Source organism: Gammaproteobacteria bacterium, assembly GCA_021648145.1.
Lineage (GTDB): Bacteria > Pseudomonadota > Gammaproteobacteria > JAADGQ01 > JAADGQ01 > S141-38.
On sequence record JAKITI010000018.1, the window covers coordinates 1 to 53871 of the forward strand.

Annotated in this window: 51 protein-coding genes and 2 pseudogenes; 22 read left to right on the forward strand and 31 right to left on the reverse strand. The window is 42.9% G+C overall.

Features of this window, described 5'->3' with window-relative positions; translation table 11 throughout:
• The first annotated feature begins 269 nt into the window (after positions 1–269).
• The 6 genes from L3J70_10815 to L3J70_10840 are packed head-to-tail and all read left to right on the forward strand — an operon-like array spanning position 270 to position 7317.
• On the forward strand, positions 270–1502 hold the full coding sequence (locus tag L3J70_10815; GenBank protein MCF6236842.1) for a cystathionine gamma-synthase family protein: 1233 nt from the start codon (positions 270–272) through the stop codon (positions 1500–1502).
• 13 nt (positions 1503–1515) lie between these two features.
• Positions 1516–2250, forward strand: a complete 735-nt coding sequence (gene cysZ / locus L3J70_10820; GenBank protein ID MCF6236843.1) for a sulfate transporter CysZ — start codon at positions 1516–1518, stop codon at positions 2248–2250.
• A gap of 9 nt (positions 2251–2259) precedes the next feature.
• The gene (locus L3J70_10825; GenBank protein ID MCF6236844.1) at positions 2260–2721 is read left to right on the forward strand and encodes a DUF4381 domain-containing protein; all 462 of its coding nucleotides are present in this window, start codon (positions 2260–2262) and stop codon (positions 2719–2721) included.
• Complete coding sequence (locus L3J70_10830) at positions 2718–3725, forward strand: VWA domain-containing protein (protein ID MCF6236845.1); 1008 nt, start codon at positions 2718–2720, stop codon at positions 3723–3725. Before L3J70_10825 ends, L3J70_10830 begins: the two co-directional genes overlap by 4 nt.
• On the forward strand, positions 3722–5593 hold the full coding sequence (locus tag L3J70_10835; protein ID MCF6236846.1) for a VWA domain-containing protein: 1872 nt from the start codon (positions 3722–3724) through the stop codon (positions 5591–5593). Before L3J70_10830 ends, L3J70_10835 begins: the two co-directional genes overlap by 4 nt.
• A complete protein-coding gene (locus tag L3J70_10840; protein ID MCF6236847.1) occupies positions 5587–7317 on the forward strand; it encodes a BatD family protein in 1731 nt (576 codons plus the stop codon). The genes L3J70_10835 and L3J70_10840 overlap by 7 nt, the downstream gene beginning before the upstream one ends.
• A gap of 189 nt (positions 7318–7506) precedes the next feature.
• Here L3J70_10840 and L3J70_10845 read toward each other — a convergent pair whose 3' ends face one another.
• The 3 genes from L3J70_10845 to L3J70_10855 all read right to left on the reverse strand — a co-directional run bounded on the left by L3J70_10845 (position 7507) and on the right by L3J70_10855 (position 13058).
• A complete protein-coding gene (locus L3J70_10845; protein ID MCF6236848.1) occupies positions 7507–8493 on the reverse strand; it encodes a universal stress protein in 987 nt (328 codons plus the stop codon).
• Positions 8494–8498: 5 nt separating this feature from the next.
• Positions 8499–11318, reverse strand: a complete 2820-nt coding sequence (locus L3J70_10850) for a cation-transporting P-type ATPase (GenBank protein ID MCF6236849.1) — start codon at positions 11316–11318, stop codon at positions 8499–8501.
• A 78-nt stretch (positions 11319–11396) separates the two neighbouring features.
• The gene (locus tag L3J70_10855) at positions 11397–13058 is read right to left on the reverse strand and encodes a cation:proton antiporter (protein ID MCF6236850.1); all 1662 of its coding nucleotides are present in this window, start codon (positions 13056–13058) and stop codon (positions 11397–11399) included.
• Positions 13059–13308: 250 nt separating this feature from the next.
• On the opposite strand from L3J70_10855, the gene L3J70_10860 reads away from it, so the two are divergent.
• Complete coding sequence (locus L3J70_10860) at positions 13309–13662, forward strand: YajD family HNH nuclease (GenBank protein ID MCF6236851.1); 354 nt, start codon at positions 13309–13311, stop codon at positions 13660–13662.
• Positions 13663–13965: 303 nt separating this feature from the next.
• On the forward strand, positions 13966–14256 hold the full coding sequence (locus L3J70_10865) for a hypothetical protein (GenBank protein MCF6236852.1): 291 nt from the start codon (positions 13966–13968) through the stop codon (positions 14254–14256).
• A 186-nt stretch (positions 14257–14442) separates the two neighbouring features.
• On the opposite strand, the pseudogene L3J70_10870 reads toward L3J70_10865, so the two are convergent.
• A pseudogene (locus tag L3J70_10870) lies at positions 14443–14899 on the reverse strand (IS1 family transposase).
• A gap of 103 nt (positions 14900–15002) precedes the next feature.
• Between L3J70_10870 and L3J70_10875 the strand changes: the two are divergent.
• Positions 15003–15713 carry an EAL domain-containing protein gene (locus L3J70_10875; protein ID MCF6236853.1) on the forward strand — a complete coding sequence of 237 codons (711 nt, stop codon included), beginning with the start codon at positions 15003–15005 and terminating at the stop codon, positions 15711–15713.
• A 90-nt stretch (positions 15714–15803) separates the two neighbouring features.
• On the opposite strand, the gene L3J70_10880 is transcribed toward L3J70_10875, so the two are convergent.
• On the reverse strand, positions 15804–16787 hold the full coding sequence (locus L3J70_10880; GenBank protein MCF6236854.1) for a hypothetical protein: 984 nt from the start codon (positions 16785–16787) through the stop codon (positions 15804–15806).
• Between the two features lie 518 nt (positions 16788–17305).
• On the opposite strand from L3J70_10880, the gene L3J70_10885 reads away from it, so the two are divergent.
• The 4 genes from L3J70_10885 to L3J70_10900 are packed head-to-tail and all read left to right on the forward strand — an operon-like array spanning position 17306 to position 20130.
• Positions 17306–17512: a hypothetical protein gene (locus tag L3J70_10885; protein ID MCF6236855.1), complete on the forward strand. Its 207-nt coding sequence runs from the start codon at positions 17306–17308 to the stop codon at positions 17510–17512.
• A gap of 42 nt (positions 17513–17554) precedes the next feature.
• On the forward strand, positions 17555–18322 hold the full coding sequence (locus tag L3J70_10890) for a methyltransferase (GenBank protein MCF6236856.1): 768 nt from the start codon (positions 17555–17557) through the stop codon (positions 18320–18322).
• Positions 18323–18379: 57 nt separating this feature from the next.
• Positions 18380–19309: a tRNA-dihydrouridine synthase gene (locus L3J70_10895; GenBank protein ID MCF6236857.1), complete on the forward strand. Its 930-nt coding sequence runs from the start codon at positions 18380–18382 to the stop codon at positions 19307–19309.
• A gap of 38 nt (positions 19310–19347) precedes the next feature.
• Entirely contained in the window at positions 19348–20130 is a 783-nt protein-coding gene (locus L3J70_10900) for a TatD family hydrolase (GenBank protein ID MCF6236858.1), read from the forward strand.
• Positions 20131–20170: 40 nt separating this feature from the next.
• Here L3J70_10900 and L3J70_10905 read toward each other — a convergent pair whose 3' ends face one another.
• On the reverse strand, positions 20171–21919 hold the full coding sequence (locus L3J70_10905) for a DEAD/DEAH box helicase (protein MCF6236859.1): 1749 nt from the start codon (positions 21917–21919) through the stop codon (positions 20171–20173).
• A 184-nt stretch (positions 21920–22103) separates the two neighbouring features.
• Between L3J70_10905 and tcdA the strand changes: the two genes are divergently transcribed.
• Positions 22104–22904: a tRNA cyclic N6-threonylcarbamoyladenosine(37) synthase TcdA gene (gene tcdA, locus L3J70_10910; GenBank protein MCF6236860.1), complete on the forward strand. Its 801-nt coding sequence runs from the start codon at positions 22104–22106 to the stop codon at positions 22902–22904.
• A gap of 2 nt (positions 22905–22906) precedes the next feature.
• Here tcdA and lpxB read toward each other — a convergent pair whose 3' ends face one another.
• From lpxB to rpsF, 21 genes are all read right to left on the reverse strand, one after another.
• On the reverse strand, positions 22907–24046 hold the full coding sequence (lpxB, locus tag L3J70_10915) for a lipid-A-disaccharide synthase (GenBank protein ID MCF6236861.1): 1140 nt from the start codon (positions 24044–24046) through the stop codon (positions 22907–22909).
• Between the two features lies 1 nt (position 24047).
• A complete protein-coding gene (gene lpxA, locus L3J70_10920; GenBank protein ID MCF6236862.1) occupies positions 24048–24818 on the reverse strand; it encodes an acyl-ACP--UDP-N-acetylglucosamine O-acyltransferase in 771 nt (256 codons plus the stop codon).
• Positions 24819–24820: 2 nt separating this feature from the next.
• Positions 24821–25204 (reverse strand): 3-hydroxyacyl-ACP dehydratase FabZ, encoded by a 384-nt coding sequence (fabZ, locus tag L3J70_10925; protein ID MCF6236863.1) that lies wholly within the window; start codon positions 25202–25204, stop codon positions 24821–24823.
• Between the two features lie 120 nt (positions 25205–25324).
• Positions 25325–26365, reverse strand: a complete 1041-nt coding sequence (gene lpxD / locus L3J70_10930) for a UDP-3-O-(3-hydroxymyristoyl)glucosamine N-acyltransferase (GenBank protein ID MCF6236864.1) — start codon at positions 26363–26365, stop codon at positions 25325–25327.
• 25 nt (positions 26366–26390) lie between these two features.
• Positions 26391–26897: an OmpH family outer membrane protein gene (locus L3J70_10935; protein ID MCF6236865.1), complete on the reverse strand. Its 507-nt coding sequence runs from the start codon at positions 26895–26897 to the stop codon at positions 26391–26393.
• A 30-nt stretch (positions 26898–26927) separates the two neighbouring features.
• Positions 26928–29213, reverse strand: a complete 2286-nt coding sequence (gene bamA / locus L3J70_10940) for an outer membrane protein assembly factor BamA (protein ID MCF6236866.1) — start codon at positions 29211–29213, stop codon at positions 26928–26930.
• Between the two features lie 9 nt (positions 29214–29222).
• Positions 29223–30575, reverse strand: coding sequence for an RIP metalloprotease RseP (rseP, locus tag L3J70_10945; GenBank protein MCF6236867.1), 1353 nt, complete (start codon positions 30573–30575; stop codon positions 29223–29225).
• A 7-nt stretch (positions 30576–30582) separates the two neighbouring features.
• Positions 30583–31764, reverse strand: a complete 1182-nt coding sequence (ispC, locus tag L3J70_10950) for a 1-deoxy-D-xylulose-5-phosphate reductoisomerase (GenBank protein MCF6236868.1) — start codon at positions 31762–31764, stop codon at positions 30583–30585.
• Positions 31761–32585, reverse strand: coding sequence for a phosphatidate cytidylyltransferase (locus L3J70_10955; GenBank protein MCF6236869.1), 825 nt, complete (start codon positions 32583–32585; stop codon positions 31761–31763). The genes ispC and L3J70_10955 overlap by 4 nt, the downstream gene beginning before the upstream one ends.
• Positions 32579–33319 (reverse strand): isoprenyl transferase, encoded by a 741-nt coding sequence (locus tag L3J70_10960; GenBank protein ID MCF6236870.1) that lies wholly within the window; start codon positions 33317–33319, stop codon positions 32579–32581. Before L3J70_10960 ends, L3J70_10955 begins: the two co-directional genes overlap by 7 nt.
• Before the next feature lie 38 nt (positions 33320–33357).
• Positions 33358–33915, reverse strand: a complete 558-nt coding sequence (frr, locus tag L3J70_10965) for a ribosome recycling factor (protein ID MCF6236871.1) — start codon at positions 33913–33915, stop codon at positions 33358–33360.
• A gap of 15 nt (positions 33916–33930) precedes the next feature.
• Positions 33931–34644: a UMP kinase gene (pyrH, locus tag L3J70_10970; GenBank protein MCF6236872.1), complete on the reverse strand. Its 714-nt coding sequence runs from the start codon at positions 34642–34644 to the stop codon at positions 33931–33933.
• A gap of 4 nt (positions 34645–34648) precedes the next feature.
• Entirely contained in the window at positions 34649–35530 is an 882-nt protein-coding gene (tsf, locus tag L3J70_10975; protein MCF6236873.1) for a translation elongation factor Ts, read from the reverse strand.
• Positions 35531–35653: 123 nt separating this feature from the next.
• A complete protein-coding gene (rpsB, locus tag L3J70_10980; protein MCF6236874.1) occupies positions 35654–36403 on the reverse strand; it encodes a 30S ribosomal protein S2 in 750 nt (249 codons plus the stop codon).
• Positions 36404–36656: 253 nt separating this feature from the next.
• Positions 36657–37028 carry an HPF/RaiA family ribosome-associated protein gene (locus tag L3J70_10985; protein ID MCF6236875.1) on the reverse strand — a complete coding sequence of 124 codons (372 nt, stop codon included), beginning with the start codon at positions 37026–37028 and terminating at the stop codon, positions 36657–36659.
• 327 nt (positions 37029–37355) lie between these two features.
• Entirely contained in the window at positions 37356–38447 is a 1092-nt protein-coding gene (gene alr / locus L3J70_10990; protein ID MCF6236876.1) for an alanine racemase, read from the reverse strand.
• Positions 38444–39826 carry a replicative DNA helicase gene (gene dnaB, locus L3J70_10995; GenBank protein ID MCF6236877.1) on the reverse strand — a complete coding sequence of 461 codons (1383 nt, stop codon included), beginning with the start codon at positions 39824–39826 and terminating at the stop codon, positions 38444–38446. The genes alr and dnaB overlap by 4 nt, the downstream gene beginning before the upstream one ends.
• A gap of 134 nt (positions 39827–39960) precedes the next feature.
• Positions 39961–40416, reverse strand: a complete 456-nt coding sequence (gene rplI / locus L3J70_11000) for a 50S ribosomal protein L9 (GenBank protein ID MCF6236878.1) — start codon at positions 40414–40416, stop codon at positions 39961–39963.
• An 83-nt stretch (positions 40417–40499) separates the two neighbouring features.
• Positions 40500–41414 (reverse strand): DUF2232 domain-containing protein, encoded by a 915-nt coding sequence (locus L3J70_11005; GenBank protein MCF6236879.1) that lies wholly within the window; start codon positions 41412–41414, stop codon positions 40500–40502.
• 64 nt (positions 41415–41478) lie between these two features.
• Positions 41479–41709, reverse strand: coding sequence for a 30S ribosomal protein S18 (gene rpsR, locus L3J70_11010; protein MCF6236880.1), 231 nt, complete (start codon positions 41707–41709; stop codon positions 41479–41481).
• Between the two features lie 39 nt (positions 41710–41748).
• A complete protein-coding gene (gene rpsF, locus L3J70_11015; protein ID MCF6236881.1) occupies positions 41749–42195 on the reverse strand; it encodes a 30S ribosomal protein S6 in 447 nt (148 codons plus the stop codon).
• A 231-nt stretch (positions 42196–42426) separates the two neighbouring features.
• Between rpsF and L3J70_11020 the strand changes: the two genes are divergently transcribed.
• From L3J70_11020 to L3J70_11050, 7 genes are all read left to right on the forward strand, one after another.
• Positions 42427–43866 carry an FMN-binding glutamate synthase family protein gene (locus L3J70_11020; protein ID MCF6236882.1) on the forward strand — a complete coding sequence of 480 codons (1440 nt, stop codon included), beginning with the start codon at positions 42427–42429 and terminating at the stop codon, positions 43864–43866.
• Between the two features lie 68 nt (positions 43867–43934).
• A complete protein-coding gene (gene clpB, locus L3J70_11025; GenBank protein MCF6236883.1) occupies positions 43935–46505 on the forward strand; it encodes an ATP-dependent chaperone ClpB in 2571 nt (856 codons plus the stop codon).
• Positions 46506–46859: 354 nt separating this feature from the next.
• Positions 46860–47318 (forward strand): hypothetical protein, encoded by a 459-nt coding sequence (locus L3J70_11030; protein MCF6236884.1) that lies wholly within the window; start codon positions 46860–46862, stop codon positions 47316–47318.
• 466 nt (positions 47319–47784) lie between these two features.
• The gene (locus tag L3J70_11035) at positions 47785–48174 is read left to right on the forward strand and encodes a hypothetical protein (protein ID MCF6236885.1); all 390 of its coding nucleotides are present in this window, start codon (positions 47785–47787) and stop codon (positions 48172–48174) included.
• Between the two features lie 372 nt (positions 48175–48546).
• On the forward strand, positions 48547–49560 hold the full coding sequence (locus L3J70_11040) for a hypothetical protein (GenBank protein MCF6236886.1): 1014 nt from the start codon (positions 48547–48549) through the stop codon (positions 49558–49560).
• Positions 49561–49678: 118 nt separating this feature from the next.
• The gene (locus tag L3J70_11045) at positions 49679–49930 is read left to right on the forward strand and encodes a ribbon-helix-helix domain-containing protein (GenBank protein MCF6236887.1); all 252 of its coding nucleotides are present in this window, start codon (positions 49679–49681) and stop codon (positions 49928–49930) included.
• Positions 49927–50361 (forward strand): type II toxin-antitoxin system VapC family toxin, encoded by a 435-nt coding sequence (locus tag L3J70_11050; protein ID MCF6236888.1) that lies wholly within the window; start codon positions 49927–49929, stop codon positions 50359–50361. Before L3J70_11045 ends, L3J70_11050 begins: the two co-directional genes overlap by 4 nt.
• 44 nt (positions 50362–50405) lie before the next feature.
• On the opposite strand, the gene L3J70_11055 is transcribed toward L3J70_11050, so the two are convergent.
• The gene (locus L3J70_11055) at positions 50406–51056 is read right to left on the reverse strand and encodes a Crp/Fnr family transcriptional regulator (protein ID MCF6236889.1); all 651 of its coding nucleotides are present in this window, start codon (positions 51054–51056) and stop codon (positions 50406–50408) included.
• A 129-nt stretch (positions 51057–51185) separates the two neighbouring features.
• Between L3J70_11055 and L3J70_11060 the strand changes: the two genes are divergently transcribed.
• The gene (locus L3J70_11060) at positions 51186–52886 is read left to right on the forward strand and encodes a ShlB/FhaC/HecB family hemolysin secretion/activation protein (GenBank protein MCF6236890.1); all 1701 of its coding nucleotides are present in this window, start codon (positions 51186–51188) and stop codon (positions 52884–52886) included.
• A 54-nt stretch (positions 52887–52940) separates the two neighbouring features.
• Here L3J70_11060 and L3J70_11065 read toward each other — a convergent pair.
• The 3 genes and pseudogenes from L3J70_11065 to L3J70_11075 form a co-directional block, all read right to left on the reverse strand.
• Positions 52941–53179, reverse strand: a pseudogene (locus L3J70_11065) (ribbon-helix-helix protein, CopG family).
• Positions 53180–53429: 250 nt separating this feature from the next.
• Positions 53430–53681, reverse strand: coding sequence for a BrnA antitoxin family protein (locus L3J70_11070; GenBank protein ID MCF6236891.1), 252 nt, complete (start codon positions 53679–53681; stop codon positions 53430–53432).
• Between the two features lie 84 nt (positions 53682–53765).
• Positions 53766–53871: IS1 family transposase (locus L3J70_11075; protein ID MCF6236892.1), on the reverse strand; the 106-nt coding region annotated here is incomplete at its 5' end.

Consider the following 53871-nt stretch of genomic DNA (forward strand, 5'->3'; position numbering starts at 1 on the left):
GGACGATGTTGTACGGAGCCGTAACGTACGCAGGACGGTCGGGGCAAAAGGAATTAGCTGTCGCGTTAGTGAGTGAATTTTTGGCAGGGATGCCAAATAATTTCGTCACGAAGTAGCGACACATTCGGAATACTAATTCAAGCGGATGAGCGTGTATGCAGTATTTTTTCTACCATTACGCTATTATCTCAACTGATATCAAAAAACCCTGTTAATGACTCTTTCGTACAAAGGTCTCCTCTTACTTTAAAAAGTACTTTTAAGCTCCCATGAAATCTGAAGGTTTTACTACAAAAATTTTACACAATGATCGGCAAAGCAAGATTGAGCACGGTTCATTACATAAACCGATTCATACCTCTGTCGCATTTGAATATGATGATGTGCATGCGCTGGCAGATGTTTTTCAGGGAAAGGCTTGCGGCTATTCATACGGCCGCCAAAATAACCCAACAACATCTGCACTGGAAGATAAAGTGACTCTGATGGAAGGGGGAGTCGACTCTGTTTGCTTTGCAACAGGAATGTCGGCCATTATTTCGACTATGATCTCTTTGCTGCGTGCGGGTGATCATCTGATCTCAAGTGCTTTTTTATTTGGTAATACGAATAGTCTGTTTAATACCTTAAAAACGCTGGGGATTGAAGTCACTTTTGTTGATGCGACTGATGTAAATAATGTCGTGGCGGCGGTTCAAGCCAATACCAAGGCAGTATTTGTTGAAACCATTGCCAACCCTTGCACTCAAGTGAGTGATCTTGAAGGAATTGGTGAGTTCTGTGAAAGTAATAATCTGCTTTATATCGTAGATAACACCATCACATCACCTTATCTTTTTTTGCCTAAATCAGTGAAAGCAGGTTTGATCATTAATTCGTTAACCAAATACATTGGCGGACATGGTAATGCGTTGGGTGGAGCTGTCACCGAAACAGGCTGTTACGATTGGTCCCAATTTAAAAATATTTATGATAACTACAAAAAAGGACCCATTTCTAACTGGGGGCTTTTGCAAATAAAGAAAAAAGGGCTTAGAGATATGGGAGGAACGATATCACCTGAATCGGCTCATCACTTGGCGATTGGTGCGGAAACATTGGCACTCAGAATGGAGCGCTCTTGTGAAAATGCTGCGACATTGGCCCGATTTTTTGAATCACACCAAACAGTTAAAAAAGTATTTCACCCGAGCATTAAAAGTCACCCTGAACATGAACGTGCTCAGAAATTATTCAAACATTCTGGCTCATTAATGAGTATCGAACTGACGAATCAAGTGGACTGTTTTGACTTTCTAAACTCTTTGGAAGCCGTGGTTGCTTCGAGTAATTTAGGCGACAACCGAACTTTAGGTATTCCAGTCGCTCATACTATTTTTTATGAAATGGGGGCAGAGCGCCGTGCTTCAATGGGAATTTCTGACAGCATGATTCGGTTGTCGATTGGGATTGAAGACCAAAATGATTTATTGAACGATTTTGATCGTGCATTAACCAAATGACATATTACTCGTTATGATCACTAATCCATTCACAGGCGCTCACTATCTTTTAAAAGGGTTTCGCCTGATTACAAAACCATCCATTCGTAAATATGTGATGATTCCATTAAGTATCAATGTCCTGTTTTTTACAGCGCTTATCTGGTGGGGAATGTCATCACTGTTTCTGTTTTTTGACCAACAAATATTAGCGCTTCCCACTTGGCTTTCCTGGCTTGAGTGGTTACTTTGGCCCGTTTTGACGCTGGCGACATTGCTTCTGGTATTTTACAGTTTCAGCGTGATTGGGAATATTATCGCATCCCCATTTAACAGCCTGCTGGCAGAAGCCGTTGAACACCATTTAACAGGAGAAAAACTGCCCGAGATGAGCTGGCAAGAAATAGTAAAAACTATTTTACCTTCCGTCATTAATGAGTTTAGAAAACTATTTTATTTTATCTGTTGGGCGATTCCATTTTTATTGCTATTTTTTATTCCAGTAGTAAACATCGTTGCTCCTTTTTTGTGGCTGGCATTTGGGGCCTGGATGTTGATGTTGCAGTACGGTGATTACCCGATGGCCAATCATAATATCTCTGTGCCAGAACAACGCAAAAAACTAGCAGACAATCGCATGACTTCATTAAGTTTTGGTGGTGCCACAATGCTGATGACTTTGATTCCACTCTTAAATTTTTTAGTCATACCCAGTGCGGTTGCAGGTGCGACAGTGCTGTGGGTTGAACGACTAAAAAACAAACAGTAGCAATAAGTTATGAATGAATTAGAGAATTTACGTGACATTCATAGCCCACCCCCTGTCTCTTTTTGGCCGCCAGCGCCTGGCTGGTGGATATTGGCACTGCTGATTATTCTGGGCATCGTCGGCGGATGGCTTTTTTATCTATGGCAAAAAAAACGTGCTTTACAAAAAACAGCGCTTATTGAGTTGAATCAATTACAGCAATCTTTGTCGGATGGCCAAGATCTTTCCATTTTTTCGGCACAAATTTCCACACTGTTGCGTCGCATTGCACTGGCTCAATTTAATCGAGATGAAGTGGCTGGACTAACGGGAAATGCATGGCTCACGTTTCTTGATCGTACAGGTAAAACCGATAACTTTACTCAAGGAGTTGGAAAAATAATTATCACCGCACCTTATCAGGTTACGACCGATATTGATGGTCAAGAATTAATTACTATTGTAAAAAACTGGATTCATCTTAATACATGATCACATTTGCCTGGGCAGAGCTATTGTGGCTATTGCCCCTGCCCTTTTTACTGCGCTACATCCTGCCCACAGCGTCCCGCTCGGAAGAGGTCACCATCAGAGTGCCTTTTTTTCAAGATATTGCGGCATTAAATACCAAAGGCCAGCAAGCGCCATCAACAAAAACCTCTTGGTTTAAACGCTTATTAGCATACATGGTGTGGGTCTTATTGGTGATTGCTGTCGCTCGACCAGAGTGGTTAGGTGAACCCGTAACTTTGCCCGCCAGTGGTCGAGACCTGATGATTGCTGTCGATATTTCCGGCAGTATGGAAATACCGGATATGGAGCTGGGTGGGCAACAAGTGGATCGTTTAACAATGGTAAAGGCCGTTGCAGGTGACTTTATTGAACGCCGCACAGGTGATCGTATCGGCTTAATTCTCTTTGGCCGACAAGCCTATTTACAAACACCGCTCACATTTGACCGAAAAACAGTACGCACCATGCTGGAAGAAGCAGAGATTGGACTCGCGGGTCAAGAGACTGCGATTGGTGATGGAATTGGTCTGGCGGCAAAACGCCTGCGTGATCGCACCCAAGAGACGCATGTCCTTATCTTATTGACTGATGGTGCCAATACAGCCGGTGAGGTTGATCCATTGAAAGCGGCGTGGCTCGCCTCACAAATCAACGTTCGAATTTATACGATTGGTATTGGTGCGGATGAAATGCAGGTACGTACCTTGTTTGGCTCACAAACGGTCAACCCTTCCCGCGACCTTGATGAAGATACGCTGAAAAGTATTGCAAAAAGAACTGGTGGCACCTATTTTCGAGCGAAAGATACTGAATCTCTGGAAGAAGTTTATCGTCAACTGGATGCACTGGAGCCTTCCTCGGTCGAGACTCAAACATTTCGACCGACAAAATCACTATTCCACTGGCCTCTAGGAGGCGCACTACTGTTATCACTGCTGATTGCACTGACATACTGCCGCTTTAAAAGGAATTTGCAGTCATGATAATTCCTGAAAACTTTCATTTCCTTCGACCAGAGTGGTTTTATGCGCTACTTCCATTGGCACTGATTTTTTGGAGGTTGCGCCACCGGCATGCTCAAAAAGGCAGCTGGAGTCAAGTATGTGACGCACACCTACTCCCCCACTTGCTTGTACAACCTGAAACCAATAAACGTCGCCAATGGATTCCTCTTTTACTGCTTGCATTCGGTTGGCTCATTGCTGTCGTAGCACTTGCTGGCCCTGCGTGGGACAAACAACCGCAACCTGTTTTTCAAACCAGTGACGCATCCATTATTGTGCTTGACCTTTCACGCTCAATGGATGCGGAAGATATTCAACCTTCACGTTTAACTCGAGCCAAGCACAAAGTGCTTGATCTCTTAAAACAGAGTAAAGAAGGAAGAACCGGCTTGATTGTTTTTTCCAACCGAGCCTATGTGGTTTCACCACTGACACAAGATGCCGCAACAATCGCGGCGATGATCCCTGCGCTGGATAGTGAAATCATGCCTCGTCAAGGCAGTCGTCCAGAGCTTGCGCTTGAAAAAGCTGATCAATTATTGACTCAGGGCGGCGCGGTTGATGGCAATATTATTTTGATTACAGATGGCATCAATGAGGCGGCCATTAGTACTGCCGAATCCCTGCAAAGCAAAGGGCGACGTATTTCAGTATTGGCCGTAGGCACACCACAAGGCTCACCCATTCCGGTGACACAAGGCGGTGGATTTCTCAAAGACCGTCAAGGCGCAATTGTGGTTCCACGTCTGGATCGAAGTGCATTGCAAAACCTGGCCAATCAAGGGGGGGGGATTTACACTGAGCTGCGTGCAGATGATCGTGATATCAAAGCGCTGCTCGCAGGCAGCCAACAAAAGCATCTTAATGAAAGTGAAGATATGCAACAAACAACGGATACCTGGCGAGAAGAAGGCCCGTGGCTTCTATTATTTCTTCTGCCTTTGGCAGCACTTGCTTTTCGTCGTGGTTGGTTGGGGTGTGTGGTCCTGGTTGTCGCGGCCAATAGCCTGCCTCAGCCAGTTATGGCTATGGAGTGGAGTGACTTATGGAGCCGTGCTGACCAGCAAGGCGCAAGGTTGCTTGAACAAGGTCAAGCACTCGATGCGGCTCAAAAATTTAAAGACCCCGCATGGCAAGGGCAAGCTTATTATCAAGCGGGCGAATATGAAAAATCTGCTGAATTATTTTCCCAAGGAAAAAGTGCCGACGAGCATTACAATCATGGCAATGCGCTTACAAAACTGTACCGCTACCCAGAAGCGATTGCGGCTTATGAACAAGCATTAACGATCAACAAACACCATTCTGATGCTGCATTCAACCTTGACCTTGTTAAAAAATTACTTGAACAACAAGAAGATAGCCCTGACAATTCTTCACAAAGCGAAGAAGATAAAGAAGAGGGACAAGACGGCAAGCAATCAGGCCAAGGCAGCGATACGCCTCAGCCCTCCCCTTCCGATGAAACGGGGCAAGAGGGTCAATCCGGTGAAAACTCAGATTCAGGCGACGAACAATCAGAAGAGAGTCAAGGGTCACAGGCGGGTGATCAAGAGTCTCAGGATGATCACAACAGTAGCGAACAACAAAATAGCGAAGAAAAACTCAGTGACCAGTCAGACCAACTCACTGAAGGCACACCGATAGAACCTCAAAAAGAGGGTGAAACACAGCAGCAATCAATGCCTGAGCTTTCAGAAGAGGATCAACAATCCATTGAAGCAGAGCGTGCATTGGAACATTGGCTACGACAGGTTCCCGATGATCCGAGTGGCTTATTAAGACGAAAATTCAGCCGCGAATACCAACGTCAACAAAACCAAGAAGAAATAGAGCAAGCATGGTAATACAATACTTTTCAAAATTTATTTTATTGATGCTTCTGGCTTTACTATTAAGCAATATAGCCAGTGCCCAAAACGTCACTGCCCGTATTGATCGCACACAAATTCAGGAGTATGAATCTGTGTGGTTGATCATTCGTAGCAGTAGCAGCTCATCTCAAAGCCCTGACCTTGCACCACTAGAAAAGGATTTTGACGTATTAGGACAGTCCAAAAGCAGCTCAGTCAATATCGTTAATGGCAAGATGGAGTCCAATAGCGAATGGTCTATTAATCTGATGCCTAAACGCACGGGCGAGCTACAGATTCCTCCTATTGCTATTGGAGATGATTTTACAAGCCCGATCACTCTTAAAGTGAAACCGGCCAGCAATCTCTCTGACAGCAATGAAAACCGTAATATTTTCATTGAAACAGAAGTCGAAGAGCGACAAGTTTATGTGCAAAGCCAAATTGCCTATACCGTGAAACTTCTATATTCAGTCGGACTTGATGGCGGTAGCCTTACAGAGCCTGAGCTTAAAAATGCGGTCATTGAGCGCTTGGGTGAAGATATCTCTTATGATACGGAGCGAAACGGACAGCATTACAAAGTCATTGAACGACGTTATGCGATTTTTCCACAAAACAGTGGTGAACTCATTATTCCAGCGATTGAATTCAATGGTCAGATTATTGATGGTAGTCGCCAACCACAGCGCCGTAATATTTTTGATCCATTTGGACGACAGCAGACACGCCCAGTACGCCTTAAATCAGAAGCAGTGCGTATGACAGTGTTACCTCAACCTGACCAGAGTACGGCCTGGATTCCTGCACGTAAATTAACATTATTAGAGCAGTGGTCTCCCAAAACACCTGAATTTCGAGTCGGCGAACCCGTCACCCGAACAATTCAAATACAAGCGGAAGGATTAAGCGCTTCACTACTTCCTGAAATCACGTTGCCAGCAGTTGATGGCATCAAAATCTACCCTGATCAGCCAGTGACTGAAAACAAAACAGATGGCAGCTGGATGACAGGAACACGCCAGGAAAAAATTGCGATGATTCCAACGACTGCGGGTTCGCTGACACTGCCTGAAATCAATATCACATGGTGGAACACCCAAACTAAAAAAGCTCAGGTCGCCACACTTCCCGCTCGTAACATTGAAGTATTACCCGCTCTAACCAATGGACAAACAGAACAACCTGTCACACTCACACCGCCCTCTTCACTTCTCGACCCCACTGCAAACACGAATTTTTCATCTCAACCACCAAAAATAGATCAGTTTCCGTGGTATTGGCTCACTCTGTTTTTTGGTATCGCATGGCTGGTTACATTAGTTGCCTGGTGGAAGGCCAAACATTCGACACAGATATCAACCCCTGCTCAGGTCGTAAATGGTATAAATAACTCTTCATTAAGAAGCGTGAAAAAAGCATTGAAAACAGCTTGTAATAATAATGATAGCCGACAAGCACGTACCGCCCTGTTGAACTGGGCAAATATCGTATGGCCTACAACTCAATGGACAGGGCTCAACAGCATTGCCCAGCAATTTAATAATCCATCCCTACAAAGTGCTATTACAGAACTTGATCAAAATCTTTATTCGAATGATGCTGACACATGGAATGGAAAAATCTTATGGGATCTGATTTCAAAGCAAGAGTGGCCCAAGAAAAATTCTGCATCCTCTCATACAGTACTTTCCCCTCTTTACCCAATGGGAAAGTAAAAATCTGCCTTATTTTTCCACACAATAATTTTTGGCTTCATAAAGTACTTGATCAGAGCTGTGTTGGCAGATGGCGCTTCCATTTACCGACTTGATCAATCAAAACTTAAACATTCCACTTCAGCAGCGCAATATAATACAAATCGTCACTATATTTTACAGGTCAGTTTTCAGAGTAACAACCTCCCGTTAGTCCTCCAGCTCCAGAGCAACTGGAGTCTCGAATCCCGGTGGTTTAATCGCAAGTACCGAGCAATCGAGCCGGTTGAGAATAGTTTCTGCCGTATTACCCATAAAAAATCCGGAGATACCCGTGCGAGCGACGGTTCCCATGACAATGAGATCCGCTTTAATTTCTCGGGCAAGCTCTGGAATATTTTTGCGTGGATAGCCTTTAAGTAGATGTACTTGAGGTTTGATATATTCCAAAGCGTTCTGACCTAATTTATTAACCGTCTCATTCATCAGCGCATTCAAATTACGCCTGTGTTGTTGTCTTTCCTCTTCGATATGGGCTGCGATTTTTTCTTCCGGCAAGTCTACAAATGCATGTCGCATAACCCCCTCTTCAACCGCCTCCCACGTATGAACAATATGCAGTTCGGTCGATTCAGCCAGCGCCAATGAACTCGCCATTTCAAGAATTTGAAGATTAAGCAAATGTCTTGTATTTAACTCTTTTGACGGAAAATAGTCATCGACATCCACTGCGGCCAGGATGCGGCGATATACTTTGGGTGACTCCGGTTTGACTAACCATACCGGACACGGGCATTTGCGTAACAAGTGCATGTCATTACTACCAAATACCCGATCCAGCAGTCCACCACTTTCAGCCTCTTTGATCACCAAGTCATGCCCATTGCGAAGAATATCGTGGATGATTTCCAGAAACGATATACCCACAAGCACCTTGGTTTGAATTTTGATATTTTTGCTCCTGGAAACAATCCGCTCTTCCAGTGCCTGTTGATGCTTCGTAACTCTCTTTGCCTGGAACTCTTCTGGAGACGGAACACCATCGGGCAGCTTTATGTTAGACGGCATTTTATCAATGACATCGACAACCGTAAGACGAGCCTGATTCATGTTTGCCAAGCTTATAGCACGTTCCAACGCAGCTTCACTGACCGAGCCAGGCACAGCAACATAAAGAATATTTTTGAATCTTTGCATATTAGTTATCCTCCACTATCTATTCTATTTCTTTCCATACGCCGTACAAAATATTTTTCCAACTCAACTAAAAACAGTACCGAGGAGGAGACGAACAGAATTTTTAACCACATACTCAAGTCGATTGCCGTCGTTCCAAATAAAGCCTGCATTGGCGGTAGGTAAGTAAAGCCAAGCTGGAAAATGATGAGTATAACAATGGTCATAAGCACATAGCGATTGCCTGTGAACCCTGCCCAATTAAATACCGATGCGGAGATATAACGAGAATTGAACAAATAGAAGATTTCGAACATGACCAATGTATTCACAGCCACTGTACGTGCATATTCGATGCTGGCACCTTGTTTAATTTCCCACAGAAACATCGCCATTGTTCCCCCCATCAAAATGAAGGATACAAAGATGATCCGCCAAATAAGGTGACGAGTAAGTATGGGTTCATGGGCATCACGGGGCGGGCGCTGCATGACACTTTGTTCGGGCGGCTCAAATGCCAGTGACAGCGCTAACGTCACTGCCGTCACCATATTCACCCATAGAATCTGTACTGGCGTTAACGGTAGCTGGTGAAAACCAAACAAAATCGCGGCAAGAATAATCAGTGCTTGTCCCCCATTCGTCGGAAGAATGAACAAGATGGCCTTTTTGAGATTATCGTAAACCGTGCGTCCCTCTTCTACGGCATGGGTGATTGAAGCGAAATTATCATCGGCAAGTACCATTTCAGCAGCTTCCTTGGCCGCTTCTGTGCCGTTGTGACCCATGGCAGTACCCACATCAGCACGTTTCAAAGCGGGCGCATCATTTACGCCATCCCCCGTCATCGCTACAATCAAACCCTGCTCCTGCATCAGCCTGACGAGAAGCAGCTTATGCTCAGGATTAACGCGTGCATACACATCAACATCCTGCACACGCTGCCGCAATTCACCCTCACTCATTAATTCGAGTTCCTGTCCGGTAATGACTTCATCGGCATTGATGAGGTTGAGTTGCTGGGCGATAGCACGAGCAGTAGCGCCGTGATCACCTGTAATCATCTTCACCCGGATACCCGCCTGACTGCATTGACGCACAGCATCAATTGCTTCCTCACGAGGCGGGTCAATCATGCCAAACAGACCCAGCATAATCAGGCCGTTTTCTACATCACTGAATGTGAGCTCCACCTGCTCATGACTCACTGGCTTGATGGCAATAGCTAATACACGTTGACCTTGCCGAGCCATCTCTTCAATACGCGCCAGCCAGTAGCTGCTATCCAGAGGCTGCTCACCAGCATCCGTTCTCTGGTGAGCACACATCTCCAGCAAACGTTCAGGCGCACCCTTGAGAAAAATAAAAGCATCACCGGTATGGCTGTGATGCAGCGTTGCCATAAAACGATGCTCAGACTCAAATGGAATAAGATCCGTGCGTGGATATTGTTTGACCTCAGTTTCAATATCCAGCCCTGCCTTTAAGCTTGATACCAGCAATGCCCCTTCCATGGGGTCACCATGGACAAGCCATTCATCATTACTTTGTTCCAGCGATGCGTCATTACAAAGCATCGCGGCTCGAGCCATCTCCAGCAATAGCGGTTTTTCTTCCGCCAGCACATCGCTGCCAGCCAGTGATATTGCCCCGTGAGGATCGTAACCCGTACCGCCCAGCTCAAACAGACTCTCGGCGGTGACAATGGTGCGCACAGTCATTTCGTTGCGGGTCAAAGTGCCTGTTTTATCCGAGCAAATCACGGTGACCGCGCCCAGCGTCTCTACAGCCGGTAACTTGCGAATAATGGCATTACGTTTGGCCATACGTTGCACACCGATCGCCAGTGTGATGGTCATGATGGCAGGCAATCCTTCGGGGATCGCGGCCACCGCCAGACTGACTGCGGCAAGAAACATTTCAGCAGCCAAATAGTCGCGCAGCAGTATGCCGAATGCGAAGGTAATCATGGCAAGCACCAAAATAACGACGGTCAACCAGCGGCCAAACTGAGCCATTTGACGTAACAGCGGAGTGGTTACGGAAGTTACTTCTGATACCAGTTTGCTGATACGACCAATCTCGGTTTGTATCCCAGTCGCTACCACCACACCACGACCCTGACCGTGAGTTACCAACGTGCCCGAATAAGCGATGCAACGACGATCACCGATCATGGCTTCCTGGGCGACAGGCTCTGTGATTTTTTCCACCGCCATCGACTCACCAGTCAATACTGACTCCTGAGTTTGAAGGCTTTTGAGATGAAACAAGCGCAAATCTGCTGGCACTTTGTCGCCTGATTGCAATAACACGATATCACCAGGCACCAAATCTTCGGCACGAATGGTTGTTTGTCGGCCATCACGCAGCACCATGGCATTAAGAGAGAGCATCTGCCGTATCGCTTTCAATGCACTCTCGGCCTTACCCTCTTGCACAAACCCGATCACTGCATTAAGAACAACCACAGCAGAAATGACACTAGCATCCACCCAATGCCCCAGCATGGCTGTAACAGCGCCTGCGGCCATCAATACATAGATCAATATATTATGGAACTGGTAGAAAAACCGCACCAGTGGCCCACGAGATTTTGATTCAGGAAGGCGATTTTTCCCATGCCTGACAAGCCTGCTACTGACCTCTTTTTTGGATAGGCCATCGGGTGTTGTCTCGAGTGACTCAAAAACTATTTTTTCGCTATCAGCATGCCAATTATTAGATACCGAAAGCGACTCATCTGACGGGTTATTTGGGTTTTTAAATGCTCTATGTAATTGATGTGCAACCACAGCAGCCAAAATGAGCAACACAGAAAAAATAATCAGCCATTCGATAGTCATAGCACCAATTCTCCGTGTTAAATAATTACAAAATTAACGATGAATCACTTCACACCTTTAACGTTATTACTTCTACCATCAGGGCTGACGCTGCTTGTCGCTCGTACCAAACAGGTTATCAGCAACTTCAGCCGCCGCATCAGCATAAGGGATCAGCACCTGGTCGGCTCCTGAACCTTTCAACAGATCAGCATCATGAGAGGTATGTGCAGTCACAGCGATACATCCACTGAAACCTTGCTCACGCAGACCATGCAATAATGAGAGGTTAACGGGCATTTCACGTAAACTGCTCAATACCCAACGCACTTGCCCCAGCGGCAGAGTGGCTAGAAACTCAGGGTCTTCGGCATCGCCGTAGCGCACTGCATAACCACCCTCTTCCTGCCTGCGTACCAGATCAGGATCGAAATCTACACTAAGCACTTTGTGTCCTCTTTGCCGCAGTTCCCGTGCAATTGCGGATCCGAATCGCCCCAGCCCGAACAAAATGACATCAACCCTGTTCTCATCATCAATCATCTCCCGCCCTTCTTCCCTGTACGCCCGTTTGCGCTCAAACACACCGAGCCAGGGAGAGAGCCGCTCATAAATCGGGTGAGAGTACAAGATCATATAGGTGGAGGCACTGATGGTGATCAACCCCACTAGAGTAATAAGACCCATAGTCTCAGCATTGATATGGCCCAAGCTCAAACCCAGCGCCCCCAGTATCAGAGAGAATTCGCTGATCTGAGCCACCGTCAGGCCCGCCAGAAACCCGGTACGCTTACGGTAACCCATAGCACCCAAGATAATCATCACGATCAACGGATTACCGATAAGTACGAATAGTGACAGCAGAATGGCTGGCACCATCTGTGTACCGAGCATTGAAAGATCCAGCCCAGCTCCCAGGTCAATGAAAAAGAACAGCAGTAAAAAATCACGCAAACTCACTAGGCGCGCGCCGATGACCTCGCGGTAAGAGGTAGAGGCCAGCGATACACCGGCGAGAAAGGCACCCACTTCCTTGCTGAAACCCAGATGTGCGCCTGCCGCACCCAGCGCCACCGCCCAGGCAATGGCGAACAACACCAGCAGCTCCGGTGAACGAGCCAATTGATGCAGCAGCGGTGTCAATACATAGCGCATCAACAAGCCAATGACGATGATAAATAGGCCGCCCTTGATCAATACTTCAATGGCTTCCTGACCCAGTGCAGAGGCATCAGCAGCCTCGCCCACCGCAGTCAGGCCAATCATCACCAGCACGACCACGATATCTTGAACGATAAGGAAACCGATGGCGATGCGTCCGTGCAGTGTATCCACCTCACGTTTGTCAGACAGCAGTTTGACGATAATAATGGTACTGGAGAAGGTCAGTGCTACTGCCACATACAGAGCGGTTATCGGAGACATCCCTAGAGAAATGGCAATAAAGTAGCCGATGGTAGAAGTGAATAAGACTTGCCCCAATCCGGTGGCCAATGCCACCAGACCCATGGTGCGGATGATACGCAGATCCAGCTTGAGTCCAACCACAAACAACAACAGTGCAATACCCAGCTTGGCCAACAGATCGACCTGATCATTTGCTGACACCCAACCAAGTACCGACGGTCCCACCAGAATACCAACCACGATAAAAGCGACAATCAGTGGTTGACGCAGCCGTACACCAATAGCACCAATAATGGCCGCCATCAGTAGCAACACCGCCATTTCAGTAAAGACATCACCAAATACGGGAGTCATGATTCAGTTATACCTTCTGTGATTTAAGAACATGGATCTCAACTGGGTATAGCACGACATTCCAAATTCATACATTTTAAAAAATAAAGAGCTATATGAAAATTGTATTAATTGTATACCCTTCTGGCAAGCGATAAGGTATAAAATAATTTCATATTTTTATCAAAAAATAAACTTGGCTTAGGAACGAGCACGAAATCACTTAGTACAGCCAGAAATTGATTAATTTATCTGAAAAAGAGAGCATTTCATGACAAACAATAAAAGTAAGTTAGACCAAATCGTTGCAAACGCACACCAAAACCGCACCCAGCGGGAGCAAGGTTATCGTGAGCGAGCATTAAAACTATACGCCTGGATTTGTGGCCGCTGTTCACGTGAATTTACTCGTGAAAATTTACAGGAATTAACGGTTCATCATCGTGACCACAACCATGATCACAATCCTGAAGATGGCAGCAACTGGGAGCTGCTATGCGTCTACTGCCATGACAATGAACACTCTCGTTACGAAGATTCCAATGGTATCTATTCAGAAGAAGATAAACCTGAAACAGCCACTCATAAAGCCTTTGAAGGATTGGCGGCTTTGTTGAAAAAGTAGGGTCGTGTAAACATTTTGTGATCAACCATGCAAAGCATGTCATTGCTATCAACTCAAACTCTCTTATCTGAGTAACGAAAATTTAGTGACTTACGATCAATCTTTTGACACTCATCCGTAAGCGATTATTTTTATTAGTGCCTCGGCTTACTGAGAAGTTACTATTTTCTTGCTATTTTTGGAATGGAAATTGGACGCTATAACAGTAGATCAATATTGAATAGTCTCACTCTTTGCGAGTTTGTACTGAAACCAATAAATATAGTTAATTATTATATTTTATTAATACATCGGAGAACATATATGAAACCATATTTAGTGGGTATTCTAGTGGTATTTTTACTGCAAGCATGTTCTAAATCATATGAAGTTGATATTAGTGAGACAGAATGTAACTCTCTGGGGGGAACATTAAAAGGCGGAGACTGTATTCTGGACATGCATGAAGAAGATATGAAGAAAATTTGTGTGTCCCAAAATATGGAATATTCTTCTGAGCATAATGGATGTTTGTCTGGGGAGGCAGAAACTCGAAAAATGTGTGGTGAACAAGGTATGCAATATTCTAAAGAGTATAATGCTTGTATTAAATAAACAGGTCACAACATATCTCTATGCAAGATATTTTTATCCTATGCACATTATTACACGAAAGCGATTGCTAGAATTTGCTGAAAAACATCCGAAGTGCCGCTTTACCCTGCCGCTGAGAAAAGCGTTAAGTGTTATGCATTTTTGAATTTCAGGGGGGTTGCTTTCACAAAGAAATTTTGTGCATTGCTAATCTAGTATAGTTAGCGTTCCATTTCTCTTATGCATTAACAACAATATTGACAATTCCAGCATACGTACACTTTTTGTATAACATTTTGTTTTCCGACCCATTCGTGCAAGAAAGTGCCTGAAGATGCTGTTGTAGCCTTCCACCGTGTAGGTTTCAGCTTTCGATTGGATGTGTTTTTCTTTTGGGATAAAGTTTTCATAGGGTTTCCAGTAATCCGTTGCTATTTTTCCGGCAAGTTTCTCTTTGATCTTGCTCCATAGCTCTTCTCCTGTCTGTGTGCTTCGATCACCAACAATGAAGTCGATGAACTTTTTTCCATATCTATCAACAGCAATCCATATCCATTTATAGTTTTTTTTGACCAACATAGGTATGCATCTCATCAATCTCGGTAAATACTACGGACTCAGAACTTTGAAGACTGGTAACTTGTTCGCCAAAGCTTCGAATCCAATTCAAACTAAGCTATACTACTTTAGCAATGCCTTATTATGATTGACCCCTTATCACTTATCACAGACCCCGTATCACACTGGAGAACGATCTGCATGAAGCTTTGAAACATGGTGAACTCACCCCTTTTTATCAATTGCAACGTGAAGCAGGCAGCGGGGTTGTCAGCGGTTTCGAGGTGTTGTTGCGCTGGAATCACCCAAAGCGCGGTATTGTTATGTCTGGTGAATTTATTGCACTGACCGAAGAGAGTGGCTTGATTGTACCCATTGGCGCATGGGTATTGGAGCAAGCGTGCCAGCAGGCGAAGGAATGGGTTGATGCAGGTCAGTCTGACCTTACCGTAGCGGTGAATCTTTCAGCGCGACAGTTTCAGCAACCTGATTTGGCAAAACAGGTGGCCGATATACTTGAAAAAACAGGGTTGCCAGCGAAATATCTGGAATTGGAAATTACCGAAAACCTGTTATTGCAGCACTCTGATCAAAATAGTGCAGTGTTGCAAGAGTTGCATGAATTAGGTATTTGTCTGGCGCTGGATGATTTTGGTACTGGCTACTCATCATTAAGTTATCTAAAAAAGTTCCCGTTTGATCGGCTGAAGATTGATCAATCCTTTGTTCGTAATTTGCCTGATAGCCATGAAGATGCAGCGCTTATTGATGCCATTATTACTTTGGGTCTCGAAATTATTGCCGAAGGGGTGGAGAATGAGGCGCAGCTTGCATTTTTACGTAACAAGGGGTGCGATCTGATTCAAGGTTACCTATTTAGTAAACCGCTTCCTGCGGAGAAAGCAGCGCTGTTTTTGTGAGTTCACTGTAAAAAATGTAGATGTAAAAGGGGAAAAGTCATTTTTCTTATCGAGCTTGAATGACTTTGCCCCTTTGGTTTTTATCTGCTTTTATTCTTCCCAGTTAAAGTCTTCCGAATAATCATAAGAGCCATCACCAGTTGTATCAGCTTCTATACGGTAAGAGGCACTGAATGCAGTGAGTCTTGCTTTAGTACCGTCAGCGCCAGAAATCAATAGTTCTCCAGATGAAGGCCATCCATCCGAGTCATATGCTTTAAATGCTACAGGAGTTGTTATGTCAGCGTATCCATATTGATGGTCATAAATGCGGCCACTCATTTTAAGCGTGCTGTCATTATAACCCACGGATATGCTTAGTCTCATATTTTCCAGCTTACTCACTTCATCAAGAATATCGTCTCGGATCAGTGCATTCATAGTTATTTCTACATCTGAATCTGATGTGCCGGCAGTGATCAGCATGTCACCATCCATTGTTATGGACTCACCTAATCCTTTGGTTTGTAAAGAAATAAATGTAATTTTAAAGCTGCTAATTTCATCTGCATTCTGATCAATAACTCCAGACATACCCATTGAGCCATTTATTGTGATGTTGTTTTCACAATAATTATTGAAAACAAACGAACCTGTGAAGCTTCCAGTTTGATCATCTGCACTTATAGTAGCGTTGAAATTCCCTCCGCAGCTTCCATTTTCACTAGTACTTTCGCTTATTGCTCTGGTGTTAGAATGGTTTTTTTGAGAGAAAGCGGATTTATCTATTTGGTTTACTGCTGATAGCACAGTATTTGCTATATCCGCAGCATAAGGCAGGCCGCTGCCTGAATTTGATTGAGTCGGGCTATGGGATAAGCTTGCAAATGATGCTGGATTGGAGGCGCTTGAACCATTTCTAGTGTTAGTATAGGCATCACGGTTCAATTGATTTGCATTACTGTCAGTAATGATTGCGCGGTCAGTGTTGCCTGTATATGTAAGATTTCCCTTGCTGTCATCCTTATCACCGCCACAAGCGCTTAATAAAAATATACAAGATGTTACAAATATAAACAGTGATAGATTTTTCATTAGAATTTGCCTCTTAATATTTATTAGATGAATGTAATAGCCTGAATTTGTATGATAAGTGCATAACCTCTGTATGTAGCTGAAAAACAGTGATTCTGACTAAAGACAAGACTCAGGGCTACAATGTAAACAGCTACCAACTATAAAACTATAAACAGAGGCTACAAATGAGCTACAAACAACCGAGTCTTGAAGAAAGACATTATATAGAAATTGAGAAGAAAAAGTTTGTACCGATTTACAAGATTGCAAATGCTTTAAGTCGTAGCCAAAGCACGATTCCTCAATAAACCCATCAACGCAAACAGATTTTGATTCTGGATTTACATTGCCATCATTAGCTGCCGGTGATTATATTTTTTGGCATTGGTCTTGTTATTTGACTTGCATTTAGGGCAATCCATTAAATTCCTCTGCTCAATTAAAATTCAGTTCAAAAACCAATTCTAACTAAGCTATACTTCTTTAGCAATACCAAAATTTAAGCTTCTGAAAATAAAGGTCAAGCTAGCCAGCTCATGGAAGGTCATAAAGAATGGATAAAACGTGGTTTTGATGATGGCGTGTTTCTTGTAGTTGGCAGTACTCAGCCTAACTTGGATGGTGGAATCTTAGTGCATAATACATCATTGTCAGATTTTTCTGTTGAACCTAATAATACAGTGATTGAGTATGGTGATGAAAATTTTTTCGATGCAAAAATTGCAACCAACAGGATTGAATAATACTATCTGTTCACAAATTTTCTATAACCAAGGAACCTTGTCATGAAAATTGTTTGCAAAACTTTGCTTTTTTCTACCCTGCTACTTTCAGGTATCAGTCATGGTGTCGCAGAAGACTTTGATACCGTTCAGAACAAACTGGAAACGGCAATGAAAGCCTCTGTTCGCACTGAGGCAGATACCAAACGCGACCACAATCGTAAGCCTGCTGAAACTTTGGAATTTTTTGGTCTGCGTGGTGACATGACAGTGATTGAGTTAATCCCTGGCGGTGGCTGGTATACAAAATTACTGGCTCCTGTGCTGGCCGATAACGGTCAGCTTTATGTCGCGCTGGGTACGGGGAAAATTGAAAAAAATCTGTTAAACAAAGAGGGCTTTTCAAAAGTATCTGTAACGGCTCAAGATGCCAAAATGGGGAAAAAACCAGGTGCCCGCTTATACTTTCTGGAAGTATCCGAACTGGGTGTGAAAAATGCGGATATCATTTTTACTTTTCGCAATTATCATAATTTTGATCTTGAAGGTCGAATGGCAATGAATCAGGCTGCTTTTTCAGCACTTAAACCTGGTGGTATTTACGCGCTCGTTGACCACACTCAACGACACATGGAAGCGGACACTCCTGAGAACCGTAGACGATTTGACCCCGTTATAGCCATCAAAGAGATTCAGAAAGCAGGCTTTGTTTTCGAAGATAGCTCAGATCTTCACTATCGTGCAGATGATGAACTCCAGTATGAAGTCGGTCGTAAAAGCGTAACAGGCAATACAGATCGCTGGACTCTAAAATTTAGAAAGCCAGAGTAAGAAAGTTCAACAACACGATAAACTGTGAAGATTCTGCTCGCCCCGATGGAAGGTCTCGTGGACAATTATATGCGAGACACTCTAACGGGGATTGGTGGCTATGATGCCTGTGTGACCGAATTTGTCCGTGTGGTGGATAAAGTGATGCCCAAAAAGGTGTTTTATCGCTTATGTCCTGAGCTGCTGACCTCTGCGACAACTGAATCGGCAACACCCGTTATCATTCAACTGCTCGGCAGTGACCCCATCGTATTGGCAGAAAATGCGGCCTATGCAGCTGAACTGGGAGCGCCAGGTATTGATCTTAATTTTGGCTGCCCATCGAAAATAGTCAACCGCAAGTCGGGCGGTGCAGCACTGCTGAAAGAGCCTGACCGTATCCATCAAATCATATCGGCTGTAAGAGCTGCTGTGCCCTACTCCATTCCTGTTTCAGCCAAGATTCGACTGGGTTTTGATCACACCGATGCCGCGCTGGATATTGCTCATGCCGTTGAGGATGCAGGAGCCAGTTACGTTGTTGTTCACGCCCGCACCAAAGTGGATGGCTATAAAGCACCGGCTCGTTGGGAGTGGTTAGGCCATATCAATAGGGCACTGACTATTCCAGTGGTTGCTAACGGTGATATTAATAACATCGAAGATTATCGACGTTGCCTTGAAATCAGTGGTTGTAAAAATATCATGATCGGTCGTGGTGCGGTGAGTCGACCCGATCTGGCTCGACAGATTAGGAACGAACAACAAGGTCAGCCATGTGAAGCTATGAGCTGGCCTGATGTTTCACAGCTATTAATGAATATGGCTCAGAAAATGAGCACGACTGTTGCCGATAAAATTATTTTTGGTCGTATAAAGCAGTGGCTGGCGATGTTAAAGCGTGAGTATCCAGAAGCACAAAATTGTTTTGATGAGGTACGGAATTTATCTTGTTTTAGTGAGGCCAAACTAATTTTAGAAAGCTCAAAGGAAAAATATTATGCCTGATAAAATCACTTAATAAGGGTTGATTTGACCACTCTGCAATGTTGATTGATACTCACTGCCACCTTGATTTACCCATATTTTCTTCAGATCGACAGAAAATTATCAAACGATGCCAGCAATTAGGTATTAAAAAAATTATTGTGCCAGGCATTGACGCTAAAGGATGGGCTAACCTTTTAAATATTTGTCACTCCGAACCATCTCTTTTTCCTGCTTTGGGTTTACACCCTGCTTTTTTAAAGCAACATCACCCCTCAGACATTCAAAAACTTGAACAACTTATAGATCAAGTAAAACCTGTTGCCATTGGTGAAATTGGCCTTGATTACTATTTAAAAGAACTCGATCAAACTCAACAAAAAATATTATTTGAAGCTCAATTAAATATTGCAAAGAACACAAACCTTCCTGTACTGCTTCATGTACGAAAAGCACATGATACTGTACTTGCAATACTACGTCGTATTCGAGTTGTTGGCGGTATAGCACACGCATTTAACGGCAGTTTACAGCAAGCAAAACAGTATATTGACCTTGGTTTTATGCTTGGTTTTGGAGGGGCATTAACTTATCAACGAACCACACGTTTACGAACTCTTGCTCGACTACTGCCTTTGGATGCAATTGTTTTAGAAACTGATGCGCCGGATATGGTGGTCAGCAACCATCATGGCGAACGAAACAGCCCTGAATATCTGATTGACTGCTTTGGTACGCTGGCAGAGATTCGCCGAGAAGAAAGAAGTGATATTGAAGCTCGAACTACAAAAAATGCAAATACCATATTTAAATTTGGTATTAAAAAAGAAAAAAGCCCTTGAATATGTATTCAAGAGCTTTTTATAACTTAATCTGAATTAATTAATCACGTGAAAATTTCAGTGTCTTTTTAGGTTTTTTCTTAAACCCCCGATCACCTCTGTCACTCCGCCCGCCTCCGCCGGCAGCCTCACTAATATTCAGCTTACGTCCACAGACGTGAACATTTTTTAGTTGCTGGAAAGTATTGCTGGGGATTCCAGAAGGTAAATCAATAAGACTATAACTGTCATGCAACTTTATGTGACCAATATCTCTGCTATCAATGCCCGCTTCATTCGCAATTGCACCGACAATATTTTTCACCTGAACATCATGGTCACGGCCAACTTCGATGCGATAACTCTGCATTCCTTCCGCAGGGCCTGAACGTTTATTCCGACGTTGTGGCTTATTATCGCGCCCGAAATCACGATCATTTCCACCACGCTCCCTATCCCTAGAAGGCCTTTCGCTTGGTATTTCTGATGGTTTAGCATTTAAAGGACGATCTTTTTGAACCATATAAGCTAATGCGGCAGCAACCTCATTAGAGCTGATATCATGCTCATTTTGATACTGTTCTACCAACTCTTCAAAAAAACCAAGCTCTTCGGCTTCGATCACTTCACTGATTTTTTCTTTGAATTGAGTAATTCTTCGATTCACCAAATCTTCACGCGTTGGCATCTTCATCAGTGTAATTGTTTGGCGTGTCGCACGTTCAATTGAGCGCAACATGCGTTTTTCACGAGGAGAAACAAATAAAATTGCGGTACCTTTGCGACCCGCACGACCTGTGCGGCCAATACGATGTACATAGGCTTCAGTATCGTATGGAATATCGTAGTTTATAACATGGCTAATGCGCTCAACATCCAGCCCACGTGCCACAACGTCTGTCGCTACCAGAATATCCAATGAGCCTTTTTTTAATCGGTTGACTGTTTTTTCACGTAACGCCTGATTCATATCACCATTCAATGCTGAGCTAGAATAACCACGCGCTTCCAGCTTTTCGGCAAGTTCCAGTGTTGCATTTTTGGTACGTACAAAAACAATCATGGCATCAAACTCTTCAACTTCAAGAATTCGAGTTAATGCATCCAGTTTATGAAAACCCGTCACCTGCCAATAGTGCTGCGTGATCGTATCCACTGTCGCAGATTTAGATTTAATTTTAATTTCAATGGGATTATTGAGGTGGCGCTGCGCTATTTTTCGGATGACTGGCGGCATGGTGGCAGAAAACAGCGCCACTTGACGCGTTTCCGGAGTTTGCTCAAGAATCCATTCAACATCATCAATGAAACCCATTTTTAACATTTCGTCCGCTTCGTCCAATACAAGCGCACTCAGCTTATCTAGTTTCAGTGTACTGCGACGCAAATGATCCATCACTCGACCGGGTGTGCCGACCACGACGTGCACACCTCGTTGCAGTTGGCGCAATTGCACACTCATACTTTGTCCACCATAGATAGGCATGACATGAAAGCCTTTCATATGCCTGGCATAAGTTTGAAACGCTTCAGCCACTTGAATTGCTAGTTCACGCGTCGGTGCTAATACTAATACTTGTGGTTTTTTTAGAGAGAGATCAATGTTATTCAACATCGGTAAAGCAAATGCGGCTGTTTTTCCTGTGCCAGTTTGAGCTTGCCCAACCATATCACGCCCCTCCAATAGAGGGGGAATACTTTCAGCCTGAATAGGTGACGGTGTTTCATAACCAACATCTTTAATCACTTTTAAAATGGCAGCAGAAAGCGCTAATTGATCGAAAGAAACAGGAACAGCATTTGATGACATGGGAGCCTCTGGAGTAGACGAGATATTGAATAACCCCATCCCAAATCAGACTCGACTGAACAGATAGAGCATTTATAAAAACGATGGATTATACGCTATATCTCTACTGTTTTGTGGATCAAATTGAGATAAAAGTTTTGTGCTAAAATCTGCTCCCTTTGAACTACTTGGAATTTGAATATAAATGCAGCCCGCTGTAGATGAATACAACCAACGCTTTGGTAATCTTTTTCGCCTGTATGGCTCTGAAGCTGAAGAGCTGCTCAAAGGGATGCATATCTGTGTGGTCGGTTTAGGCGGCGTAGGTTCATGGGCAGTAGAAGCACTGGCGCGTACGGGCGTTGGTCAGATTACACTTATTGATTTCGATGTTATTCGTCCATCCAATACCAATCGACAACTTCAAGCGCTTACAAATAATATCAACCGGAAAAAATTTGAGGTACTTGTTGAACGAGTTGCGGGTATTAATCCAGAGTGCCAGTGCTACCCTATTGATGATTTTTTGACATTTCGAACACTTGAGGATTTTTTATCCAAAGAGCGAGAGTATGATTATGTGATTGATGCGATTGATAACGTCAAATTCAAAGCTGCAATGATCAATCACTGCAAGCGAAATAAAATTCCACTGGTAACAACAGGGGGTGCTGGTGGTGCAAGTGATCCCACACAAGTTTCTGTTGATGACCTCAGCCGCACCTTTCACGATCCACTGGCCTCTAAAGTACGCTCTGAGCTGCGTAGCAAGTATGGATTTAGTCGGGATAAAAAACGAAAATTTGGTATTGAATGTATATTTTGCACGCAACAACGCGTCTATCCAAGAGATGATGGTTCTGTCAGCCATCAAAAGCCTGGCATCAAAGGAGTATCACTTGACTGCCAATTTGGTTATGGGTCAGTCAGTTTTGTGACCGCTACGTTTGGTTTTATCGCAGCTTCAAGAGCGATTAATAAGTCACTTGATAGAAAGATTAAATAATTTCAGGTGGGCTGCAACAACTCTATAACTGCATCCGCAGCTCGTTCATTTGCTTCCTGTTTTAGTGCGTGATGTATTTCAATAAATTTGTTTTTCAGATCCACCCCTATTTCGGGGTTCTCAAAAAAACGCAATACACCTTGGCATAAATTTTCGGGTGTTGCTTCATCTTGTATGTATTCCTCAATAATGGGATGACCTGCCAATAAATTAGGCAATGAGTAATAAGGAATTCTAAGCAATCGTTTCGCAAGCCAATATGTTAGAGGCGCAAGCTTATAGGCCACAACAATGGGCCGCTTCAAGAGCAATGCTTCCAGTGTTACGGTACCTGACGCTGCCATAACAATATCAGCCGCTTCCATTAAGCGCCGAGATTTTCCATCAATGACTGTGACGGGCAAGTCAGAAGCGACGGTCTGTTTAATTTCATCAAATAATTTTCGTGTTTCAAGTGTCACCAATGCAACGGCAAAATGCAAATTCATTCGCTGCTTTCTACATAGTTGTGCAGCCTGGATAAACGTACCTGCAAGCCTCTCAATTTCACCTACACGACTTCCAGGCATCAATGCAATAATTTCACCATTCATAGGTAAACCCAGCTCATTACGGGCTGCTTTTTGATCGGGTTTCATTGGAATCATTTCAGCCAATGGATGCCCTACAAATCGTACCGGCACGTTATGCTTGTGATAATAGTCCGCCTCAAAAGGAAACAGCGCCAACATCATATCCACCGCTTTTGAAATTTTTCGCAACCGATATTGCCGCCATGCCCATACTGAAGGGCTGACATAATGAATGGTCGGGATTCCAGCTTTCTTGAGTTTGAGTTCAAGCCCTAAATTAAAATCTGGCGCATCAATACCAATAAAAAGATCGGGAGGATGATCAATAAAGCGCTGAGCCAATTCTGAGCGAATGCCCCGGAGTTCTAAATATTTTTTGAGACTAATCAGCCCCATTACTGCCAGCTTTTCTGAGGGATAAAGAGCTTTGCATCCTTGTTCGACCATTAACGGCCCTGCAATCCCTTCAAATTCAACATCAGGCAAGCGTTGATTAAGTGCTTGAATTAATCCGGCACCTAATAAGTCGCCAGAAGCTTCACCAACAACAACTCCAACACGCAACGCCAAATTATCGAATCACTCCGCGCTTCGCCTGTTTAATGAAGTCAACTAGTACTCGCAATGATTCGTTCTTCTCTGCTTCAGGCTCAAGCTGAGCAAGCGCCTCTTTTTTTGTCAAGCCTGACCTGAATAACGTTTTATACGCTGAGCGCAGCAATTTGATTGTTTCAGGCGTAAATCCATTTCGCTTAAGTCCTTCAGTATTGAGCCCATGTGATTTGGCCATGTGTCCTGAAACCATTAGGTATGGAGGAATATCTTTAGGAACAACACTCCCCATCGCAGTAAAGGCATAGGCACCTACGGAGCAAAATTGATGAATCAGGGTTGCTCCCCCCAAGATCACATAATCATCAATCGTGACATGCCCTGCCAAAGTTGCATTATTAGCGAGAACAGTATTGTTACCCACACGGCAATCATGAGCAATATGTACGTAAGCCATAATCCAGTTGTTATTGCCAATATGGGTGATGCCACCACACTGAACTGTTCCTCGATTAATGGTGCAAAATTCACGGATAACATTGCCATCGCCAATTTTTAACCAGGTATCTTCACCTGCATATTTTTTATCTTGAGGGGCTTCACCAACGGCCGCAAAAGAGTATATTTTATTATTTTTTCCAATACGAGTGGGTCCCTTAACCACAGCATGAGAACACACACAGCTTCCCGCGCCAATCTCAACATCAGCACCAATAACAGCAAAAGGTTCAATGGTGACTCCATCTGCTATTTTGGCAGAGGGGTCAATAATTGCTCGTGAATCAATCAAAATCAGACTTCTCTATCTGCGCACATTAATGTTGCACAGCAGACCAGTTTGCCATCAACATGAGCTTCGCCACTAAATTTCCAGACCCCTTTTACAGTCCGCAAGACTTTAACCTCAAGATGTAATTGATCTCCAGGTTTAACTGGCAGTTTAAAACGTGCTTTATCAATGCCAACAAAATAATAGAGAGATTTTTCCGTAGGGCGTGAATTTGTTGTACGAAATGCAAGAATACCGGTTGCTTGTGCGAGCGCTTCAAGTACGAGTACACCTGGCATTACAGGACGGTGCGGAAAATGACCTTGAAAATAGGGTTCATTATATGAAACATTTTTAATTGCGGTCAGATAGTCGCCCTCTTCACACTCAAGCACTTTATCAACCATTAAAAAAGGGTAGCGGTGCGGAAGATGTTGCAATATTTCGTAGATGTCCAAAGTACTCAAGTGACAACCTCTAACTTAAATTAAAATTATTTGTTTAATTATATACTCAACAACGCCATGTTATTGTGAGCGCAAACTCATTTCCAATTTGGCAATACGGCGAGCCATATCATCAAGCTGCTTCATTCTTAGGTAGTTTTTTCGCCATGAGTCACTTTCATCAAGCGGTGTTCCAGATGAATAAATCCCAGGCTTTTTGATCGACTTTGTCACCAATGACATCGCAGTCACCTGAACTTCGTCAACTATTTCCAGATGACCCAGAATACCGACCCCACCGCCAATAGCACAATTTTTACCTATACGGGCACTTCCAGCAACCCCTGTACAAGCCGCAATTGCAGTATGCGCACCAATACAGACATTGTGCGCAATTTGAATTTGATTATCCAGTTTGACACCCTCTTCGAGAATCGTATCGCCCAGAGCCCCACGATCAATGGTCGTATTTGCACCAATTTCAACGTCATCATAAATACGAACTGCACCCAATTGAGGAACCTTAACCCAATGATTTTGCTCCTTGGCAATCCCAAAACCATCAGCCCCAATAACGACTCCAGGGTGAATTAATATACGATTCCCTAAACTCGACTGATAACAAATGGTGATATGAGCCACCAGATGACAATCTTCGCCGATTACAACCTCGTCTTCAAGTATACAGCCTGAACCGATGATGCTGTTGGCTCCAACCACCACCCCAGCTTCGACAACACACTGAGCACCAATCCAGGCACTTTCATCTATGGATGCATCTGGGCTGACAACTGCGCTCGGATGAATGCCCGACTCCATAGCCACCAGTGGAAAAAGCAGAGCAGCTGTGCGTGCGTACCCCAAATAAGGATCATCAATAATTAAACAATCAACGGGACAGTTTTGACTGTCCCGAGGCGAAACAATAACTGCGGAAGCTTCTGTGGATTTTAAAAACTTACGATACCGTGTATTCGCAAGAAAAGTAATATCACCCTCTGAAGCGGCCTCTAATGTTGCAACATTAGAGATTAAACGGTCGCTATTGCCCTTGAGCTCAGCACCGATACTGTTTGCAATCACACTCAAACTTAAAGTGGTCGCTTTCCTTTTATTTGCCATGATTGTCTTCCTGCCATCAAGAGCATTATTTTTTCAGACGACTCAATACCTTATCACTAATATCCATACTTTCATTAAAATAAACGACACCACTTTCTGAAAATATCAAGTCATAATTTTCTTCTTTTGCCATGGTATTAATAACATTCATCACTTTAGACTGTACTTCCTGTAATACCTCATTGCGACGAATATTTAAGTCTTCATTATATTCCTCTTCATTCCTGCGAAGATCACGCTGTTGATTCATAATGTCACGCTCCAGAACTTTACGCTCACTTGAAGACATCAATGCACCATCACGAACCAGTTTCTCTTCAAGTTTTTTCAATTTGGCTTGTTCTGTAATCAACTTATCTTTTTTAGGTGAAAATTCGCTCTGCCATGCATCCATCGCTTCTTTTGTTTGAGGTGCTTCGTCAAGAATTTTTAATGAATTAACAAATCCGACTTTAATATCCGCTGCCATAACGCCAAGGGGCAACAACATAACAAACAAAATTGTGATTAGTTTATTGTTTATCTCTTTCACTATCATTCTCCACGCTTTATAAAATCTGGATTAGAAAAAAGTACCGAATGAAAATTGAAATCTTTCAATTTTATCACCAGTGTTATCATTTAAAGGTTTTGCCCAGCTAAATGTCATAGGTGCCATTGGGGTGTACCATATCATGGAAATACCTACAGAATGACGCATTTCATCCACATCAAAATCTTTATAATCTGGAAATACATTTCCGACATCAAAAAAAGCGCTCAAACGAACCGATTTACTTTTCTCTTCCATGAAAGGAGGCGGGAAAATCAATTCAATATTACCCACCGCTTTGAAGGCTCCGCCTAGAGCTCTATCTTTAACCTCATCACGAGGCCCTAATGTATTGGCCTTAAAACCACGAATTGAAAAACCACCACCGGCATAATAGTTTTCAAAAAATGGCAGCGCAGTCGTTTTACCATAGCGATCACCATACCCCACTTCCCCTTTGACGAATAACGTTAATGACTCATTTAATGGAAAGTAGTGTGATTGGCGTGCTGAAAGTTTGTAAAAGCGTAATCCACTGCCTGGCAACGCAGCTTCTGCAGATAAGCGTAACAGACCGCCTTCATCGGCAAATATTGCACGGTTACGTGTATCATGACTCCAGCTGGTCGATAAACGGAAAATATTGAACGTATTGCTATTGTCACTTAAAAAATCACGATATTCCTGCGATGCATCATCGTCTGTAAATATGCTTGTACGTTCAGCGCCCAGTTCCACACGAGCCGTATCATACTCATTCAACGGGAAGCCATAACTGACACTGCCACCATAACTATTCGACGTATAGCCCGATATATTCACTTGACCGACATCGGTCTTTCGTGAAAACAACCGAAAGCCCCTGCTCACACCATCTAACGTATAGTATGGGTCAGTATAGCCAAAGCTATAAACTGTTCTTGCCACACTTCGATCAATATTGGTGCTAACACGCTTTCCTGTGCCCAGAAAGTTATTTTCACTAATACTGGCATTTAATAAAATACCGGCATCACCTGAATATGAAATACCCGCTATAAAATTCCCAGAGCGCCGTTCAACGACATTGTAATTGACATCGACCTGGTTAGAAGAACCCGCAACAACAGGGGTTTCTACATTGACATCATCAAAAAACCCCAGCCGCTGCAAACGTATACGAGAGCGATTCACTTTTTGAGTTGAAAGCCATCCTCCCTCCATTTGTCGCATTTCACGTCGCAACACTTCGTCATTAGTTTTCTGATTGCCTGTAATATTAATTTTTCTTACGTAAATACGCTTTCCCGGATCAATAAAAAAAGTAATATCCACACGCTTGTTTGTTTTGTCAATGTCAGGAATTGGGTTGATATTGGCAAATGCATAACCCACCTCCCCCAAGCGTTCACTTAACTGAGCATTACTCATCGTAATCATCTGACGAGAAAATATATCGCCAGGCGCTATAGAGAGCAGTGATTTCAACTCCTCTTCAGGCATAATCAAATCACCTGAAAATTTTACATCTCCAACCGTATATTGATCACCTTCACTGATATTAATGCTAATAAATATATCTTCTTTTTCAGGAGTAATTGAGACTTGTGAAGAGTCAATACTAAAGTTTATATAACCACGATCCAGATAATAGGAACGTAAAGTTTCCAGATCAGCCCTTAATTTTTGTTGGGCATAACTATCATTATTGGTAAAAAAAGAGAAAAACGTAGGGGGAGATAAATTAAATTGATCTTTAAGTACTTCATCATCAAATACTTCATTACCAACAATAGTAATCCGTTTGATTTTAGCGACATCGCCTTCATTAATTTCAATCTTAATATTCACCCGGCTGCGTTCAAGTTCTTCAACTGAAGATTTGATCTTAACCCCGTACTTGCCTTGACTAAAATACTGGCGTTGTAGCTCCAGCTCAATTTTATCAAGCAGTGCGCTATTGAAAATCCGACTTTTTTCCAAGCCGATATGTTTTAAAGCATCGGTTAATTGCTCTGTACTGATATCATCGTTACCTGATATTTCGATATCTGAAATTGAGGGTCGCTCTACAACGGTAACAATCAGTGTATTTTCAGATTGTTCCAAAGTAATATCCTGAAAAAAACCTGTTTTAAAAAGCGACTGAATTGCACTCACAGACCCAGTTTCATCAAGTGTATCGCCAACACTTAACGATAAATAGTTATAAACAGATCCTTCAGAAATTCGCTGCAGTCCTTCTGTGCGTATATCTTTAATAGTAAAAGAAGAAAATGCCCATGCTGACTGACTTGAAAAAAGCCCTAATAGAACAAAAAAAAACAGTCGTTGCATATCTATTATTTATCCCAGCAAACGTTCAATATCGTTATAAAAAGCAAGAAACATTAAGCTAATAAGCAAAACCATGCCCAACTTTTGCCCCAACAGTTGAGCACCATCCGAGAGTGGCGCGCCTTTAAAAAACTCAATCACATAAAAAAACAGATGCCCCCCATCAAGTATAGGAATGGGAAGTAGATTTAATACTGCCAAACTAATACTGATAAGCGCAAGAAACATCAAAAATGAGATTAAACCTACATTGGCACTATAGCCAGCATATTGTGCAATAGTGACCGGGCCACTAATGTTATCCAGTGATACCTCTCCTACCACCATTTTACCTAACATGCGGAATGTAAGCGCTGTCATGTCCCAGGTTTTTATTGTCGCTTTCCATAGTGCCTCCAGAGGATTGTAACTCACAATACGTTCCAGATCAGAGAATAACCCTTCTGGAATTTGGACTCCAGCGCCAATACGACCAATACCACCCTCAATAGTTTTTGGCCGAATATTTTTCGTTATTACAACACCATCTCGTTCAAGTTCAACGATAATATCCTGATCGGGGTGCGCCCGCACCAGTGTGACCCATGCACTCCAGTCCTCAATAGGCTGACTATTCGCGTTTAATATTTTGTCGCCGGATAAAAAGCCTGATAATTCGGCCGCCCCACCTTTTTCAATTTCACCCAATATTGCGGGGACAGCTGGGCGATAAGGTATTAGCCCCAATTGCGTCAACACACTGTCTTCACTCAGTTTGTCAATAGAGACCGTGCTCATATCAAGTAAACGTACCATGGAACGGTGATCCATATCGGAAACCTGGATGGCTATCGTTCCGGCATCCATAGAGTGCCCCAGCAATGCCACCATAACGGTTTCCCATGTCGCAGTTTGTTCGCTATCAACGGCTATTATTTCATCCCCTGACTGAAAGCCCGATAACTGTGCCGCTGAAGCAGGTTCGACCTCACCGACAATAGGCTTGATACCAGGAACACCCAGAATAAATACAAGCCAATAGAGTAAAACTGCAAAAATAAAATTAAAAAGAGGCCCCGCAAATACAATAGCAAAACGACTGCCCAGAGGCTGACGATTAAAAGCTTTGTGCCGCTCAGAAGAAGCCACTTCGCCATCATCCCGTTCATCCAGCATTTTAACGTAACCGCCTAACGGAATCGCGGCAATCACATATTCAACACCATCACGCCGCCATGAATACAGTGGCTTACCAAAACCAATGGAAAAGCGCAATACTTTAACGCCTAACTTACGTGCAACCCAAAAGTGTCCAAATTCATGAACAGTAATTAATATTGCCAGTACAACAATAAAATAGAAAATAGAAGAGACAATAGCCATTATATTTTTAGTGAGATAATTTTTTTATCACGTCATTTGCAAGTTCCCGAGCTATTTTGTCATCCGACAAAATAACATCCAGGGTCGAAGCTTCATGGTAAGAGAGTTCATCCAGTACTGTTTGGTTCACTTTTGCGATACCAATAAATGAAAGCTGCTCATCCAAAAAGGCTTGCACAGCCACTTCATTGGCTGCATTTAAAATAGTGCTTGATGTACCCCCCCGCTTCGCAGTATCAAATGCAAGCTTGAGACAAGGAAAGCGTACAAAATCAGGGGATTCAAAATCCAGAGTTGCAATATCAAAGAGATTGAGTGGTTGAACACCTGCGTCAATACGCTTGGGCCATGATAATGCATGAGCAATGGGGGTGCGCATATCTGGGCTGCCTAACTGCGCCAACACTGAACCATCAAGGTACTCAACCATTGAATGAATCACACTTTGTGGGTGCACAACAACCTGAATCTGTTCGGGTTCGGCATCAAATAACCAGCACGCTTCAATGACTTCCAGCCCTTTATTCATCATCGTAGCTGAATCCACTGAAATTTTACGGCCCATGCTCCAGTTTGGATGAGCACATGCCTGCGCTGGTGTGACATTTTTTAACTTATCAAGCGAAGTTTTTCTGAATGGCCCACCTGACGCTGTTAATAAAATACGACGAACACCGTTTGCATTGAGCCCGTCACTAAAGTCGGAAGGTAAACACTGAAAAATTGCGTTATGCTCGCTATCAATGGGTAAGAGTTCAGCACTGTATTTTTTCACTTCATTCATGAAAAGACGGCCTGACATCACTAATGCTTCTTTATTTGCCAATAAAATACGTTTGCCTGATCTTGCCGCCGCCAATGCAGGCAATAAACCCGCTGCACCGACAATGCCTGCGACAACACAATCAGTCTGGTCTAACGATGAAACATATTCCAGGCCTTCAACACCTGCTAGTACTTTTGTTTCGCCTCTACATTTTTTCAGGTGCACTTCCAGCTTTTCAGCTTCATCAGGCAGAGCCATCACAGCGTATTCTGGCTGAAAATCATTGCATAACTTAAGCATACTTTTAACATTACGGTGTGCCGTCAGAGCAACCACATGATATTGGTCTTTGTGCCGCGCCAAAACATCCAGCGTACTACCGCCGATGGAACCCGTTGCCCCCAACACAGTCACTCCGATCATGAAATAAAATCTCCGGCAAGCAGTCCAAGTAAAAATAGAGGAGCCGCCGCCGTTAAACTATCAATTCGGTCAAGTACGCCCCCATGCCCGGGCAGTATTGTTCCACTGTCTTTCACGCCTGCTCGCCTTTTAAACATACTCTCTAGCAAATCACCTTCAACAGAGAAAAGTACGATCACGATGCATAGCAAAACAAATAGCAGCAATTTAATCGCTTCATACTCAAATAATAGCCCCCCGCCAATCACTGCGGCTATTGCTACAAAAACCAACCCCCCAATAACACCCTCCCAACTTTTCCCAGGGCTGACGTGAGGTGCAAGCTTGTTTTTGCCCCAGCGTCGCCCGGAAAAATAAGCCCCTGAATCTGCAATCCAGATGAGTGACATAACAAAAAGCAGGTATTCTGCACCTTGTTCACTTTTATGTATCATTGTTAAGGCCACCCAACATGGCACTAAAACTAAAATACCAACAAGACCATTCACCCATAAGATGGGGGTATGCTGTTCATTTTCACGAAAACGAAACACCCAAACCAATGCAACTAACCACCAAAATAAAGCAACCCACAGAATCAATTTTAGTCCTGCTGGATATTGAGCAATGCAGGCTGCAGCTGCAAGAAAAATGATAACAACTCCAACATAAGCTGCACGTTGTATCGTTTTTTTCAGATTAATGAGAGCCGCCCATTCCCATGCCCCTATTGAAACAATGAGTAAAAGGATTAAGGAAAGGTACAGAGTCGGTAGAGCGAAAATCCCAAAAATAACAAGAGGAATTAAAATTGCAGCAGTTAAAAGGCGCTGTTTTAACATGATTGGTCTTGCTCCACCTGCTCACCCGTGCGCCCAAAGCGTCGTTGCCGACTAGAGAAATAATCCAGCGCCTGATTAAACTCTGCTTCATTAAAATCAGGCCACAGTGTTTCAGTAAAATAGAGCTCGGTGTAGGCAAGTTGCCATAATAAAAAATTACTGATTCGTTGTTCTCCACCCGTACGGATAAATAGATCCGGTTCAGGATATTCATGGAGAGCGAGCCCCGATGAAAACATTTCTTGATCAATATCAGAAGAATTTATTTCGCCTGCTGCTGCACGCGCCGCCAATTGACGAGCAGCATTTAAAATATCCCAACGCCCCCCATAATTAGCAGCAATAGCAACTGTTAAGCCACTATTGTTTTCCGTAATATTTTCTGCGTCAGCTATTTTTTTCTGAAGTTTTGGTGAAAATGCAGTTCTATCACCAATCACTTTGAGGAGAGCATTTTGTTTATCGAGTTTCTTCGTATCACGCGTCAAAACAATCGAAAAAAGATCCATTAAGCGGCTCACTTCTTTTTCAGGTCGCTTCCAGTTTTCACTACTAAAGGCAAAAAGGGTGAGCACTTCAATTTTTTTATCAATGCATGATTGAATAATTTTTCGTACTGTTTCAGCACCGGAGCTATGCCCTGCAATACGAGGCATCAACCGCTTTTTAGCCCAGCGCCCATTACCATCCATTATGATTGCAACATGGCGAGGCATTTTTTTTGGGACAATCATATCGGAGCTACTCATTTATGAACGGTCATAAAGAAAAATTAGATTTCCATCAGCTCTTTTTCTTTAATACTTAGCACCTCATCCACTTTCGCAATAAATTTATCGGTCAATTTTTGAATATCATCCTGAGCTTTGCGCTCTTCGTCTTCAGAGATTTCTTTCTCTTTCTCAAGCTCACGAATATCCGAAATCGCATCGCGACGGATATTACGCACAGCCACACGCATTGATTCTGTCTCACTGCGTACAACTTTAATGAGTTCTTTACGGCGCTCTTCAGTCAATGGCGGCAATGGAATACGAATCAAATTGCCCGTTGAAGAAGGGTTTAAACCTAACCCTGAATCTATAATTGCCTTTTCAATCGGAGCCACTAAGGTTTTTTCCCAGGGTGTGACCGCTAAAGTACGTGCATCTGAAACCGAAACTGTTGCAGCCTGACTCAGTGGCACTTCATTGCCGTAATACGAAACTGTAATTTTATCCAGCAAGCTAGTATGAGCGCGCCCTGTTCGAATTTTAGACAGATTATCTTTTAATGCATCTACCGTTTTATTCATACGGGTTGTTGCATCGCTTTTAATATCATTAATCACTACGCTTTTTCCCTTCTATTCTACCAATGTCCCCTCGTCACGACCAGTGACAGCACGCAATAATGCGCCAGGAGTATTCAAGTTAAAAATACGCAACGGCATATTGTGGTCACGACATAATACAACAGCCGTTGTATCCATCACACTCAATTTCTGCTCAATCACTTCGTCATAGGTCAGGTGTGGGTAAAATACGGCATCATTGTGTTTAACAGGGTCGGCTGAATATACACCATCCACTTTAGTGGCTTTAAGTACAATATTTGCCCCGATTTCAATACCACGTAAACTCGCAGCAGAGTCGGTTGTAAAAAAAGGATTCCCCGTTCCTGCTGCAAAAATTACGATTCGACCTTTTTCCAGATGCCTGACAGCTCGGCGTTGAATATAGTCTTCACATACTTCATTAATTTTAAGTGCAGACATGACTCGTGCCTGAGCACCTAATGCTTCCAACTTATCTTGCAATACCAGCGCATTCATGACTGTTGCGAGCATTCCCATGTGGTCGGCGGAAACACGATCAAAACCACCCGCAGCTAACCCACTCCCTCGAAAAATATTACCACCACCGACAACAATGGCAATTTCAATGCCTTTTTGACTGAGTTCAAAAACTTCCATGCAAATACGCCGTACAACATCAGAGTCAATCCCATGATCCCCATCCCCCATCAGCGCTTCACCACTGAGTTTTAACAAAATGCGTTTAGGCAGAGCGTTAGACATTAAATTAAGCTCCTTTAACCTGAGCCATTACTTCTTCCGCAAAATTGTCTACTTTCTTCTCAATGCCTTCGCCCACTTCAAAACGAATAAAAGAAGTCACATTTGCATTTGACTCTTTCAAAAGTTTTTCTACTGTAACATCTGGGTTTTTCACAAATGACTGACCCAGCAAGGTAATTTCAGCCAGATATTTACGAATACGACCCGCAATCATTTTTTCAATAATTTCAGGAGGCTTGCCACTTTCAGAAGCCTGTGCAGAGAAAATTTCTTTTTCTTTTTCAATCAGATCACTAGAAACATCATCGACTGAAATAGCCGTCGGATTGATTGCTGCGATATGCATAGCAACATCTTTTGCCAATGCGGCATTACCACCATTTTCCAGACTAACCAATACACCAATGCGTTCACCATGCAAATATTGGCCAATCACACCGTTTTCAGTGGATACAGACTCGTAACGACGCACATTAATATTTTCGCCAATTTTAGCAATAAGAGCCTGACGCGCCTTATCAACAGTTAAATCACCTAAAGGCATAACCAATAATGCATCAAGATCTGCTGGATTATTAGCCAATGCTTGCTCAGAAAGTTCCTTCGTAAAGCTAATGAAGTCTTCAGACTTTGTAACAAAATCTGTTTCGCAGTTCACTTCAATAATGATAGACCTTTTATCATCATCAGTTGACCTCATGATAATGCAACCTTCGGCAGCAGTGCGACCCGCCTTTTTATCCGCTTTGGCCATACCTGTTTTACGCATTAACTCAATTGCTGCCTCAATATCTCCATTGGTTTCAACAAGTGTTTTTTTACACTCCATCATGCCTGAGCCTGTTCGTTCACGCAGCTCTTTTACCAATGCAGCAGTAATACCCATTTCATGTCACCTTAAATTTAATTTAACCAGATTTTATATAGATTAAAAAAGCCTCCAAACACTACTGTGTTCCAAGGCTTTTTATTGCAAACATATTTAGTTATTGAATGTTAACAGAGTTAATCAATCTTTCGCTTTTTTTGATGTATTCACTTCAACATATTCATCACCTGCACTTGCGCTATTTGATGAAGCGTTTTTCCCATCCAGTATCGCGTCAGACATACCACCAACATAAAGCTGAATAGCACGAATCGCATCATCGTTCCCTGGGATAATATAATCCACCCCTTCAGGCGCACTATTAGTATCAACAACAGCAACAACAGGAATACCTAACTTATTTGCTTCACTGATTGCAATATTTTCATAACCTACATCAACAACAAACAGTGCATCAGGCATGGCTGCCATATTTTTGATACCGCCAAGGCTACGCTCTAGCTTCTCCATTTCACGAGACATTTTAAGGCGCTCTTTTTTATTTACTGCCTCCATGGTGCCTTCGTCACTCATTGCCTCAAGCTCTTTCAAACGCTTAATTGATTTTTTGACGGTACGAAAATTGGTTAGCATACCACCCAACCAACGGTGGTTGACATAAGGCATATCACAACGCATTGCTTCTTCCTTAATGGAAATCTGAGCCGCACGTTTTGTACCAACAAATAAAACCTTTCCACGCTTTGCAGAAATTTTCCCGAGAAAATTGGCTGCATCTTTATACAATGGCAGTGTTTTTTCCAGATTGATAATGTGAATTTTAGAACGCTCACCAAAAATGTAGGGAGCCATTTTAGGGTTCCAAAAACGGGTTTGATGACCAAAGTGTACCCCACACTCCAGCATAGAACGCATTGTTACGTCTGACATAATTACTCCAAATTTTAAAAGGGTTAAGCCTCCACGCACCCCATAAACCCAACCTCTGATCTATCACGTAGATCAAAAGCACCCTGAGTTATGTGTCGATGCATGTGTGTAGTTCGTGCCTTATAAAAAGTTTTTGCACGGGCGCGATTTATACCACAATATGCTTAGGAACTGCAAACAAAAAACGCTTTACTGACCAATGCGATCAGTAAAGCGTATACGTTAACTTTAAAGAATTATTTCGCGACCGTTCCTAAGCAGGGTATCCTGGCATAACATCTTCGCCTGTAATTAAATGCTCAGGTATTCTTTTATTCTGGCGCTGCTTATCGACGTAAGACTGCAATTGTCTGCGCACCGCATCAAAAGCATCCCTGATAGCAATTTGCAAATCTTCGTGTGACTCTCTCTTAACCACAAGCTCCGCTCCTGGCACAGTCATATCAATGCGCACATTATGCAACACACCATTTTGGTGGTGACGATGTGGCTTTTCTACCAAAATTCGACACCCCATAATTTTATCGTAAAAAACTTCGAGCTTGGCCATTTTACTACGAATTGTATTATCTGCGGCTTTTGATAAAGAAATATTACGAGAAGTAACTTGAAGCGGTATTTTCATAACAATCTCCTGTTAATTTGGGCAAAGAAACTACCCGAACAAAATACTTTAAAGCATTGATTAATAAATTTTAAAAAGTGAACTAATATAAAGAGACTCAACCGAAAAGTTGAAGTATTATTAAGACAGATGCAATGACAAGAAAGAGCGAACGATAAATTAAAACCACAACACCCCCTTACCAACACAGATCGGGTGTAGTGTGGTATACGATATTTTAGTCGCTTGAAATCAGGCAAATTCAACATCCTTCTGAAACACATTATCTAACTGCATCACTACAAACAAGAAGCCTTAAATTCCTTTGCTTCTGAGTTTATTAAAACACTAATGCTTTACCTCGTCCACTATTTTTAACGGTACTCGTGGAGAAATCCCACAGAGCAATTCATATGAAATCGTTTCAGCACTCTCTGCAATTTCATCTACAGGCAGGCCATCGCCCCAAAGTACCACAAGGTCACCGACCTTGGCACTTTTGATGGAACGCAAATCAATCATTATCATGTCCATCGAAACACGACCAACCAATCTGGCTTGGCAACCATTCACTAAAACGGGGGTGCCAACAGCAGCATGACGGGGGTAACCATCCCCGTACCCAACGGCGACCACTCCAATTTGCATATTTTCAGGGCAAGACCACGCAGAGCCATAACCAATACTCTCCCCTTTTTTGTATTGATTCACCGCGATGAGGCGTGAGCACAATGTCATAACAGGTTTTAAACCCAACTGGTTCGCACTCTTATTCAGTAAAGGCGACGCACCATACAGCATGATGCCAGGCCTCACCCAATCCATATGTGTGGATGGCCACCCGAGTATGCCAGCAGAGTTAGCAATACTTTTTTCGGCTTTAATGCTTTTACTTATTAAGTTAAACAACTCTAATTGCTGAATTGTTACGGTACTTGACGGGTCATCAGCACAGGCAAGGTGAGTCATCAATCGAGTATTATCATTTACATTTTTACATTGAGCCAATCGCATCCAGGTGGATTGAAGCCGTTCCGGCGGAAAACCCAGACGATGCATTCCAGAATCCATTTTCAACCAAACAGTCACAGGGGTTTTCAGGTTCACAGTTTCAAGGATTTTTAACTGTGAAACATGATGAATCACAACTTCAAATTTCTCTTGAGCGATAACAGACAGCTCATCTGCATCAAAAAAACCTTCGAGCAATACAATAGGGTGAACAATGCCTTCATTTCGAAGTACCAGTGCTTCTTCAACTGAAGCAACACCAAAACTATCAGCTTCCGTTAAGGTCTGTGCAACATGCAGAGCCCCATGCCCATAAGCATTCGCCTTAACAATAGCCATGATTTTACACTCAGGAGCCGCCTCACGAACACGAGATAAATTTGAACGGAGCGCTGAAAGATTAATACGTGCTTGAACTGCACGCGTCACGCGTAATCCTCACCGCTATATGAGTCGGGAACAAAATTTTCAAAGCGAGTATATTTCCCAAGAAAAGTGAGCCTTATTTTGCCTATAGGCCCATTACGCTGTTTGCCGATAATAATTTCAGCCGTCCCTTTGTCAGGGCTATCATCATTATAAACTTCATCACGATAAATAAAGACAATCACATCTGCATCCTGCTCAATCGCACCCGACTCACGTAGGTCTGACATGATAGGACGCTTATTGGGTCGCTGCTCCAGACTGCGATTCAATTGCGACAGTGCAATCACAGGAACATTCAGCTCTTTGGCCAAACCTTTCAATGAGCGAGAAATTTCAGATATTTCTGCTGTACGATTATCTGACTTGCCATTCACCTGCATCAACTGAAGATAGTCAATCACAATCATCCCGAGATTATGTTCACGCTTTAAACGACGCGCTTTGGCTCGTAATTCAGTGGGAGTTAACGCAGGACTATCATCAATAAAAATTGGAACTTCGGCCAACATACCAACAGCAGATGTTAAACGTGGCCAATCGTCATCTTCCAACTTTCCAGAGCGAATTTTATGCTGATCAATGCGTCCCAAAGAAGACATCATACGCATCGCCAACTGCTCACCTGGCATTTCCATACTGAAAATAGCGACAGGAATATTGTGCTTGATTGCAGCATTCTCAGCCAGATTGACTGCGAATGTTGTTTTACCCATGGATGGCCTGCCAGCAACTATCACCAAATCAGAAGGCTGCAAACCTGAAGTCATCTCATCAAAATCAGCAAATCCTGATGAAATTCCTGTAATTGGGTTATCTTGTTGAAACAACAAGTCAATACGATCGACTGCTTTAACTAATAGATCTTTGATCGCAACGAAACCACGTCCGCCACGATTGCCTTGGTCGGCAATCTCAAAAACCAGTTTTTCGGCATTATCCAGCAGCTCGCTATAACTTCGTCCTTCAGTATTGAAAGCACTGTCACCAATATCTGTCGCAACTCGAATCAGTTGCCGCAGAATTGAGCGCTCACGAACGATATCTGCATATGCCTTAATATTCGCTGCACTCGGCGTGTTTTTTACCAAAGAACCTAAATAAGATAGCCCCCCCGCCTCTTCAATTTCACCTAAACTTTCAAGGCGTTCAGAAATGGTAATAACATCAAAAGGGGTGTTGGATTCACTAAGGCTAGCAATACAGCTAAAGATCAAACGATGATCCTGACGATAAAAATCCTGATCAATCAACAGGTCAGCCACTTGATCCCAGCGACTGTTCTCAAGCATCAGGCCGCCAAGCACTGATTGTTCCGCCTCTATAGAGTGTGGTGGAACTTTTAATGCTTCAGTTGCGGGATCAGAATACTCAGAGTTCATATTTTATTTATACGCCCAAAACACTCGAACAACACACCCTATCAACCGATGACATACTCAACAACACCATGAATAGTAAAATTATGGCCTTGCTGAGCATAGCGTTTCAAACTTAGGAACGGTCGGGAAGTAACTTACTCTTCATCAGAAATAATTCTGACTTTAATGACTTTATTCAAATCTGCAGCAAGATGAATTGAAACATCAAACTCGCCCAATTCATGCAAAGGCCCTTCTGGCAAACGCACTTCACTTTTTTCAACTGAGATGCCCGCCTGAGTCAAAGCTTCAGCAATATCGTTTGCACCAACAGAGCCAAATAATTTACTACCCACCCCCGCTTTAGCAGCAATAGTCACAATTTCCAGCTCTTTTAATGCATTAGAACGCACATCAGCCTTATCACTCGCTTCTTTAGCTGCCGCTTCCAGCGATGCACGACGCTCTTCAAAAACGGCCATATTTGCAGCCGTTCCTGGCAATGCTTTACCTTGAGGAATCAGGAAATTTCTGGCATAGCCAGGTTTCACAGAAACGCAATCACCTAAATCACCTAGTTTTTGTACTTTTTCCAGCAAAATTACTTCCATTTTGCAACACCTCGTATCAAATATTTATCAAAATAAAAGTAACTATTCAGCTCACCCCTGAACAGTTACATGCTCATTTCCCATTATGCTTTGATTTTTGAGCGTAAATCGAGCTGGCTATCCAGCAACCCTGCAACTGATAACGTAAAGATCAATTGCGGAAAAATCAGCAGCATTATATATACCGCCGCTAGCCAACCACCACTCAGACCTTTAGCTGCAACCACACCATGCAGTAAACTCAAGCCATGAATCATGAACAGTGTCATCACAACAATAATCAAATCCTGCGTCATTGAACCCGCGCCATCATCAATAAAAATGGCAATACCTATCAACGCTACAGCACCGTACGCGATACGTTTATCTAAACGCATTGCATGAAATTCACGTCGAAAACCACCTTCATTAAACAGCAATGACTGCCACCAACGCCCTATAAATAGTGCAATCATCGTACTAATAACCAAAGCGCTTCCGATCACACCCGTCATCGAACGCGCCAATATATCAAACGTTTGTGCGACCTGACCCGATTTGAGTGGCACCCCTGACTGCTCCAGCAAAGGCCTTAAACCCGAATCAAGGATGTCACGCCACCAACCATAGACATCGCCTACCGCAATATGCATTGCAATCACAACAACGCCACCAATGACACCAGCAACACTGAGTGCGACCGGCAATGAAACACTCCATCGCAATACAATTGATAACAGCCACACAGGTAACCATAAAACTGAAAATAGCACGCCTGCAACCACCAACGCACTCATTCCACTTTGCGGCATAACGCCTGCAATAACGACAAAGGCAGCTGTAGAAAAAAGGATAATCAAACCCCCTTCTCTGGCACCGTGCCGCAATGTAACTAACGCAACTGCTGCTGAGCTAATGCAACTCAGTAACGGCAAAATGAATGACAAAACTGCAGCCGTCACTACAACTAATGTTGCTGACCAGCGCCCCTTTAATATGTAATTTGCAAGCGCACGCATTTTCGCAGGTTATTTAATTCTTAATTTAAAAAATCTGCTAACACCTAGACTTTTACGTCAAGAGTTAACCTTTATGTGCATCACAATAAGGCAGCAATGCAATAAAGCGAGCTCGACGAACTGCTTTCGCCAATTGTCGCTGATAACGGGCTTTAGTTCCGGTAATGCGACTTGGAACAATCTTGCCAGTTTCTGAAACTGAAGGTTTTAAAAGATTAATATCTTTATAATCAATTTCAGTAATACCGTCTTGTGTAAAACGGCAAAACCTTCTACGACGAAAAAAACGTGCCATATCTCTTCCCCTAAATATTTAACTTAATGAATGTTTATTTTACGACTCTGATTCGCTTGTAGCTTTTGAACTTGAATCTGATTCAGGGGTTTCTTCTGAAACCTTAGTCTCTTTATCAGGAGCTGCCACAGGCCTTTGCGGACGAAACGGCCGCTCATTGCGCTCTTCATTCGCTTTAAGCATCGCTGAAGGTTCAGTAATCGCTTTTTTGCAATTGATGATCAAATTACGAATCACTGCATCATTAAATCGAAATGCACTGTTGATTTCGTCTAAAGCCTCTTGATCACACTCAATATTCATCAACACATAATGTGCTTTATGAAGCTTATTGATTGGGTAAGCAAGTTGACGACGACCCCAGTCTTCCAAACGGTGAATACTTCCACCACGGGTTTCGACACTCGAACGATAACGTTCAATCATAGAAGGTACTTGTTCACTCTGATCAGGATGGACCAGAAACACGATTTCATAATGTCTCACACTAACTCCCTTCGGTTATATAAGCTTCCCACTGCAAATAAATCAGTGATAAAGCAAGGAGAACAACTAAAAATACCCGTGAAAAATGCACGGACGCGGCATTCTAGTTGAGCCAACACAATTATGCAATTTATTAAGCACCCCATTTAACCGATAAATAAATTAAACTACAAAACAATCAAAATAACCAGGCAGGTGAAAACTTTGGGCATTCAAACAATTATCACAATTATGGGGTGGCTCGCTGGCATTGTGATGCTTGTGTTATTTATTATGTTTGTTCAAGATGTTTTTCAAAAGAAGCATGCTGTTCGGCGCAACTATCCTGTGATTGGACGTTTACGTTATTTTCTGGAGCGACAAGGCGAATACTTCCGACAATATTTTTTCGCTAATGATCGTGAAGAGATGCCATTCAATCGTGCCACACGCAATTGGGTTTACCGTACATCCAAAGGGCTCGGTGGCCTGATCGGCTTTGGCTCAACGAACGACCAGCGAGAGCCAGGATCCATTATTTTTGTAAACTCACTTTACCCTAAACTCGAAAAAGAGTGCCTTCCCTCCCCACCTCTTGTGATTGGTGAGCAGTGTGACACACCTTTTACAGCTCAACATATCGCCAATATCTCAGGTATGAGTTATGGCGCACTCTCGGCTCCAGCCATCAGAGCATTATCAAAAGGGGCTGCAAAATCAAAGGTCTGGCTCAATACAGGTGAAGGAGGGCTCTCTAATCACCACCAAGAAGGTGATTGCGATCTTATTTTTCAGGTGGGTACGGCAAAATATGGTGTCAGCGATGAAAATGGATTGCTTTGCGACCGTAAACTTAAAGAGGTCGCCCAACATGTACGTGCTTTTGAAATCAAACTATCACAAGGTGCCAAACCCGGACGGGGTGGTGTCGTTCCAGCCACCAAAGTCACTGAAGAGGTCGCTGAAATTCGCGGTATTCCCGCAGGAAAAACATCCAGCAGCCCTAACCGTCATATAGATATTCAGTCGGCGAATGATCTGATTGACATGATTCAGCGCATTCGAGATATAACAGGGAAACCTGTCGGCTTTAAAACAGTAATCTCCTCTAAAATTTACCTGGAAGATTTTTTTGATGCCGTATTAAAAAAAGGGCGGGATTATGCACCCGACTTCATCACAGTCGATGGTGGAAATGGTGGTTCTGGAGCCGCCCCTCAAGTCCTGTTGGATCACGTAGGATTACCGCTTGATGAATCATTACCTATTCTGGTAGACACACTGATTGAATCAGACCTGCGTGATCAAGTCCGTATTATTGCTTCAGGTAAACTTATTACTTCAGCCAAGGTCGCATGGGCACTTTGCATGGGTGCTGACTTCACTGTCTCTGCCCGAGGTTTCATGTTCTCTCTCGGTTGCATTCAAGCCATGCAATGCCACCAAGATACCTGCCCCACCGGAATAACCACGCACAACAAACGATTGCAAAAAGGATTGGTTGTTGCAGATAAAGCCACCCGCGCAGCCAACTATGCACACTGGCTCAACCATGAAGTGGACGTATTGGCACACTCTTGCGGGCTGACGAATGCTCGCGAATTCCGCCGCCACCATGCCCGCATTGTCAAATCAGCCGGACTAAGCGTACCGCTAGACCAGCTTTACCCATACCCTACTTCATCTGATTGAAATTCCACCTCTCGCCCCCATATATTAATTATCAACATCAAAATATATGGGGAAATATCTTAATGAGAATGGATAAACTAACCAGTAAATTTCAACAAGCTCTGGCTGACGCACAAAGCTTGGCTGTCGGCAAAGATCATCAATTCATTGAACCCATCCATTTAATGATCGCTCTGCTTGATCAGCAAGGCGGCAGCACACGCCACTTAATCGGCAAAGCTGAAGTGGATGTCAACGGGTTACGCTCTGAGTTAGGCCATGCACTGGATCGCCTACCCACCGTTGAAGGAGCAGAGGGTGACGTACAAGTATCCAATAGTTTAGGGCGACTTTTAAATGTCACCGACAAACTATCCCAGCAACACAAAGACCAATATATTTCCAGTGAAATGTTTGTTCTCGCCGCTGTGGATGACAAAGACACACTCGGCACGCTATTGCGCAAGGCCGGCGGCACTAAATCAATACTCAAAAAATCAATTGAAGAGCTACGCAATGGAGAAAAAGTGACAGACCCCAATGCAGAAGAGCAACGTCAGGCACTGGAAAAATATACAATTGACCTCACCGAACGTGCCGAACAAGGTAAATTAGACCCCGTCATTGGACGTGACGATGAAATTCGTCGCACCATTCAAGTGCTGCAACGTCGCACGAAAAACAACCCCGTACTCATTGGTGAACCTGGCGTGGGTAAAACGGCCATTGCCGAAGGGTTAGCGCAACGTATCGTGAATAGTGAAGTGCCTGAAGGGATGAAAAACAAGCGCTTGCTGTCACTTGATTTAGGAGCATTAATTGCCGGTGCAAAATTCAGAGGTGAATTTGAAGAGCGTTTAAAAGCCGTTTTAAATGACCTTGCCAAACAAGAAGGCCAAATCATTCTATTTATTGACGAACTGCATACAATGGTCGGAGCTGGTAAAGCGGAAGGCGCTATGGATGCAGGTAACATGCTCAAACCCGCCTTGGCTCGTGGTGAACTGCACTGTGTTGGAGCCACCACATTAGATGAATACCGCAAATATATTGAAAAAGATGCTGCACTGGAACGTCGTTTCCAAAAAATACTGGTTGAAGAACCTTCTGTTGAAGACACTATTGCTATTTTGCGCGGGCTTAAAGAAAAATATGAAGTGCATCATGGTGTTGATATTACAGACCCCGCCATTGTCGCTGCGGCAACACTCTCAAACCGTTACATCACTGATCGTCAAATGCCCGATAAAGCCATTGATCTGATTGATGAAGCTGCCAGCCGCATTCGCATGGAAATTGACTCCAAACCCGAAGAGATGGATCGACTGGAACGTCGTTTGATTCAACTTAAAATCGAACGTGAAGCCCTCGCCAAAGAGAGCGATGAAGCCTCTCAGAAACGACTGGCCATCTTACAAACAGAAATTAATGAAATCGAACGTGAATTTTCTGATCTGGAAGAGATATGGAAAGCCGAAAAAGCAGCGCTTCAAGGTACGCAACAGATTAAAGAAAAACTTGATCATGCGCGTATTGAACTGGAAACAGCCAACCGTGCTGGCGATTTAACACGCATGTCAGAACTTCAGTACGGCCTCATCCCAGAGCTTGAAAAACAGCTCGATATGGCGGGCCAGGCTGAAATGATGGACATGACGCTGCTGCGCAATAAAGTCACGGAAGAAGAGATTGCTGAAGTCATCTCAAAATGGACAGGAATTCCTGTCACCAAAATGCTGGAAGGTGAACGTGAAAAGTTGCTGCAAATGGAAAGCATTATTCAACACCGATTGATTGGCCAGACTGAAGCACTTACAGCAGTGTCAAACGCCATTCGTCGTTCCCGTGCAGGGCTTTCTGATCCAGACAAGCCCAATGGCTCATTCCTCTTCCTCGGCCCTACCGGAGTCGGTAAAACAGAGCTGACCAAAGCACTGGCTGAGTTTTTGTTTGATACGGAAGATGCAATGATTCGCATTGATATGTCCGAATTTATGGAAAAACATTCGGTCGCAAGGCTTGTCGGCGCACCTCCCGGGTATGTTGGATATGAAGAGGGTGGCTATCTGACAGAAGCTGTACGCCGTAAACCCTACTCTGTCATTTTACTGGATGAAGTTGAAAAAGCGCACCCTGATGTTTTTAATATTTTACTACAAGTATTAGATGATGGCCGCCTTACAGATGGCCACGGCCGTACCGTCGATTTTAGAAACACCGTCATTATCATGACTTCAAACCTGGGCTCTGAAATCATTCAGGAAATGGCAGGCGAAGAAAATTACGATAAGATGAAAGATGCTGTGATGGAAATTGTAAGCCAGCATTTCAGACCTGAATTCATCAATCGTATTGATGACATGGTGGTATTTCACCCACTGGCAAGGGAGCAAATTCGGGCGATTGCAGTAATCCATACCAACGCTATCAGCCAACGTTTGCATGAACGTGACATCACACTCAAACTCACAGAAGAAGTGCTTGATCTGCTAGGTGAAAGTGGTTACGACCCTATTTATGGTGCACGACCACTCAAACGCACGATTCAGCAGATGATTGAAAACCCGTTGGCACAAGAAATTTTATCAGGAAATTTTTTGCCTGGGGACTCAGTTGAAGCTGTTATTGAAGGTGAAAAAATCACTTTCATCAAAAAGTAACTTGAAGACAGAAAAGGCTGCATGCAAGCGACGCATGAAGCCTTTTTTCACTCCATAAATAGAAACTAAAATAGTGTCCCCCAACAGTAGCACTCCCCCTCTCATTCCGCTTTAACATTAGAAACATGACAAAGTATTTGAGAAATTTCATGCTTTTATCATAGCACTTTAACTTTCATCTTAGCTGATTGAAATTCATTGCTTAACGCAAGGTTAAATTAGACAACAGTAAGGTAATAATTCACAAATAACATGTGCATTACTCCATATAAAACTGACCAATAGAAAGACTATCATGTTCCTGTGAAAAATAGATTTTCACATTATATTTTTAATATCAATGAGGGAAAAACAATGAAAAAAGTAATAAAAAATACTTTAAAATCCACCTTAGTCGTCGCAGCAATGATATCTGGCATTTCTACCGCCTCAGCTGCGGTTCCCAATGAAGGTAATAACAAATTATCCATTTCATCTTTTACTTCAAAGGCAAAGGTTCCTGATCTTGGAGTAGCGCACCTCTCAGCCGTTGTAAGTGCTAGCGGCAAGCTAGTGCGAGGAAGCGGCGTAAAAAGCTCAGTTCCAGACCAGGCTTTTGTTGGAGGTTACATCGTCACTTTTAACCGGAATGTCCGAAATTGTACTTACGTTGTCTCACTCGGTAATACTGGGAGTGTAGGTGTTCCTCAACCGGGTGTAATAAGTGCAACCGGAGCTAATATAAACCCTAATGGTGTGTATATTCATGCCAATAATACTGATGGAATTCCCGCAGATCGTCCATTCCACCTGAATGTTTTTTGCCACAAATAATCACAGGTGAATAACACATCCTCGCTCAGTTTTTGGGCGAGGGTTTGTCGGTGTATTGTTCACATAGAAAAACACGGACAAAAATAGACTGTGCCAACCCCAAAGTTGAGCTTTAATTATTTCTCAACTAGAAATACACTTTCCAGATAGGTTAAAACTTGAATTACACAGTTAGGTTGATGAATCATACGCTGTAGAATAACCTGCTTTCCATCCTGTTTTACTGATGTCAACAACACCTGACATTCTAGTAAGCTTTATACGTATCCTCTTACTCTCATTGTGATTTTTCACGTTTTATCAGTATCCAAAATCACAGCCAGTTGTGATTGTATTTGGCACAATTGTTTTTCAAGGCAACTAATTAATAAACGGATAAATTTTCCCTCTCTTTTTAGATGCCTTGCACTAAAGCCTGAAAATAACAGGTTAATAATTAATCGTTAAATACATAGAGGATAGAAAAATGGCTTCAATTAGCAGTATAAAACTAGAGTTACTCAATCACAACCATCAAACTAAAACAGCAAAGGTGAAAGTGTCTTACAAAGTATATCTAACCTGCGTAGAGCGCAATATGAAATGCTTACGCTTTCGGGAGGAAATACAGCTTTGGGGTGATGACGCAAATCCAAATCCTGATGATTATCTCTATACTTTCCCCACCTCATCTTTTCTCGTTGAACAAAATGGTGTTGTTAATCGGTCAAGAACTGTAACTATTAGTGATGATATTCTGGATGAGGATGATTACATTTTCAATCGCACTGATGAAGTGTATGCCAAGGTAAGTGTTAAACCACTTCTTCCATCTACATCTCGTCGTAATAGTAATGTTATTAAACATAAGTTCTAAATAACGGCTTGAGACCATCCATTCTGCGTAAAATTTATGCGGACGGATGGTCTTTTCTCGTTCCCACGCGGGAGCATGGGAACCAGAACGAGCACTGGTAATTTCTATGCAGGTTTTAATGGGTAGCCACATTTCAAGACGTGAATGATCGTCGGGATTAGCGGGTAAAAAGTCATCCAGTCAATACTATATCTCTTGCTTAGGGTGTTGGTGAATTTTCACAATCATCTGGTAACAATTATCACTTAAAAAAATTCCGTTAACCAGCAACAATAGTCTGGCAGTACATTGCTGCATCCACCTAACGGTGAACAAATAAATTAAGAAGACATAATCATGAATCAGCAAAAACAACATGAAAGGAAACTCAAAATGAAAAAGCACGGAATCATCACTACATTATTATCATTAACGTTATTCGCATCAATCAGCACGGCTAGTGCAATAACAATTACTGCGACTGCAACAGGCGATCAATTCCCTGCTATGCAAACAGGACCAGGCAGCATCGTCAATGGCGACTTCTTTATCACGGATAATTATATAAATTCTAATGAAGAAGGCAGAAAAATTGGCGATGGTAATAATGAAATAACTCATTGGGAGCTTGATTTTAGAAACAACTTTGGCAGTAGTAAAGAAATGCGAAAATTTCTGAAAGCCAAGAAAACACTCTGTTCTGCCACGCTGTCTTTAACAATGCACCCCGGAACACACAATGGCATGAGAGGCGATGTGATAGGAATTGTTGGTTTAAAACCTATTGGAAAGGGTTTGCCCTTCCGCAAAAATTGGTCTGATACCAGCTTGACACAAGATATACAGTTTGACCTTCTTGATCGTTATTCAGCAGAGGATATTAACAATAGCTTAAAAAGCTTTCCTCTAGGAGCGGTTTATATGCGCTACTACGATGATGCGCTTATAAGCAATGCTTCGCTAAAACTTAACTATAGTGATAGCTGTCCAGCGATCTCAGGACTAGATAATGATAATTTACTAGGTGATGTATCAGATCTATTTGGTGGTCGAGAGACTTGTGATCTCTTCCCTAATGCCCCCGAATGTAAGACGATTGATGATTTGTTTGGTGAATCCACAGTGATTGATGTAGATTGGTGTGAAATCTACCCTCATGCTCCCGGATGTATTAATTTATGTGATCTTAACCCTAGAGCACCTGGGTGTTTCTGTGATCCAAGGTTTTGTGACCCAATTGATGATTTAGTGAATCCAGTGATTGATCCACGTCCCTGGGATGATTTGATTATTCCCGGTGATGAATTCGTTCCTGGCGATCAGTTCATTCCCGGTGACACGTTCATTCCCGGTGACACGTTCATTCCCGGTGACGCGTTCATTCCAGGAAATGCATACGGATTTTGAAAACAGCAAAATCCAGAACCACAAAGGCTTGGGACGATCCCCAAGCCTTTTTTATAAATTGTAGAGTTGTGCCTGACCAAACTTGACGACCATAATGATGGCATGGTAATTTGCCATCATGATAAAAACTCAAGTTCAATTACCTGATGAGCTTTATAAAGAAGCAAAACGTATTGCACGCGAGCGTGAGCTCTCTTTGGCAGAAGTCATGCGACGAGGTATTGAGTATATGGCGCATGTTTACCCACCACTGCATTCCAAGCAGAAATGGTCTCCTCCAACTCCCCAGCATCTTGGTAATTTTTTAACTTCATCTGATGAGTGGCGTGAATTAGCAAATACGCCAACACATCAAACTAAGAATAAATGATTTCTTTAGATACTAATATTTTCCTGTATGCACAAAATCTGGATTGTCGTGAACATCTGGCAGCATACAACTTTGTGCTGGAATGTGGTGATCGAGATGACGTTGTTTTATGCGAATTGGTTCTTGTAGAGCTCTATGTGCTGCTTCGTAATCCATCTATATTTAAAAAGCCACTCTCCTCAACCCAGGCCGTGGAAATATGCAACATCTACCGACAAAACCCTAAATGGCGAATTATTGAAAACGCTCCAGTAATGGAATCAGTATGGGAAAAAGCGAGCAGTCCCTCTTTTCCAAGAAGAAAAATATTCGATGTCCGTTTGGCTTTGACCCTAAAACATCACGGAGTAACTGAATTAGCAACCGCAAACATTAAAGATTTTAAAAACCTCGGATTACACCGTGTATGGAACCCTGTTCTTGAAGAGTAACTATACCCCAATAACGTAATCAGCTAATACAAAACTGTATCATTTTAACTTGGCATATTGCGTGGCAAATTTTTAATAATAGATATCTGTTTTTTTTGTACTGAAATATATCCATCATCTTGCAGCTTTTTCATTAACCGGCTAACCATTTCACGACTAGAACCCACCAAATTTGCAATCTCCTGATGAGTCAGACGCTGTGAAATCACCTGCACTCCATCTTGCTCGACTGACATTTTAGTAAGCTTTGTACGTATCCGCTGGTAAACAGTTTTTAACGCACAATCTGATAACTCTTCAGTCAAATTACGAATCCGTTGGCTCATCGCCCGAATGAGTTTGACCGCAATTTCGGGTCTATCATGCAGACACTCTTCAAAGCTAGCTTTGGAAACATAGGTTAATCTGGAGTCTTCAATGGTTTCAACTGTTGCTGAACGTGGTGCTTCGTCAACAAGAGCCAACTCACCAAAATATTCCCCTGCCCCTTCGTAGCGCAGAATGATTTCGGCACCATATTCATCACTGATATACACCTTCACTCGCCCCTGCTGAACGATGTATAAACAATCACTTTCATCACCTTTATTCATGATGATGCTGTTCTTGCGATAGCTGTGTGTTTTTCCGTAACTTGCTATGAAAGAGATATCTTCCGATGAAATCTCTGAAAAAAGTGGGTTACTTTCAGCCATACCTTCCTTCCTCAACATAGTGTGGTTATTCAAGAAATAACATTAAAACCTTGAATTACCCTATAATGCAAGTTCATTTGAAATCCTAAGGAAGGGAGTCAATAAAAAACAGCTATGTGATTATAATAAATGAAGATTTTTTCCAACAATTTTATTCAACTGTGTTTGAATATCGGGCTATTAACTAGTGGCTTAATTGTCAGCTCGACTGTGATCGCGCAATCTGATTTTAACTTTGTTCCAGAAAAACCGGGTGGTGATTTACCCCCTTTACCTGAGTATCAAATAGCCCCCAAACCTCAAGCAAATATTGCTCTGCCGCCAACCCCCAAAGATTCCAACCAATCCCTTGCTACGCAAGAAAGTGTCACCGCCAAACAAATTCGTTTAATTGGTAATACCGTGTTTTCAGACCAGCAATTGAGACATATCACTGGCTATTATGAAGGACGTAAAATCACCACTGATGAATTGCAAGAGCTGCGCCGCAGACTGACGCTTTATTATATTGATCAAGGCTATATAAATTCTGGAGCCATTATTAATGATCAAGATATTTTGAATGGAGTAATAGAAATAAGCATCATTGAAGGCACTCTGAATGAAACCAAAATCAGCGGCAACAAACGTTTACGCAAAAGCTATGTTCAGAGCCGTTTAACTCTACCCGACAACAAACCCTTACACCTTCCAGAGCTGCAGGAAAAAATACAACTGCTGCATCAGGATCGTTTAATCAACCGCATCAATGCACACTTAAAGCCTGGAATAGAACGCGGTGAAAGTATCCTTGAAGTCATTGTTGATGAACGCCGCCCTTATGAATTTGGATTTTCATTTAATAATCGGCGTTCGCCCAGTGTAGGTGAGTTACGCGGTGAACTATGGGCTTCGCATCTGAATATTTCAGGTTATGGCGATGCGATCACATTGCAATATGGAATGACCGAAGGTTTAGACGATATCGGCCTGAATTATACCCTGCCCCTGAATCGACAGGATACACGCCTCGGCCTGTCTGGGAGCCGTAGTGATTCATTGATTATCGAAGAACCTTTTGATGCAATCAATATTAAAAGCAAAACAGAAAATTGGGGCATCAGCCTGTCCCATCCATTCTGGCGTACGTTAAAAGGCCACTTTACCAGCTCGCTTGCATTAGATCGGCGCAATAGTAAAACCGTTTTTTTGGAAGACGAACAACCTTATCCCTCTGTCGGTTCGGAGGATGGTGAAACCACCGTGACGGTGCTGCGTCTGAATCAAGAGTGGGTCAGCCGAAAGAGTAATCGAGTTTTGGCGATACGCTCCAAAGTGAGTTTTGGACTGAATGCACTCGGCGCAACGGTTAATGAAAGTAACATTCCCGATGGAAAGTTCACTGCATGGCTGGGGCAGCTTCAGTGGGTGCAACGCATCTCGAAGCATAATACTCAACTGGTAGTACGCAGTGATTTTCAATTTACCAAAGATTCACTGCTACCACTGGAGCAGTTCGGAATCGGAGGAGCATCAAGTGTGCGGGGTTATCGGGAAAACCTTATGGTCAGGGATAAAGGCTGGATCGGCTCTGTGGAACTGCGCATCCCCGTTGCAAATCAAAAACTACAGATCGCTGCTTTTTACGATATTGGCTGGGGTGAAAATGTTTTAAAACCCAGACAGGAGTTAAAGGATATCTCCAGCATAGGGCTTGGATTACGCTGGAATCCGAATCAATATTTGCACAGCCAGTTATATTGGGGACATGCGTTAAAAAATATTGATGTAGGTAAAGAAGATAGCCTACAAGATTCAGGATTTCATTTTAGGTTTGATGTGAGTTTTTGATATGTAAGTGTCGTTATTTGTATTGTATCCCGCTTCTTTCTGGCGGCGTCCAGATCAGACGTGGCACTTAGGTCGCTCCGCGTCCTCGCCTGTTTCAAGCTTAGCCAACCAAACGTCCGCCTCTTCGAGCGTCAGGTGCAGCCCGTTTTCCTGGTACGTTTCCCAGGCACGTAGGCATCCTGCTTGAAGGTCTCTCGCTTTTCTTCACGCTCAACGTAATCGCGTATCGCTTTTCGCATAATCCAGTGCGCTGTTCGAGATCGTGCAATAGCCAAATTTTGGACGCGGTTCACAAACTAAATAGTCGCCCCAAGAAGTGTTTGGGGTATAAAACTCCCTATGAAGTTTTTGAAGAACTCACCGGCATCAGCGAAAATGATTTAATCGGTTATGCACTTATGACTTGAATTCAGGCTCTATTATTACCAGATAGTACCTTTAAATAATATAACACAAAATCAGCCTTTCGCCAGCAGCAGAAAAGAAAACTAGAGTTTACTTGCTCCTGCACTTATGGCTTGAATTCAGGGCTAACTTGTGTCGTTAACCTGCTTTAAGTAATTCTTCACGAATGACTTTACGCAACGTCTCTTCAAGCTCTCGATCATGTGCTTTGATATGCTCTTGCAAAGCATCGTTAATCAATGTTTGATAGTTTCCACCGCCAGTTTCATGCACTAAATACTTAAAGTGCTTAATAACATTAGCATCAAGCCGAATAGTAATTCGCTGTTTTGTTGGATCAGCTTTTATCACAGCACCACGTTTACCTTTAGAAAAATCTTCACTCATAATTTAAGCCTCGGAAATGATGCGAATGCTATTTGAAATACTTCGGGAATGTACGACATATAGTACGTTGGTAGTGGCTCAAAGTTGTTAATCGTCATAAATGTCTAACCCGAATTCAACGTGATTGATAAATAATCCAATAACAGTATCATGCATTTTTTCCAGCTTTGAAAAACAAATGGTTCTTCGTGTC

Excerpts from the sequence above, each read along its gene's own strand:
- L3J70_10815 (MCF6236842.1), top strand. The coding sequence starts at position 270 with ATGAAATCTGAAGGTTTTACTACAAAAATTTTACACAATGATCGGCAA.
- cysZ (MCF6236843.1), top strand. The coding sequence starts at position 1,516 with ATGATCACTAATCCATTCACAGGCGCTCACTATCTTTTAAAAGGGTTT.
- L3J70_10825 (MCF6236844.1), top strand. The coding sequence starts at position 2,260 with ATGAATGAATTAGAGAATTTACGTGACATTCATAGCCCACCCCCTGTC.
- L3J70_10830 (MCF6236845.1), top strand. The coding sequence starts at position 2,718 with ATGATCACATTTGCCTGGGCAGAGCTATTGTGGCTATTGCCCCTGCCC.
- L3J70_10835 (MCF6236846.1), top strand. The coding sequence starts at position 3,722 with ATGATAATTCCTGAAAACTTTCATTTCCTTCGACCAGAGTGGTTTTAT.
- L3J70_10840 (MCF6236847.1), top strand. The coding sequence starts at position 5,587 with ATGGTAATACAATACTTTTCAAAATTTATTTTATTGATGCTTCTGGCT.
- L3J70_10845 (MCF6236848.1), bottom strand. The coding sequence starts at position 8,493 with ATGCAAAGATTCAAAAATATTCTTTATGTTGCTGTGCCTGGCTCGGTC.
- L3J70_10850 (MCF6236849.1), bottom strand. The coding sequence starts at position 11,318 with ATGACTATCGAATGGCTGATTATTTTTTCTGTGTTGCTCATTTTGGCT.
- L3J70_10855 (MCF6236850.1), bottom strand. The coding sequence starts at position 13,058 with ATGACTCCCGTATTTGGTGATGTCTTTACTGAAATGGCGGTGTTGCTA.
- L3J70_10860 (MCF6236851.1), top strand. The coding sequence starts at position 13,309 with ATGACAAACAATAAAAGTAAGTTAGACCAAATCGTTGCAAACGCACAC.
- L3J70_10865 (MCF6236852.1), top strand. The coding sequence starts at position 13,966 with ATGAAACCATATTTAGTGGGTATTCTAGTGGTATTTTTACTGCAAGCA.
- L3J70_10880 (MCF6236854.1), bottom strand. The coding sequence starts at position 16,787 with ATGAAAAATCTATCACTGTTTATATTTGTAACATCTTGTATATTTTTA.
- L3J70_10885 (MCF6236855.1), top strand. The coding sequence starts at position 17,306 with ATGGAAGGTCATAAAGAATGGATAAAACGTGGTTTTGATGATGGCGTG.
- L3J70_10890 (MCF6236856.1), top strand. The coding sequence starts at position 17,555 with ATGAAAATTGTTTGCAAAACTTTGCTTTTTTCTACCCTGCTACTTTCA.
- L3J70_10900 (MCF6236858.1), top strand. The coding sequence starts at position 19,348 with ATGTTGATTGATACTCACTGCCACCTTGATTTACCCATATTTTCTTCA.
- L3J70_10905 (MCF6236859.1), bottom strand. The coding sequence starts at position 21,919 with ATGTCATCAAATGCTGTTCCTGTTTCTTTCGATCAATTAGCGCTTTCT.
- tcdA (MCF6236860.1), top strand. The coding sequence starts at position 22,104 with ATGCAGCCCGCTGTAGATGAATACAACCAACGCTTTGGTAATCTTTTT.
- fabZ (MCF6236863.1), bottom strand. The coding sequence starts at position 25,204 with ATGGTTGATAAAGTGCTTGAGTGTGAAGAGGGCGACTATCTGACCGCA.
- lpxD (MCF6236864.1), bottom strand. The coding sequence starts at position 26,365 with ATGGCAAATAAAAGGAAAGCGACCACTTTAAGTTTGAGTGTGATTGCA.
- bamA (MCF6236866.1), bottom strand. The coding sequence starts at position 29,213 with ATGCAACGACTGTTTTTTTTTGTTCTATTAGGGCTTTTTTCAAGTCAG.
- rseP (MCF6236867.1), bottom strand. The coding sequence starts at position 30,575 with ATGGCTATTGTCTCTTCTATTTTCTATTTTATTGTTGTACTGGCAATA.
- ispC (MCF6236868.1), bottom strand. The coding sequence starts at position 31,764 with ATGATCGGAGTGACTGTGTTGGGGGCAACGGGTTCCATCGGCGGTAGT.
- L3J70_10955 (MCF6236869.1), bottom strand. The coding sequence starts at position 32,585 with ATGTTAAAACAGCGCCTTTTAACTGCTGCAATTTTAATTCCTCTTGTT.
- L3J70_10960 (MCF6236870.1), bottom strand. The coding sequence starts at position 33,319 with ATGATTGTCCCAAAAAAAATGCCTCGCCATGTTGCAATCATAATGGAT.
- pyrH (MCF6236872.1), bottom strand. The coding sequence starts at position 34,644 with ATGTCTAACGCTCTGCCTAAACGCATTTTGTTAAAACTCAGTGGTGAA.
- tsf (MCF6236873.1), bottom strand. The coding sequence starts at position 35,530 with ATGGGTATTACTGCTGCATTGGTAAAAGAGCTGCGTGAACGAACAGGC.
- rpsB (MCF6236874.1), bottom strand. The coding sequence starts at position 36,403 with ATGTCAGACGTAACAATGCGTTCTATGCTGGAGTGTGGGGTACACTTT.
- L3J70_10985 (MCF6236875.1), bottom strand. The coding sequence starts at position 37,028 with ATGAAAATACCGCTTCAAGTTACTTCTCGTAATATTTCTTTATCAAAA.
- dnaB (MCF6236877.1), bottom strand. The coding sequence starts at position 39,826 with ATGAACTCTGAGTATTCTGATCCCGCAACTGAAGCATTAAAAGTTCCA.
- rplI (MCF6236878.1), bottom strand. The coding sequence starts at position 40,416 with ATGGAAGTAATTTTGCTGGAAAAAGTACAAAAACTAGGTGATTTAGGT.
- L3J70_11005 (MCF6236879.1), bottom strand. The coding sequence starts at position 41,414 with ATGCGTGCGCTTGCAAATTACATATTAAAGGGGCGCTGGTCAGCAACA.
- rpsR (MCF6236880.1), bottom strand. The coding sequence starts at position 41,709 with ATGGCACGTTTTTTTCGTCGTAGAAGGTTTTGCCGTTTTACACAAGAC.
- L3J70_11020 (MCF6236882.1), top strand. The coding sequence starts at position 42,427 with ATGGGGTGGCTCGCTGGCATTGTGATGCTTGTGTTATTTATTATGTTT.
- clpB (MCF6236883.1), top strand. The coding sequence starts at position 43,935 with ATGGATAAACTAACCAGTAAATTTCAACAAGCTCTGGCTGACGCACAA.
- L3J70_11030 (MCF6236884.1), top strand. The coding sequence starts at position 46,860 with ATGAAAAAAGTAATAAAAAATACTTTAAAATCCACCTTAGTCGTCGCA.
- L3J70_11035 (MCF6236885.1), top strand. The coding sequence starts at position 47,785 with ATGGCTTCAATTAGCAGTATAAAACTAGAGTTACTCAATCACAACCAT.
- L3J70_11040 (MCF6236886.1), top strand. The coding sequence starts at position 48,547 with ATGAAAAAGCACGGAATCATCACTACATTATTATCATTAACGTTATTC.
- L3J70_11045 (MCF6236887.1), top strand. The coding sequence starts at position 49,679 with ATGATAAAAACTCAAGTTCAATTACCTGATGAGCTTTATAAAGAAGCA.
- L3J70_11050 (MCF6236888.1), top strand. The coding sequence starts at position 49,927 with ATGATTTCTTTAGATACTAATATTTTCCTGTATGCACAAAATCTGGAT.
- L3J70_11055 (MCF6236889.1), bottom strand. The coding sequence starts at position 51,056 with ATGGCTGAAAGTAACCCACTTTTTTCAGAGATTTCATCGGAAGATATC.
- L3J70_11060 (MCF6236890.1), top strand. The coding sequence starts at position 51,186 with ATGAAGATTTTTTCCAACAATTTTATTCAACTGTGTTTGAATATCGGG.